General features: G+C 73.2%; 54 protein-coding genes (2 of these 54 running past the window's edge). 29 read left to right on the top strand and 25 right to left on the bottom strand.

What is annotated here, in order from left to right:
* Positions 1-455, top strand: the end of a protein-coding gene (locus QJ852_25640; GenBank protein WGX96515.1) for a PucR family transcriptional regulator ligand-binding domain-containing protein. Its footprint begins 1177 nt before the window's first position; 455 of the gene's 1632 nt are visible here — the last part of the coding sequence; its start codon lies beyond the left edge, outside the window; the stop codon is at positions 453-455.
* Here the strand turns inward: QJ852_25640 and QJ852_25635 are convergent.
* From QJ852_25635 to QJ852_25615, 5 genes are all read right to left on the bottom strand, one after another.
* Positions 437-1540 carry a hypothetical protein gene (locus QJ852_25635; protein WGX96514.1) on the bottom strand — a complete coding sequence of 368 codons (1104 nt, stop codon included), beginning with the start codon at positions 1538-1540 and terminating at the stop codon, positions 437-439. The two genes, QJ852_25640 and QJ852_25635, sit on opposite strands and share 19 nt — an antisense overlap.
* Positions 1533-2105: a SigE family RNA polymerase sigma factor gene (locus QJ852_25630; protein ID WGX96513.1), complete on the bottom strand. Its 573-nt coding sequence runs from the start codon at positions 2103-2105 to the stop codon at positions 1533-1535. Before QJ852_25630 ends, QJ852_25635 begins: the two co-directional genes overlap by 8 nt.
* A gap of 81 nt (positions 2106-2186) precedes the next feature.
* Positions 2187-3104: a GNAT family N-acetyltransferase gene (locus QJ852_25625; GenBank protein WGX96512.1), complete on the bottom strand. Its 918-nt coding sequence runs from the start codon at positions 3102-3104 to the stop codon at positions 2187-2189.
* A 57-nt stretch (positions 3105-3161) separates the two neighbouring features.
* Positions 3162-3716 carry a YceI family protein gene (locus QJ852_25620; GenBank protein ID WGX96511.1) on the bottom strand — a complete coding sequence of 185 codons (555 nt, stop codon included), beginning with the start codon at positions 3714-3716 and terminating at the stop codon, positions 3162-3164.
* 199 nt (positions 3717-3915) lie between these two features.
* A complete protein-coding gene (locus QJ852_25615; protein WGX96510.1) occupies positions 3916-4053 on the bottom strand; it encodes a hypothetical protein in 138 nt (45 codons plus the stop codon).
* Positions 4054-4285: 232 nt separating this feature from the next.
* Here QJ852_25615 and QJ852_25610 point away from each other — a divergent pair, with 232 nt between their 5' ends.
* A complete protein-coding gene (locus tag QJ852_25610) occupies positions 4286-4549 on the top strand; it encodes a hypothetical protein (GenBank protein ID WGX96509.1) in 264 nt (87 codons plus the stop codon).
* A gap of 16 nt (positions 4550-4565) precedes the next feature.
* Positions 4566-6431 (top strand): glutamine--fructose-6-phosphate transaminase (isomerizing), encoded by a 1866-nt coding sequence (glmS, locus tag QJ852_25605; protein ID WGX96508.1) that lies wholly within the window; start codon positions 4566-4568, stop codon positions 6429-6431.
* 18 nt (positions 6432-6449) lie between these two features.
* On the opposite strand, the gene QJ852_25600 is transcribed toward glmS, so the two are convergent.
* Positions 6450-7988 carry a fibronectin type III domain-containing protein gene (locus tag QJ852_25600; GenBank protein WGX96507.1) on the bottom strand — a complete coding sequence of 513 codons (1539 nt, stop codon included), beginning with the start codon at positions 7986-7988 and terminating at the stop codon, positions 6450-6452.
* Positions 7989-8171: 183 nt separating this feature from the next.
* On the opposite strand from QJ852_25600, the gene QJ852_25595 reads away from it, so the two are divergent.
* Positions 8172-9941: a DEAD/DEAH box helicase gene (locus QJ852_25595; GenBank protein WGX96506.1), complete on the top strand. Its 1770-nt coding sequence runs from the start codon at positions 8172-8174 to the stop codon at positions 9939-9941.
* 16 nt (positions 9942-9957) lie between these two features.
* The gene (locus QJ852_25590; GenBank protein ID WGX96505.1) at positions 9958-10557 is read left to right on the top strand and encodes a transglycosylase SLT domain-containing protein; all 600 of its coding nucleotides are present in this window, start codon (positions 9958-9960) and stop codon (positions 10555-10557) included.
* Between the two features lie 115 nt (positions 10558-10672).
* On the opposite strand, the gene QJ852_25585 is transcribed toward QJ852_25590, so the two are convergent.
* Positions 10673-11605 (bottom strand): NAD(P)/FAD-dependent oxidoreductase, encoded by a 933-nt coding sequence (locus tag QJ852_25585; GenBank protein ID WGX96504.1) that lies wholly within the window; start codon positions 11603-11605, stop codon positions 10673-10675.
* A gap of 28 nt (positions 11606-11633) precedes the next feature.
* Between QJ852_25585 and QJ852_25580 the strand changes: the two genes are divergently transcribed.
* From QJ852_25580 to QJ852_25560, 5 genes are all read left to right on the top strand, one after another.
* A complete protein-coding gene (locus tag QJ852_25580) occupies positions 11634-12074 on the top strand; it encodes a MerR family transcriptional regulator (GenBank protein WGX96503.1) in 441 nt (146 codons plus the stop codon).
* A 39-nt stretch (positions 12075-12113) separates the two neighbouring features.
* The gene (locus QJ852_25575; protein WGX96502.1) at positions 12114-14045 is read left to right on the top strand and encodes a penicillin-binding transpeptidase domain-containing protein; all 1932 of its coding nucleotides are present in this window, start codon (positions 12114-12116) and stop codon (positions 14043-14045) included.
* Between the two features lie 395 nt (positions 14046-14440).
* Positions 14441-15910, top strand: a complete 1470-nt coding sequence (locus QJ852_25570; GenBank protein WGX96501.1) for an NAD-dependent succinate-semialdehyde dehydrogenase — start codon at positions 14441-14443, stop codon at positions 15908-15910.
* Positions 15911-16234: 324 nt separating this feature from the next.
* On the top strand, positions 16235-16666 hold the full coding sequence (locus QJ852_25565) for a hypothetical protein (protein WGX96500.1): 432 nt from the start codon (positions 16235-16237) through the stop codon (positions 16664-16666).
* A 264-nt stretch (positions 16667-16930) separates the two neighbouring features.
* Positions 16931-18277 (top strand): MFS transporter, encoded by a 1347-nt coding sequence (locus QJ852_25560; GenBank protein ID WGX96499.1) that lies wholly within the window; start codon positions 16931-16933, stop codon positions 18275-18277.
* A 10-nt stretch (positions 18278-18287) separates the two neighbouring features.
* Here QJ852_25560 and QJ852_25555 read toward each other — a convergent pair whose 3' ends face one another.
* Positions 18288-19538, bottom strand: a complete 1251-nt coding sequence (locus QJ852_25555) for a low temperature requirement protein A (GenBank protein ID WGX96498.1) — start codon at positions 19536-19538, stop codon at positions 18288-18290.
* A 148-nt stretch (positions 19539-19686) separates the two neighbouring features.
* Between QJ852_25555 and QJ852_25550 the strand changes: the two genes are divergently transcribed.
* Complete coding sequence (locus QJ852_25550) at positions 19687-20412, top strand: hypothetical protein (protein ID WGX96497.1); 726 nt, start codon at positions 19687-19689, stop codon at positions 20410-20412.
* Between the two features lie 46 nt (positions 20413-20458).
* On the opposite strand, the gene QJ852_25545 is transcribed toward QJ852_25550, so the two are convergent.
* From QJ852_25545 to QJ852_25530, 4 genes are all read right to left on the bottom strand, one after another.
* Positions 20459-21028, bottom strand: a complete 570-nt coding sequence (locus tag QJ852_25545; GenBank protein ID WGX96496.1) for a TIGR03086 family metal-binding protein — start codon at positions 21026-21028, stop codon at positions 20459-20461.
* A gap of 16 nt (positions 21029-21044) precedes the next feature.
* Positions 21045-22043 carry a sigma-70 family RNA polymerase sigma factor gene (locus QJ852_25540; protein WGX96495.1) on the bottom strand — a complete coding sequence of 333 codons (999 nt, stop codon included), beginning with the start codon at positions 22041-22043 and terminating at the stop codon, positions 21045-21047.
* A gap of 162 nt (positions 22044-22205) precedes the next feature.
* Complete coding sequence (locus QJ852_25535; protein WGX96494.1) at positions 22206-23792, bottom strand: glycerol-3-phosphate dehydrogenase/oxidase; 1587 nt, start codon at positions 23790-23792, stop codon at positions 22206-22208.
* Positions 23789-24385 carry a TetR/AcrR family transcriptional regulator gene (locus tag QJ852_25530; protein ID WGX96493.1) on the bottom strand — a complete coding sequence of 199 codons (597 nt, stop codon included), beginning with the start codon at positions 24383-24385 and terminating at the stop codon, positions 23789-23791. The genes QJ852_25535 and QJ852_25530 overlap by 4 nt, the downstream gene beginning before the upstream one ends.
* 17 nt (positions 24386-24402) lie before the next feature.
* On the opposite strand from QJ852_25530, the gene QJ852_25525 reads away from it, so the two are divergent.
* The 5 genes from QJ852_25525 to QJ852_25505 all read left to right on the top strand — a co-directional run bounded on the left by QJ852_25525 (position 24403) and on the right by QJ852_25505 (position 28783).
* Positions 24403-26010, top strand: a complete 1608-nt coding sequence (locus tag QJ852_25525) for an FAD-binding oxidoreductase (GenBank protein ID WGX96492.1) — start codon at positions 24403-24405, stop codon at positions 26008-26010.
* The gene (locus QJ852_25520) at positions 26007-26939 is read left to right on the top strand and encodes a diacylglycerol kinase family protein (protein WGX96491.1); all 933 of its coding nucleotides are present in this window, start codon (positions 26007-26009) and stop codon (positions 26937-26939) included. Before QJ852_25525 ends, QJ852_25520 begins: the two co-directional genes overlap by 4 nt.
* Positions 26940-27031: 92 nt before the next feature.
* Positions 27032-27763, top strand: coding sequence for a GTP cyclohydrolase II (ribA, locus tag QJ852_25515; GenBank protein ID WGX96490.1), 732 nt, complete (start codon positions 27032-27034; stop codon positions 27761-27763).
* Positions 27760-28245 carry a MarR family transcriptional regulator gene (locus QJ852_25510; GenBank protein WGX96489.1) on the top strand — a complete coding sequence of 162 codons (486 nt, stop codon included), beginning with the start codon at positions 27760-27762 and terminating at the stop codon, positions 28243-28245. The genes ribA and QJ852_25510 overlap by 4 nt, the downstream gene beginning before the upstream one ends.
* A 19-nt stretch (positions 28246-28264) precedes the next feature.
* Positions 28265-28783 (top strand): hypothetical protein, encoded by a 519-nt coding sequence (locus QJ852_25505; protein WGX96488.1) that lies wholly within the window; start codon positions 28265-28267, stop codon positions 28781-28783.
* Between the two features lie 6 nt (positions 28784-28789).
* Here QJ852_25505 and QJ852_25500 read toward each other — a convergent pair whose 3' ends face one another.
* Positions 28790-29488 carry a pirin family protein gene (locus tag QJ852_25500; protein ID WGX96487.1) on the bottom strand — a complete coding sequence of 233 codons (699 nt, stop codon included), beginning with the start codon at positions 29486-29488 and terminating at the stop codon, positions 28790-28792.
* Positions 29489-29525: 37 nt separating this feature from the next.
* Here QJ852_25500 and QJ852_25495 point away from each other — a divergent pair, with 37 nt between their 5' ends.
* Positions 29526-30890, top strand: coding sequence for a GH1 family beta-glucosidase (locus QJ852_25495; GenBank protein WGX96486.1), 1365 nt, complete (start codon positions 29526-29528; stop codon positions 30888-30890).
* A gap of 54 nt (positions 30891-30944) precedes the next feature.
* Here QJ852_25495 and QJ852_25490 read toward each other — a convergent pair whose 3' ends face one another.
* Complete coding sequence (locus QJ852_25490; protein ID WGX96485.1) at positions 30945-32474, bottom strand: hypothetical protein; 1530 nt, start codon at positions 32472-32474, stop codon at positions 30945-30947.
* A gap of 56 nt (positions 32475-32530) precedes the next feature.
* Here QJ852_25490 and QJ852_25485 point away from each other — a divergent pair, with 56 nt between their 5' ends.
* Positions 32531-33496 (top strand): NADPH:quinone oxidoreductase family protein, encoded by a 966-nt coding sequence (locus tag QJ852_25485; protein WGX96484.1) that lies wholly within the window; start codon positions 32531-32533, stop codon positions 33494-33496.
* A gap of 8 nt (positions 33497-33504) precedes the next feature.
* Positions 33505-34701 carry a hypothetical protein gene (locus QJ852_25480; GenBank protein WGX96483.1) on the top strand — a complete coding sequence of 399 codons (1197 nt, stop codon included), beginning with the start codon at positions 33505-33507 and terminating at the stop codon, positions 34699-34701.
* A 45-nt stretch (positions 34702-34746) separates the two neighbouring features.
* Here QJ852_25480 and QJ852_25475 read toward each other — a convergent pair whose 3' ends face one another.
* The 4 genes from QJ852_25475 to QJ852_25460 form a co-directional block, all read right to left on the bottom strand.
* A complete protein-coding gene (locus QJ852_25475; protein ID WGX96482.1) occupies positions 34747-35199 on the bottom strand; it encodes an isoprenylcysteine carboxylmethyltransferase family protein in 453 nt (150 codons plus the stop codon).
* An 80-nt stretch (positions 35200-35279) separates the two neighbouring features.
* Complete coding sequence (locus tag QJ852_25470; protein WGX96481.1) at positions 35280-35795, bottom strand: CAP domain-containing protein; 516 nt, start codon at positions 35793-35795, stop codon at positions 35280-35282.
* A gap of 33 nt (positions 35796-35828) precedes the next feature.
* On the bottom strand, positions 35829-36335 hold the full coding sequence (locus QJ852_25465; GenBank protein ID WGX96480.1) for a CAP domain-containing protein: 507 nt from the start codon (positions 36333-36335) through the stop codon (positions 35829-35831).
* Between the two features lie 131 nt (positions 36336-36466).
* A complete protein-coding gene (locus QJ852_25460) occupies positions 36467-36982 on the bottom strand; it encodes a CAP domain-containing protein (protein ID WGX96479.1) in 516 nt (171 codons plus the stop codon).
* A 123-nt stretch (positions 36983-37105) separates the two neighbouring features.
* On the opposite strand from QJ852_25460, the gene QJ852_25455 reads away from it, so the two are divergent.
* Both QJ852_25455 and QJ852_25450 read left to right on the top strand, forming a co-directional pair.
* Entirely contained in the window at positions 37106-39073 is a 1968-nt protein-coding gene (locus QJ852_25455) for a M13-type metalloendopeptidase (protein WGX96478.1), read from the top strand.
* A complete protein-coding gene (locus tag QJ852_25450; GenBank protein WGX96477.1) occupies positions 39070-39384 on the top strand; it encodes a DUF2470 domain-containing protein in 315 nt (104 codons plus the stop codon). The genes QJ852_25455 and QJ852_25450 overlap by 4 nt, the downstream gene beginning before the upstream one ends.
* Positions 39385-39515: 131 nt before the next feature.
* Here the strand turns inward: QJ852_25450 and QJ852_25445 are convergent, their stop codons facing one another.
* Positions 39516-40097 (bottom strand): hypothetical protein, encoded by a 582-nt coding sequence (locus QJ852_25445; GenBank protein ID WGX96476.1) that lies wholly within the window; start codon positions 40095-40097, stop codon positions 39516-39518.
* A 54-nt stretch (positions 40098-40151) separates the two neighbouring features.
* Complete coding sequence (locus QJ852_25440; protein WGX96475.1) at positions 40152-40745, bottom strand: hypothetical protein; 594 nt, start codon at positions 40743-40745, stop codon at positions 40152-40154.
* Between the two features lie 122 nt (positions 40746-40867).
* Between QJ852_25440 and QJ852_25435 the strand changes: the two genes are divergently transcribed.
* Positions 40868-42496 (top strand): helix-turn-helix transcriptional regulator, encoded by a 1629-nt coding sequence (locus QJ852_25435; protein ID WGX96474.1) that lies wholly within the window; start codon positions 40868-40870, stop codon positions 42494-42496.
* A gap of 457 nt (positions 42497-42953) precedes the next feature.
* Here QJ852_25435 and QJ852_25430 read toward each other — a convergent pair whose 3' ends face one another.
* Together QJ852_25430 and QJ852_25425 are read right to left on the bottom strand one after the other, a co-directional pair.
* Entirely contained in the window at positions 42954-43355 is a 402-nt protein-coding gene (locus QJ852_25430) for a PIN domain-containing protein (GenBank protein ID WGX96473.1), read from the bottom strand.
* On the bottom strand, positions 43349-43558 hold the full coding sequence (locus QJ852_25425; GenBank protein WGX96472.1) for a type II toxin-antitoxin system VapB family antitoxin: 210 nt from the start codon (positions 43556-43558) through the stop codon (positions 43349-43351). Before QJ852_25425 ends, QJ852_25430 begins: the two co-directional genes overlap by 7 nt.
* A 158-nt stretch (positions 43559-43716) precedes the next feature.
* Between QJ852_25425 and QJ852_25420 the strand changes: the two genes are divergently transcribed.
* The 5 genes from QJ852_25420 to QJ852_25400 all read left to right on the top strand — a co-directional run bounded on the left by QJ852_25420 (position 43717) and on the right by QJ852_25400 (position 53381).
* Positions 43717-46122 (top strand): DEAD/DEAH box helicase, encoded by a 2406-nt coding sequence (locus QJ852_25420; protein ID WGX96471.1) that lies wholly within the window; start codon positions 43717-43719, stop codon positions 46120-46122.
* 195 nt (positions 46123-46317) lie between these two features.
* Positions 46318-48393 (top strand): hypothetical protein, encoded by a 2076-nt coding sequence (locus tag QJ852_25415; GenBank protein WGX96470.1) that lies wholly within the window; start codon positions 46318-46320, stop codon positions 48391-48393.
* A 257-nt stretch (positions 48394-48650) separates the two neighbouring features.
* Positions 48651-49859 carry a hypothetical protein gene (locus QJ852_25410; protein WGX96469.1) on the top strand — a complete coding sequence of 403 codons (1209 nt, stop codon included), beginning with the start codon at positions 48651-48653 and terminating at the stop codon, positions 49857-49859.
* A gap of 52 nt (positions 49860-49911) precedes the next feature.
* Complete coding sequence (locus tag QJ852_25405) at positions 49912-52692, top strand: DEAD/DEAH box helicase (GenBank protein WGX96468.1); 2781 nt, start codon at positions 49912-49914, stop codon at positions 52690-52692.
* Positions 52689-53381 carry an SWIM zinc finger family protein gene (locus QJ852_25400; protein WGX96467.1) on the top strand — a complete coding sequence of 231 codons (693 nt, stop codon included), beginning with the start codon at positions 52689-52691 and terminating at the stop codon, positions 53379-53381. The genes QJ852_25405 and QJ852_25400 overlap by 4 nt, the downstream gene beginning before the upstream one ends.
* A gap of 23 nt (positions 53382-53404) precedes the next feature.
* On the opposite strand, the gene QJ852_25395 is transcribed toward QJ852_25400, so the two are convergent.
* Both QJ852_25395 and QJ852_25390 read right to left on the bottom strand, forming a co-directional pair.
* Entirely contained in the window at positions 53405-53974 is a 570-nt protein-coding gene (locus tag QJ852_25395; GenBank protein WGX96466.1) for a Uma2 family endonuclease, read from the bottom strand.
* 119 nt (positions 53975-54093) lie between these two features.
* The gene (locus QJ852_25390; GenBank protein ID WGX96465.1) at positions 54094-54687 is read right to left on the bottom strand and encodes a TetR family transcriptional regulator C-terminal domain-containing protein; all 594 of its coding nucleotides are present in this window, start codon (positions 54685-54687) and stop codon (positions 54094-54096) included.
* 69 nt (positions 54688-54756) lie between these two features.
* On the opposite strand from QJ852_25390, the gene QJ852_25385 reads away from it, so the two are divergent.
* Positions 54757-55335 (top strand): hypothetical protein, encoded by a 579-nt coding sequence (locus tag QJ852_25385; protein ID WGX96464.1) that lies wholly within the window; start codon positions 54757-54759, stop codon positions 55333-55335.
* Here the strand turns inward: QJ852_25385 and QJ852_25380 are convergent.
* Positions 55293-56024 (bottom strand): PaaX family transcriptional regulator C-terminal domain-containing protein, encoded by a 732-nt coding sequence (locus QJ852_25380; GenBank protein WGX96463.1) that lies wholly within the window; start codon positions 56022-56024, stop codon positions 55293-55295. The two genes, QJ852_25385 and QJ852_25380, sit on opposite strands and share 43 nt — an antisense overlap.
* 54 nt (positions 56025-56078) lie before the next feature.
* Between QJ852_25380 and QJ852_25375 the strand changes: the two genes are divergently transcribed.
* On the top strand, positions 56079-56130 hold the 5' portion of the coding sequence (locus tag QJ852_25375; GenBank protein WGX96462.1) for a crotonase/enoyl-CoA hydratase family protein. It continues 986 nt past the right edge of the window; the window shows 52 of its 1038 coding nt (coding positions 1-52); its start codon is at positions 56079-56081; its stop codon lies off the right edge, out of view.

Genomic DNA, 56130 nt, shown 5'->3' with positions numbered 1-56130 from the left:
TCGGCTCGGCGGTCGACGACGTCGCCGGCTCCGGGGGCAGCGTCCGCGAGGCGCTGGTGGTCGCCGACTCCGCCGTGCCCGTGGACCCGCCCCGTGCGGTGCGCCTCTACGACCTGCGCCTGCGTGGTCTGCTCCACCTGCTGCGCGGCGACCCGCGCCTGCAGCAGTACGTCGAGCGCGAGCTCGGGGCGCTCCTGGCCCATGACGCCCGCTCCGGTGAGCGGCTGGCCGACACCCTCGCGGCGTACTGCCACAGCGGCGGCAACAAGGTCCGCACCGCTGAGCTCTGCCACATCTCCCGGCCGGCGCTCTACGCCCGGCTGCGGCGGATCGGCCAGATCGTCGACATCGACCTGGCCGATCCGGAGAACGTGCTGGCCCTGCACGTCGCGCTGCTGGCCCGCGAGGTGATGGCGGGTCAGTCGGGGCAGCCGGGTCAGCCGAGCATCAGGTAGTCCGCCGGCAGCGCCAGCGGGTTCTCCTGGTCGGTCCACGGGATCGGGGCGTCGTCGCACCTCCCGTCGACGTCGCACCGGCGCAGCGTGTCCGTGCCGTCGACCTGCCCGACGATCCGGCCGCCGACGCTCCAACTGCTCAGTCCGGTGAACCCGGGCAACTCCACCGGCGTCCCGCCCGTCGTCGGCTCGACGGTCGCCACGGACCCGCTGCCGCCGGTACGTACGACGAGGACATGCTTGCCGTCCGGTGAGAGCGTCACGGTCTCGATCCGGGGGCCGAGGTCGCGGATGACGTCGCCGGTCGCGGCCTCGACGAGGCTCCAGCGGCCGTCGTCGAACGAGGTCGCCACGCCGTCGTGCACGGCGACCGGCGAGAACGGCAGCTCCTGGTCCGCGCCGGTGCGCCAGTCGACCCGGTGCGCCGTGCGCCGGTCGGTCCCGACGTAGGCGAAGTCGCCGTCCAGCTGGATCTCCCGGAGGCCGGACGTGCCTCCCGCGGGGATCTCGCCGGGCAGGTCGACCCGCAGGGTGGTGAGCTCCTCGTCGCGCGCCACGTCCCACACGTGGATCCGGCCCTCCTGCTCGAGCGGGACCAGCCAGGCCACCCGGGGGTTGCTCGGGTCGCCGGAGACGGACCAGGCGCCGGCGGGGATCGACAGCGGTGTCACGGTCCCGTCCGGTCGGACCAGGCTGAACGACTTGCCGTCGCCGCTGCCGAACTGCTGGGTCACGACACCGGCCGACGTCTGGGCGAGGTGGTGGGGTGCCGGGGTCAGCTCGACGGTGGCGGCGCCGACGACGACGTGCTCGCCCACCGAGTACGTCCCGAGCCGGGCGTACGCGTCGTCGGCCGGGTCCTGGGTGGCGACGTGGGAGTTGCGGGTCGGCCCGTCGTCGAGGCCCGCGACGACGGCCCCGCCGGCCCCGACAGCGGCGACCGCCGCCGCTGCGGCGACGACGGCCCCGACCCGGCGGCGGGTACGGCGGGCGCGGCCCGCCGCGGCGATCGCGGCGGCGTCCGGGTGGGGGAGGGGCAGGTCGTCCACGGTGTGGTGGAGCAGGTCGGTGAGGCGCTCAGCCATGGTGGCCTCCGGTGGTCAGGCTGGTGGGTCCGGTCGGGGCGGGCACGGGGAGCTCGACGCCGTCCCCGAGCAGGCGCCGGAGGTTGTCCAGCGCGGCGGAGGTCTGGCTCTTCACGGTGCCGGTGCTGATGCCGAGCAGGTCGGCGGTCTCCTCGACGGAGAGGTCGTCGTAGTAGCGCAGCACCACGACCGCGCGCTGCCGCGGCGCCAGCCGGGCGAGCACGGCCAGCAGGTCGATCCGGTCGCCGGTGGGTCCGCGCGGGTCGGACTCGGTGTCCGGCTCGGGCAGCTCCGCGGTCGGCCGCTCCCCGCGGAAGGAGCGTCGCCGGAACCAGCTGGTCGCGGTCGTCACGACCGCCCGTCGCGCATACGCCCGCGCGGCGCCCACGTCGCGGATGCCCGACCAGTGGGCGTAGGTCTTGGCCAGTGCGGTCTGCACCAGGTCCTCGGCCAGCGCGTGGTCGCGGACCAGCAGCACCGCGGTGCGGTACAGGCTGGGCCAGGCGGTGTGGACCAGCGCGGCGAACTGCTGGTCCGTCGGGCTCCGAGATGCGCGCGACGCCATCGGACCATCCTCTCGTGGTGGGGCTTGCACAGAGAGGGACGCGCGGGGAGCCCGTTCGGTTGGGTCGGCTCGCGGCGCGGGTCAGGACAGGGTGATCGCGAGGTGCACCCAGGTGGAGGCCGGCCGCATGCCGACCTTCTCGTAGAGGCTCAGGGCGCCGGTGCGGGAGTCCGTCGACAGTCCGGAGGAGGTCGCGCCCCGCGCCCGGCCGGCGGCGAAGGACGTGACGAGCAGCGACTGTGCCAGCCCGCGGCCACGGTGCTCCGGGGCGACCGCGAGCCGGGACACGTAGGTCTCGGTGAGGTCGTCGCCCGTGCTGTTCCACGCGTGGGACACGCCGACCACCCGCCCGTCGGGCCCGGTGACCACCTGGAGGTGCCAGGGCTCGAAGCCGGGGCGGCCCCAGACCTGCGCGCCGAAGTCGGCCAGGGTGGCGCGCTCACGCTCCGACCACTCCAGGAAGGCGTCCTCGGTGACCGTCCAGACCTGCTCGTGGTCCTCCGGTCCGGCCTCGCGCAGGGCGTACCCCGGCGGCAGCGGGCGCTCCTCGATCCGCGCCTCCGCGGGCAGGCGCAGCACCCAGCTGGTCCAGCGCACGTGGTAGCCGAGGGCGGTGAGCAGCCGGTCGCCGGCCGAGCCCTCGGGCACGGGCATGCCGAGCACGGCGACGCCGCGTTCGCGGGCGAGTCGCTGGGCCCAGTCGGCCAGCCAGGAGCCGATGCCCCGGCCGCGGTAGGCGGGGGCGACCGCGGCGTCGTACCGCTCCTCGCCGAGGTGCTCGGCGTAGGCGACGATCCGCTCGTCGTCGAGCACTGCGACCGAGCTCGTCCCGAGGTCGTACGACGGCCGTCCCCAGTCGGCGAGGAGGTCGGCCTCCTCGATCTCGACGGCACCGACGTCGTGCAGCTCCTGCTCGGCGATCACCTCGACGACCGCGGGGACGTCGGCGAGCGCGAGCGGACGGGTGGTCAGGCCGGGCGGGAGTGAAATGACGGACACCCGGGTGAGTCTGGACGACTCACCCGGGTGTGCGCGCGTGATTTTCGCGGGAGGCGATCAGGCGTTCTTGATCGCGGAGATGTCGAACTCGAGCTTGATCTTCTCCGAGACGAGGACGCCGCCGGTCTCCAGCGCGGCGTTCCAGGTCAGGCCCCAGTCCTTGCGGTTGACGGTGACCGAGCCCTCGAAGCCGACGCGGATGTTGCCGAACGGGTCCTTGGCCGAGCCGTTCTCCTCGAACTCGATGGTGACCGGCTTGGTGACGTCCTTGATGGTGAGGTCGCCGGTGATCGACCACTCGTCGCCGTCGCGGCTGACGTCGGTGGAGACGAACGTCCACTCCGGGAAGGCGGCGGTGTCGAAGAAGTCGGGGGAGGTGAGGTGGCCGTCGCGGTCGGGAGCCCCGGTGCTGACGCTGGCCGGGTTGATGGTGAGGGTGACCGACGAGGCGGCGGGGTTGGCCGTGTCGATGTGGGCCGTGGCGTTCCAGTCGGTGAACTGGCCGCGGACCTTGGTGACCACCGCGTGCCGGGCGACGAAGCCGAGGCGGCTGTGGGCGGTGTCGAGGGTGTAGTCGCCGGAGATGTCGGTGAGGACGGCGGACTCGCTCATGGTGGCTGCTCCTGGGTGGTGGGGTTTGTTGAAACTTCAAAGACCGGAACCAATGGTGACGCGTCAACCATTCCCGACAAGCGTGTGACCTGGGTCACGTCCGGTCCGACGGGGTCGGGCTGTCGGGCTGGAGGTACCCGGAACAGCAGAAGGCCGCCCCCCGGGTCGGGGGGGCGGCCTTCGAAGAGAGTCGCGTGCGTCAGGCAGCGTGCGAGTGCGCGGCGGCGGGCTGGCCGACCTCGACCCAGACGGCCTCCATGCGCGTGCGTCCGTCGGCGCCGGTCACCGGCAGCCAGCGCATCTCCAGATGCGTCTCGGTCACGTTCGTGTTGGTCATGGGTCACCTCCTGTTCACCTTGTGTTCACCAAGGTAGCACATTCCCCACCGCGGTGCCTGAAAGTGCGGCATCGGCCGGCTCCGTCCTCCACCTACGCCGGTCTGGATCGGTCGGGAGTGGCGTTCCTCCTCCACTGCCTTCGGCGGAACGCATTTCCGACGCGATCGGGCCAATCTGCCCGATTTCGGGCAGGAGTTTGAGAATCGGCGCTCAGGGGTGCACGCTCGCGGAGTGCACGTCGACCAGCGACTCCTCCAGCACGTCCAGGACAGCACCGGTCTGGGCACCGCGGAGGCGATCCGGCTGGTGCAGGACGTCCTCGCCTTCCACGACGAGACCGTGGAGGAGTGGGTCCGGAGGCGGCATGCGGAGCTGAAGACGCACGGTGCGAAGAACGACGAGATCTTCGCCCGGCTCCGCGAGGAGCTGCGGACCACGGTGGTCGCGGCGCCCGACCTCTCGGAGCGCCAGCTCCGTCGGGTCGTCTACGGGTGAGGAGAAGGACGAGGACATGTGCGGCATCGTGGGCTACATCGGGACCCAGCAGGCGGCGCCCCTGCTGCTGGAGGGGCTGGCCCGGCTCGAGCATCGGGGCTACGACTCCGCCGGGGTGGCGGTCCTCGGGGGCAGCGGCCTCAAGGTCGCCAAGCGCGCCGGCCGGGTGCGTGAGCTCGCCGACGGCCTGCCCAAGCGGTTCGGCGGCCGGATCGGCATCGGACACACCCGCTGGGCCACCCACGGCCCGGCCAACGACGTCAACGCCCACCCGCACACCGACGAGGCGGCCCGGGTCGCCGTCGTCCACAACGGCATCATCGACAACGCCGCCGCGCTGCGCGCCGAGCTCGCCGACGACGGGATCGCCCTGGTCTCCGACACGGACACCGAGGTGCTCGCGCATCTGATCGCCCGGTCGGGGGCAACGACGCTGGAGCAGCGGATCGCGGAGGCGCTCGCGCGGGTCGAGGGCACCTACGGCATCGCCGTCGCCCATGGGGACTTCCCCGACCGGCTCGTCGTCGCCCGCAACGGCAGCCCGCTGATCATCGGCGTCGGCGACCGTGAGATGCACGTCGCCTCCGACCTCGCCGCGCTGGTGCGCTACACGACCACGGTCGCCCACCTCGACGACGGCGAGATGGCGACGATCACCGCCGGGGGCTTCACGACGTACTCCCTGGGCGGCCCCCAGTCCGCCGGCCACCCGGAGCTCACCGCCACCGACCGCCGCGCCAAGGAGGTCGACATCGACCCCGCGGCGTACGACGCGGGCGAGCACGACTCCTTCATGCACAAGGAGCTCCTCGAGCAGCCCGCCCGGGCGGAGGCGGTGCTCCGCGGACGCCTCGACGACCGGTTCGGCACCGGGCACCTCGGTGGCCTCAACCTCGATGCCCGCGAGCTGCGCGCGATCCGCCGGGTGAAGATCCTCGGCTGCGGATCGGCGTACTACGTGGGGCAGATGGGTGCCTCCCTGCTCGAGGAGCTGGCCCGGATCCCGGCCGACGCGGAGCCGGCGAGCGAGTTCCGCTACCGCAACCCGATCGTCGAGCACGACACGCTCTACGTCGCCGTGAGCCAGTCCGGCGAGACCATCGACACCCTGCTGGCCGTGCAGGAGGTCCAGCGCAAGGGCGGTCGGGTGATCGGGCTGGTCAACGTCGTCGGTTCCGCGATCGCGCGCCAGGTCGACGGCGGGATCTACCTGCACGCCGGGCCGGAGGTCGCCGTCGCCTCGACCAAGGCGCTGACCAACATGTTCCTCGCGTTCGCGATGCTCGCCGTGCAGCTCGGCCGGGTCCGCGATCTCTCCATCGCCGACGGCCGCCGGCTCATCGCCGGCCTCACCCGGATCCCCGAGCAGGTCGACCGGGTCCTGGCGACCGAGGCCGAGCTCGCCGTCATCGCCAAGCGGCTGGCGGAGGCGGAGAACCTGTTCTTCGTGGGCCGGGTGCGGGGCTTCCCGGTGGCGCGGGAGGGCGCGCAGAAGTTCAAGGAGATCAGCTACCGGCACGCCGAGGCGTACCAGACCAGCGAGCTCAAGCACGGTCCGCTGGCCCTCGTGTCCCCGGACGTGCCGACCGTCGCGATCGTCCCCGACGACGAGCTGGTCGAGCGCAACGTCGCCGCCCTGCACGAGATCGCCGCTCGCGGCGGCCCGCTCGTGGTCGTCACCCACGCCGGGGTCGACCTCGGCGACCTCGATCGCCCGGGTGGAGCGGTGGTCGGCCGGATCGACGTCCCCCGCAACGAGCGCGAGCTCGACCCGATCCTGCTCACCATCCCCCTGCAGCTGCTGGCCTACCACGCCGCCCTGGAGCTCGGGCACGACATCGACAAGCCCCGCAACCTGGCCAAGTCGGTGACCGTCGAGTGAGGGGCCGGCCGGGCCCGGTCAGGGGATCTCGACCGTCACCCGGACGGGGGAGTGGTCCGAGAGCTGCAGGCTGCCCGCGAAGGGCTGCTCCATCTGCCAGCTGGTGACCCGCGCGTTCGGCGGCACGAAGACCCGGTCGACGTGGGCTCCCCAGCGCAGGGAGATCGGCGGCGGGATCGACCAGTTGTTCCACGAGTTGACGTACGGCAGGGAGTTGTAGGATTCGGCGACGTCGAAGGCGTCGTCGTAGCCGTTGGCGTTGAGCAGCACCCGGGGGCCATCGAGGGGCCGGGTGCGATCGGAGTTGAAGTCGCCGGCGATCACGATCGGGAGCCCGAAGGTGTTCGGGTCGGCGTGGAGCGCGTTCCAGAACGCCGACATCTGGTCGAGACGGAGCTGGTCCGACCCGGCAGCCGGCTGGATGAGGTGGACACTGGCGAGGACGAGTCTGCGCGCGGGGTTGGCCACCTCCTCGACGACGACCCAGCAACCTCCGTGGTTGTCGGGCAGGAAGCGCCAGCCGTTCGCGGTGCCGGCCACGACGTCGAACCGCGCGTCGGGCGCGTCACGGACCAGGAGCCCCTGGTTCTTGGCCCCGGCGGGCAGGCCGGGCTGGGTCGCCGCGCCGTCACCGACCTTGCACGCCAACGAATAGTCGGGCATCGCGTCGAAGTCGTCGAGCGCCTGCCCCGACTCCTGGGTCGCCACCGCGTCGGGGGCGATCTGGCCGATCCGGGCCGTGGCGGCGTCCTTGCGCAGCGACCAGTCGCGATCGCCGGTGCACACGGCCGTGCACATGTTCCAGGTCATCACGTTGAGGTGCAGCGGTCCGCCGACCGTGCGGCTGAGCGGCTCGGTGTACTTGCAGCCGGCGACCCCGAACGCCCCCACTCCCCGACGGCCCGAGGGGCGGACCTGGAAGCAATAGGTCGCACTCGGCTCGAAGCCGGGGACCGTCACGCTGGCGACCCCGCTGCCGCTGCCCCCGACCGTCACCGTCTTCGTCTTCTTCTTTTTCTTCTGCTTCTGGATGTCCTTCTCGCCCTTGACGTAGTCGAGCTCGTAGGACGTCGCACCCGGCACCTCGTTCCACCGGAACGTCAGGGCGACGGTGCCGCCCTGCGGCTGCTGGCGGTCGACCCACACCGGCTGGACCGGGGCGAGCTGCGCCGACGTACGGCAGACCTGCTTGGACCACTTGCCCTTGCGCTTGCCGCTGTAGGCCCGCACCTTGACGCAGTAGTTCGCGCCCTGGGCCAGGCCGTCGATGACGTGGGAGGTCTTGCCGGTGCGCGCCTTGCGGGCCTTGCCGCCCGGCACCTTCCACTTCACCTTGTACGACGTCGCGCGGGCGGTGCGCTTCCACTTGACCTTGAACGAGGCGGTCGTGCCGTCGACCCGGGGCTTCTTGAGCTTGACGCCCTTCACCTTCGCCGGCTTCGGCGCGGCGCTGGCCGGCTGGGTGACGCCGGCGACGAGACCGGAGGTGCACAGGAGGACGGCGATCGCCGCGAGCAGCAGGTGCCGGAAGCGGCGGTGTGTGGTGTCGGGCCTCATGAAGTTCTTTCTCGTCGCGGAGCATGACCGTATGCCGAAGATGAAAGCGGATGCAGGGGTTCCGGCATTACAGGCTGTCCTTACCACGCGGGGCCACGTCGAATCCCCGGTCGACGGCTGGGTGACCCAGCGCACCGCGACGAGGATCACGCTCCCCGCGCTTGACCGCACTAGTCTTGACGGGTGAGTGACCAGGTGAGTGACCCGGTGAGTGACGCTGCGGACCAGCCCCCGACCTTCGTCGACCTCGGTCTCGGTGACCGCATCCTCAAGGCCCTCAAGGACATCGGCTACGAGTCGCCGTCCGCGATCCAGGCCGCGACCATCCCGCACCTGCTCGAGGGGCGCGACGTGATGGGCCTCGCCCAGACCGGCACCGGCAAGACCGCCGCCTTCGCGCTGCCGATCCTCGACCAGCTCGACCTCTCCCAGAAGACCCCGCAGGCGCTCGTCCTGGCGCCCACGCGTGAGTTGGCGCTGCAGGTCTGCGAGGCGTTCGAGAAGTACGCCGCCAACCTGCGCGGCGTCCACGTCCTCCCCGTCTACGGCGGCCAGGGGTACGGCGTCCAGCTGTCGGCCCTGCGCCGCGGCGTCCACATCGTCGTCGGCACGCCCGGCCGGATCATGGACCACCTCGACAAGGGCACGCTCGACCTCACCGAGCTGCGCTTCCTCGTCCTCGACGAGGCCGACGAGATGCTCAACATGGGCTTCGCCGAGGACGTCGAGACCATCCTCGCCGACACCCCGGACGACAAGCAGGTCGCGCTGTTCTCGGCCACGATGCCCAAGCAGATCCGCTCGCTGTCCCAGACCTATCTCAAGAACCCGGTCGAGATCGCCATCGAGCGCAAGACCCGGACTGCCGAGAACATCAAGCAGCGCTACCTGATGGTCAGCTACCCGCAGAAGGTGGATGCGCTGACCCGGATCCTCGAGGTCGAGAACTTCGAGGGCGCGATCGTCTTCGTGCGCACCAAGAACGAGACCGAGACCCTCGCCGAGAAGCTGCGCGCCCGCGGCTACAGCGCCGCGGCGATCAACGGCGACATCGTCCAGGCCCAGCGCGAGCGCACCGTCAACCAGCTCAAGGACGGCAAGCTCGACATCCTGGTCGCCACCGACGTCGCGGCCCGCGGCATCGACGTGCCCCGGATCAGCCACGTCTTCAACTACGACATCCCCACCGACACCGAGGCCTACGTCCACCGCATCGGCCGCACCGGCCGCGCCGGCCGCAGCGGTGACGCGATCTCCTTCATCACCCCCCGCGAGCGCTATCTCCTCAAGCACATCGAGAAGGCCACCCGCTCCACGTTGGAGCAGATGCAGCTCCCCAGCGTCGACGCGATCAACGAGTCGCGGCTGAGCCGCTTCGACGACCAGATCACCGCCGCCCTCGAGTCGCCGCAGATCTCCTTCTTCCGCGACGTCGTCGGCCACTACATCCGCGAGCACGACGTACCCGAGGTCGACGTCGCCGCCGCGCTGGCGATCGCGATGCAGGGCGACACCCCGCTGCTGCTGGAGGCCGAGCCCGAGCCGGAGCGCCGTCCGCGTCGCGAGTTCGAGGACCGCGGCGGCCGTGGCGACCGTGGCGACCGTCGGGACCGCGACCGTGGCGACCGTCGGGACCGCGACCGTGGCGACCGAGGTGGCCGCGACCGCGCCCCGCGCTCCGGCGGCAACTTCCAGGCCTACAAGATCCAGGTCGGCAAGCGGCACCGGGTCGAGCCCCGCCAGATCGTCGGCGCGCTCGCCAACGAGGGCGGCCTCGATCGCCGCGACTTCGGCAAGATCACCATCCGGCCGGACTACTCGATCGTCGAGCTGCCCGCGCGGCTGACCGACGACCAGTGGGAGCGGCTCAAGAGCACCCGGATCAGCGGCAAGCTGATCGAGCTGGCCAAGGACCACGGCCCGCCGAACCGCTCCCGCAAGCCGCGGGACTGATCTACCCTCGGACCGCATGGGGAGCTCGCGGCGGCCGGCCGCGTCCGCCGCGGTCGTGGTGACCGCCGCGGTCGCATCGCTGGCGAGCGCCTGCGGGGGCACGACGTCGCCGACGGCCGAGCCCGTCGCGACCGCGTCGACCGGCCCGGCCGCGTCGGCGTCGCCGGTCGCGCCCACCGAGCCGGCGCCCGAGCTCTCCCGCTCCGGAGCCCGGGCCGACGTACCGACCCCTCAGATCATGGCCCAGCTCGCCCGGCGCGCTGAGCGGATCGCGAAGCGGACCCCGCTCGCGCCGCTGCCCGCGGAGATCGACGCCGGCTCCAACCGGGCGCTCGGCTACCGGGAGATGGTCGAGTTCGGGTTCCCCGCCGACCAGTGGCGCTACCTCGACGCGCTGTGGCAGCGCGAGTCCGGCTGGAACCACCTCGCCGAGAACCCCAGCTCCGGCGCCTACGGCATCCCGCAGTCACTGCCCGCGACGAAGATGGCGGTCGTGGGCAGCGACTGGCGGACCAACCCGCAGACCCAGATCCGGTGGGGGCTGGCCTATATCGCCGCGCGGTACGGCAACGCCCAGAAGGCCTGGGAGCACTCCGAGCGCACGGGTTGGTATTGAGCTCGTCGGCGGCTCGCGTGGTCGGTCTGCTTGCGCGGCGCAACTACCGAATTCGTCGCCGCTGGTGCGGTTCTACGACAAACTCGGTCGTTGCGCCGCAGGCAGACCAGCCATGTCAGGCGATCCGGGCCAGGGCGGCGTCCTGCACGCAGGCGGCGGCGGCCATCATCCCGGCGGACGCGGCGACGAGGACCGACGCCATGGGCATCGGCAGTCCCGGGCCCTGGGCCATGTCCCCTGCGGCATAGACGCCCGGCAGGCTGGTGCGGCCGAAGGCGTCGACCACGACCGCGCCGACCTCCGACAGCTCCAGGCCGAGCTGGTCGGCGAACGGTGCCGCCTGCTGCCAGTCGGTCTTCACGATCAGCCCGCCGAGCGCGAGCTCGGTCTCGCCGGCCAGGGTGACGACCAGTCCGTCCCCCTCCCTGCGTACGCCGGTCACGACCTCCGTCAGCACGGTCGCGCCGGTCCGGGCGAGGGCCGCCCCGGTCGCCTCGTCGAGGTCCGCGCCGTTGGTGAGCACGACCCGGTCCCGCGCGATCGGCAGCAGCATCGAGGCCATGGCGCCGACGTGAGGCGCGGCGCCGAGGATGCCGACCCGGGTGCCGGCGTACTCGTGGCCGTGGCAGAACGGGCAGTGCGCGACGAGGTCGCCGAAGTTCTCGGCGACGCCGGGCACGTCGGGCAGGGTGTCCCGGACGCCGGTCGCCAGCAGCACGCGGCGCGCGTGGACGGTGGGCTCGCCCTCGACCTCGAGGGCGAACGCGTCGAGCTCCCCGGTGATCCGGGTGACGCCGGCGCCGGCCGTGTCGAGGAACCGGACGTCGTCGTACGCCTCGGCGTCCTTGCGTGCGGCCAGACGCAGCTCGGCGGGCGGGGCGCCGTCGTGGCCGAGGAAGTTGTGCATGTGGCCGGTCGGGTCGTTGCGGTAGCGGTCGGTGCTGATGACGAGCGTCGACCGGTGCATCCGGCCGAGGGTCTGCGCGGCCTGGAGACCGGCGGATCCGGCGCCGATCACGACGACGTCGTAGTGCGGTGAGTTGTCCATGCACCCCAGGATGTGACTTCATGTTCACATGAAGTCAAGTCGCAAGGACATCCGCTGGTCGGTGGGTGAGCTCGCCGCGCGCTTCGAGCTCGAGACCCACGTGCTGCGGCACTGGGAGGACAAGGGCCTGCTGCGGCCGGAGCGGGACCCCGCCGGTCGACGTGTCTACGGGGAGGACGACGCCTACCGCGTGGCGGTGATCCTCGCGAGCAAGGCGTCCGGCATGAGCCTGGAGCAGATCCGCACCCTGGTCGACGCCTCGGTCGACGGTCGCCGTGACGCGCTGCGCGCCCACCTCGACGAGCTCGACCGCCGGCAGGCCGAGCTCGAACGCTCCCGGCATCTGACCCAGCACGCCCTGGAGTGCCGCGCCCACGACATCACCACCTGCCCGGGCTTCCAGGCGCACGTGGCCGACATCGTGGACGGTACGACGCGGGGCATCCGCTTCCTCGCCGGGCACGGGTGACCCGGCCCGATCGAGGGCGCGGCTGGTAGAACCTAGATCATGCGGCGGACCTCGGCGGCCCTCATCTCCCTCCTCCTGCTCGGCGGAGCCCTGGGTGCGTGCTCCGGCAGCAGCGCGACGGACGAGGCCGATGCGACGGCGCGGAAGCTGGCCAAGGCGCTGGTCGGCGCGGCGGCGCCGGCCGAGGACGGCGCGCCGAACCCGTTCGCCGGCCTCGCCTTCAGCAGTGGTACGCCCGACGAGGTGCTCGCGGCCTATCGCGCCATCGTCGGCGGGATGGACGGCATCACGCCCACGGTGACGATCGGGGAGGCCTCCGAGAGCAAGGAGCGCTACACCGCCCCGGTCACCTGGTCCTGGCCGATCGTCGACGGGGCGGACCCGTGGACCTACGAGACCGTCGCCGAGTTCCACCCCGCGAGCACGCTCGACGAGGGCCCCACCCAGGTGGTCTTCGGCCCCGGCCTCGTCGCGCCCGACCTCGCCAAGGGCGACGCCCTCGACGCCGTCACCCAGCAGACCGGCCGCGGCGACATCACCGGGGCCGGTGGCGGCGTGCTGGTGACCGAGCGGGCCGTGGTCCGGGTCGGCATCGACCGCTCGCGGGTCGACGCGGCGGTGGCGCCGGAGTCCGCGCGCGCCCTGGCCGAGCTGGTCGGGATCGACGTCAAGCCCTACGTCAAGGCGGTCGAGGGTGCCGGTCCCCGTGCCTTCGTCGAGGCGATCACCTACCGTGCCGGCCAGGAGCCGGCCGGCTTCACCGACGCGCTCGCCGCGATCGCGGGCGGCCACACGGTGGACGGCGAGCTCGCCCTCGCCCCCAGCCGCGACTTCGCCGCTCCGATCCTCGGCCGGGTCGGCCCGGTGACCGCCGAGATGGTCGCGAAGGAGCCCGAGAAGTACCGCAGCGGCGACGTCGCCGGGCTCTCCGGCCTCCAGGCGCGCTACGACGACCAGCTGCGGGGCAGTGTCGGCCGGGTCGTCTACGCGGTCCCGGCGGCCGAGGGCGCCGAGCGCCGAGAGCTGTACCGGCACGACGCCGAGCCCGGGCGGCCGCTCGCGATCACCCTCGACGAGCGGCTGCAGTCCCTGGCCGAGCAGGTGCTGGCGGCGACGGGCCCGGCCGGCGCCCTGGTGGCCCTGCGACCGAGTGACGGGGCGATCCTCGCCGCCGCCAACGACGAGGCCACGGACGGGCAGAACTACGCCACCTTCGGCCAGTTCGCCCCCGGGTCGACCTTCAAGATCGTCACCTCGCTGGCTCTGCTGCGGGCCGGGCTCACGCCCGACAGCCAGGTGGAGTGCACCCCCACCGTCACGGTCGACGGCAAGGAGTTCAAGAACTACTCCGACTACCCGTCCGGCTCCCTCGGGACGATCCCGCTGCGGGCGGCGATCGCGCAGTCCTGCAACACCGCCCTGATCGGTCAGCGCGACGCGCTCGACCCGGGCGATCTCGCTGCGGCCGCCGCCACCCTGGGCCTCGGGATCGACCACGACCTCGGCTTCCCGGCGTACTTCGGCGAGGTCCCGGATCCCGGCAGCGACACCGAGGCCGCCGCGGCGCTGATCGGACAGGGCAAGGTGCTCGCCTCGCCGATGGCGATGGCGACCGTGATCGCCAGCGTCCAGGCGGGGCGGACCGTCGTCCCGCGCCTCGTCGACCAGGTCGATGTCACGGTCCCCGCGGAGGCGACACCGCTCGCGCCCGCCGAGGCCGACCAGCTGCGGGCGATGCTGCGCCAGGTCGTCACGGAGGGCAGTGGGCGCGGGCTGGCCGACGTCCCCGGCCCGGCCGTGATCGCCAAGACCGGCACCGCCGAGTACGCCGACGGGGGCACGGTGCGCACCCATGCCTGGATGGTCGCCGCCCAGGGCGATCTCGCCGTCGCGGTCTTCGTGCGGACCGGCGAGTCGGGCTCGCAGACCGCCGGCCCGGTCCTCGAGGACTTCCTCCGCGGCGCCCGGTAGCGCGCGCAGGCGGGCGAACGTCAGGTGGGCCGTACAGCGGGCCGGCAGCGGCAGGCGGGTGGCACCTGAGCCGCCCCCCCGGCCGGCAGCGTGGCGCCGCGCGCAGCGCGTCGAGGGCATCCGCGGTCCGAGCGCAGCGAGGATCGTGCGGTGCCCTCGACAGGGCGACACGCTCGGCCCAGCCAAAACGGAGAGAGCCCCTCATCGCATGGGGTCGACGAGGGGCTCAGTCGTATCGGTGCTCCCTCCGAAGTACGACTGGTGCCACTCTAGCGCGCCGTGGGCGAGGGACAAGACCTCGGGGCCAGATTTCCTCCGGAAGCCCTCCGGAGCCCGAGATCCTGGTCCCCGATGACGCACTCCCGGTACGCGCCACGGGGTGCCAGAGTGGGGCCATGACCTTCCGTGACCGTCTCGCCCACCTGCTCCCGGAGTCGCGCCGCCAGCTGTACGTCGGAGGGGAGTGGCGTCCCGGCGCGGGTGGGGCGCGCATCGACGTGCTCGACCCGGCTGACGGGTCGGTGCTGACGCAGGTCGCGGACGGCACGCTCGACGACGCGCGCGCCGCACTGGACGCGGCCGTGGCCGCCCAGCAGGGATGGGCGGCCACGGCCCCGCGCGAGCGCGGGGAGATCCTGCGCCGTGCCTTCGGCCTGGTGACCGAGCACGCCGACGACCTCGCGCTGGTGATGAGTCTGGAGATGGGCAAGCCGATCGCCGAGGCCAAGGGGGAGGTGACCTACGGGGCGGAGTTCCTACGCTGGTTCTCCGAGGAGGCGGTGCGGATCCACGGCCGCTGGATGCAGAACCCGGCCGGGGGCAGCCGGCTGCTGACGGTCCGCAAGCCGGTCGGCCCGTGCCTGTTCATCACCCCGTGGAACTTCCCGCTCGCGATGGGCACCCGCAAGATCGGGCCCGCGGTGGCGGCGGGCTGCACGATGGTGATCAAGCCGGCGTCGCAGACTCCGCTGACCATGCTGTTGCTGGCCGCCCTGCTCGCCGAGGCAGGTCTGCCCGCCGGCGTACTCAATGTCGTGACGACCTCCGACTCCGGCGGCCTGAGCCGGACCCTGCAGGCCGATCCGCGGCTGCGCAAGGTGAGCTTCACCGGTTCGACGGCCGTCGGCAGGTCACTCGTGGAGCAGTCCGCCGGACAGCTGCAGCGGGTCTCGATGGAGCTCGGCGGGAACGCGCCCTTCCTCGTCTTCGCCGACGCCGACCTCGACGCGGCGGTCGAGGGCGCGATGATCGCCAAGATGCGCAACATGGGCGAGGCCTGCACCTCCGCCAACCGGTTCCTGGTCGAGGCCTCGGTCGCCGACGACTTCGGCGCCCGGCTCGCCGAGCGGATGAGCGGGCTCAAGGTCGGGCGCGGTCAGGACGTCGGCGTCCAGGTCGGCCCGCTGATCGACGCGAAGGCGGTGGCCTCGGTCGCCGCATTGGTCGACGACGCCGTCGACCGAGGCGCCCGCCTGCTCACCGGCGGCCGGACGCCGCAGGGGCCGGGGTTCTTCTATCCGCCGACCGTGCTCGCCGGGGTGCCCGCCGATGCCGAGGCGGTCCGCAACGAGATCTTCGGCCCGGTCGCCCCGATCACCACGTTCACCGAGGAGGACGAGGCGATCCGGCTCGCGAACGCCACCGAGTACGGCCTCGCCGCCTACGCCTACACCCGCGACCTCGCCCGCACCATCCGGCTCGCCGAGCGGCTCGAGACCGGCATGCTCGGCATCAACACCGGCCTGGTCTCCAACCCCGCCGCCCCCTTCGGCGGGGTGAAGGCCAGCGGGTTCGGCCGCGAGGGTGGGTTCGAGGGCATCGAGGAGTACCTCGACACGACGTACGTCGCGCTGCCGGCCGGCTGAAGCCGCGGGACTGGCCCCGCGCGGACCGAGTCATGGCCCCGCTCGCCCAGACCCCGAGTCCGGCCATGAAGCCAATATGCGTTGATGCGAACGACCATCGATCTGCCCGACGCGCTCGTCCGGGCGGCGCGAGTGCGGGCGGCCGAGGGCGACGAGACCTCTCAAGGACCTCTTCGCGCGCGCCCTTGCGCGCGAGCTCGGTGCCGCGGGCACGAAGCGGCGGGGTGAGCTCGCCCTCATTGCCTCCAAGCGGCGGGGGACGGTCGAGACCAGTCCCGACGAGCTCGAGCAGACGCTCATCGACGATGACGTCGACCGGCTCCCGTGATCCTGCTCGACGTGAGTACGTGCCTGGCCGGCTTCTGGCCCGCGCACGTCTTCCATGCTCAGACGCGGTCGTGGCTCGACGAGGCTGCTGATGGCTCGCTGGGGCTTTGCCGGGTTGTCCATCTGGCCTGGCTACGGCACCTCAGCGACCCGGCCGTCCTCGGCGAGGATGTGCTTACTCGCGTCGAGGCGTGGAACTTCGTCGCGTCGGTCCTCGCCGACGCGCGGTTCGGATGGGTCGACGAGAGCCGCGATGTCGACGATTGGCTCTCGTCGCACGCCGCCGGCGTCCACCACAGCCACCAATGGTGGACCGACGACTACCTCGCCGCCGTGGCCTCGGCGGGCGGAGACTCTTTCGCCACCTTGGATACCAAGATCGCCCGACGGTATCCGCGGCTCGAGGTCGTCAACCCGACAGTCGGCTGAATGCCATCGCTACCGGCTGACGTCCCCGACCGGAGGGGACGGTGGGCATGCGTGATGCGGCGGCATCGATGCCTGCGCATGGCGTCGATGACGCGGTGCCGCTCCCGGTGCTTCGCGCAGGGATCGCGGAACATCTGGGCATGCCCTGAACCCAGGCTGGTGCGACTTGACTTGAACCGGACCTGAGGTTGTCCACTCGACGCGGACCGAGCCGATGAATCCGATGGTGATGTCGGTCCTGCCGTGCAGACTCCGAGGACCGCCATGACCGATCAGCTCTCCCCTCTCGTGCCGCCTCCCGGCGAGCCCGATCCCGGGCTCCGCCGCCCGCGGCGGATCCCGCGCGCCTTCACGCCGTTCCGCCATGCCTCCTACCGGCGCCTGGGCGCGGCTCTGGTGCTCACCAGCTTCGGCGGCGGTGTCTGGGTGGTGGCGCTGGTCTGGGAGGTGATCCGGATCGGCGGGGGCGCCAGCGCGCTCTCGGCGGTGACGACGGCGGGCGCCGTGGGTGTCGTGCTCCCGGCGCTGCTCGGCGGCGTGGTCGCCGACCGGGTCCCGCAGAAGCTGATCCTGATCGTCACCACGACCGTCGAGCTGCTCGGCATGAGCCTGGTCGCGGTACTGTCCTTCGCCGACGTCACCCAGATCTGGCATCTCGCGACCGTGGCGTTCATCGCCGGCATGGCGATGGCGTTCTACTACCCGGCCTACTCCGCGTGGCTGCCGGCGCTGGTGCCCGAGGAGGACCTGCTCGCGGTCAACGGCTTCGAGGGCATGGTGCGCCCGACCGTCGGCCAGGCGCTCGGTCCGGCGGTCGCGGGTGTCGTGGTCGGGGCGGCCTCGTCGTCGGCGGCGATCTCGGTGGCCGCGGTGGCGTACCTCGGCGGGCTGCTGGTGCTGCTGCTGGTGCCTCTGACCGCCGTACGCCGCGACCTGCCGGTCACCGGCGAGGGGCCGGGCGGCGGGGCGGCGCGCGCGGTGAGCGCGGCGCTGGCCGACATGCGCGAGGGGTTCGCCTACATGGTGCGCACCCCGTGGCTGCTCGCCACGCTGCTCTTCGCCTCGGTGATGATGCTGGTGCTGATGGGCCCGCTCGAGGTCCTGGTGCCCTTCCTCATCAAGGACGAGCTGGGCGGCGGTCCGGGCGACCACGCCATCGTGATGGCCTGCTTCGGCATCGGCGGCGCGGTGGGATCGCTGACGACCGGATCGCTGCCCCTGCCCCGGCGCTACCTGAGCGTGATGACCCTGATGTGGGGCGTCGGGTGCATGCCGTTCCTGGTGATCGGCTTCGCCACGGCGGTCTGGCAGGTCGCGGCGGCGGCGTTCGTCGTCGGTGCGCTGTTCTCCGCCCCGATGGTCATCTGGGGCACCCTGCTGCAGCGCCGGGTGCCGCCGGAGCTCCTCGGTCGGGTCGCCTCGCTCGACTTCTTCGTCTCGATCAGCCTGATGCCGGTCTCGATGGCCGTGGCCGGTCCGGTCGCCGAGGTGATCGGCCTCGAGCTGACCTTCGCGGTGGCGGCGCTGGTGCCCGTAGTCGCCGCGGTCGTCGCCATCGTCTGGGCGCGGCTGCCCGCCGACGAGCTCGCCCATCCGCTCCGCGACGACTGACCGGGCGCCGTCAGTCGCCGAGCCGGGCGAGGACGTCGCTGTTGTGCCGGTAGCCCGCCGTCTCGTAGCCGATCACGGTCACCCACGGCGTCAGCGAGAGCACGAGCAGGCACCAGACCAGGTCTACGTCGGCCGCCGCCATCAGCAGCGCTGCCGCGATCACGACCGCGGTGACGACCAGCAGCACGAGGTGGAGGGTGTCGAAGCTGCGGGTCAGCAGCGTGTAGCCGCCGTAGAGCAGCACGGTGAAGATCGCGAGCGGAACGGCGACGGTGAGCACGGTGGCGACCAGTCCCAGGTGCGCGGCGTGCTCGAGGTAGTAGGCGCCGACGTGCAGGCCCGCGCCGACCGCGACGATGCTCCCGAAGACGCCCATGTGGCCGTAGCCGAACGCGAAGGAGCGTTCCGGCCGGGCATGCAGGATGTCGCCGGTCGGTACGACGAAGTAGCTCCACCAGATGCCGAAGGTCAGCGCCGTGCCGGCGAGCGCGAACAACGCGATGTCCCACGTCAGTCCGTCCGCGGAGAGGGCGCTGATGGACGCCATCGTGCCGATCATCCCCTCGCCGAGGGCGATGATGACCATCAGCCCGTAGCGCTCGGCGACGTGGTGCGGGTGCCACGGCGTCCCGCCGCGCCGTCGCTCGGCGTACGCCGGACCGCCGATCTCGATCAGGAAGGGCACCGCCATCACGGCGAAGGTCGTGCCGACCGGCAGGTCGACGAGGGCGAGCACGCACCAGATCACCTGGGCGGCGAGGATCGAGACGATATAGGTCTGGCACACCGGCCGCCGGGCGGCGTCGTGGCGACCGGCGCGCCACCACTGGAGGACCATGGCGACCCGCATCACGACGTAGCCCCACACCATGAGGTCGTTGTCGAGGGTGTCGCCGTGCTCGTAGACGGACCTGAACATCGGCTTCAGGCCGAGCGCGAACACCAGGACGCCCACCATCTGCAGCATGGTCGTGAGCCGGTAGATCCAGTCGTCGGTGTCGTAGGCCGACGCGAACCAGGTGAAGTTGATCCACGCCCAGGAGATGCCGAAGGTCGCGAAGCAGAACGCGACGATGCCCGCGCCGACATGGTCCTCGGCCAGCGCGTGCGCGAGCTCGCTCGCCGCCGTACCGAAGGCGACGACGAAGGTCAGGTCGAACAGCAGCTCCAGCGGCGTCGCGACCCGGTGGGCCTCGTGCGGATCGCGACCGAGCATGCGGCGGCTGCGGTGCCGGAGGTCCGGCGCGGTGCTCTCGGGCATGTCCGGCAGTGTAAGGACAACGGGCCCCCGTGGGCGGCACCGTCGGGAGCGAGCGGACGGGGGCGGGTTACCGGCTGTCGTCCGCGGGTAGGGGGCGGGGACCCGCGCCGCGGTCTCTGCGGCGGACACCCACGAGACGGGACCCTCCATGCGCATCCGACGGACGGCACTCGCGGCGATCGCGACCACCACTCTCGGACTGGGAACGCTCGGCCTCCCGGCCGCCTCGGCGGCCCCGGGCTGGGAGCCGGTCACCTCCTGGGCGGGCGGCCGCACCCTGGTCTGCGCCACCTCGAACGGCGACGGCACGTCCACGGTGTTCGCGCACTGGGACGGCCGCCGGTACCCGGATGCCGGCGGCGAGTTCCGGGAGTCGGGGGCCGGTGGCCTCGCGCACGTCTCCGACAACTTCACCATCTCCGGCTGGACCTACTCGCACAGCGACAAGGGCACCGTCGGCCCGACGGTCTCGCTGCGGCGCCCGAGCAACGGCTGGGTCTACGTCCTCTCCGGGTCGCAGGTCGGGATCACGGTCGAGGCGGTGGTGCCGGTCAGGACGCTGACCGCCTGCTCCGGCGCCGGCCGCGTCGCGGCCCCCGCGGCCCCCGCGGCCCTCGCGGCACCGACCACCGCCGACGTCCGGGCACCGCGTGTCGCCAAGTGCGTGTCGAAGAAGGAGTTCCGCCGCATCGACAAGGGCATGCGCCCCGGTGCGGTCAAGCGCGCCGTCCGCGCCCGCGGTGCTTCGGTGACCGCCGCCGAGTTCAGCACGGTCCGGCGCTACGACCGGTGCGGCGGTGGCTCCGTCGTGGTGAACTTCAAGCGGGCCGGGGCGGGCAGGCCGCTGAAGGTCGACAGCCGGTTCAAGGGCTGACGTCCGCCGCGGACGCCGTCAGGGGTGCCCGTACAGGGAACCCCGTTCAGGGGCGCCGGCCCAGCAGGGCGAGGACGTGGACGCCGGCGGGCGCCTCGATGTCGACCGGCAGGGGCGGCGCGAACCGCTCGTCGCCGGCGAGGGCGATCCGCAGGGCGGAGGGGAGCAGTGCCGCGGCGAGCGGCTCGGGCAGTGGTCCGCCCCGCCCGGTGGCGCGGCCGACGTCCCAGCCGTGGACCGCGATCTCGAGCGCCGCGATCCGCGCGATCGCGTCGACGGGCAGCGGGTGGCCGCCCACGTCGACGTACGGCCGGTCCGCGTTCAGCCAGGCGCCGAGGAGCGCGCACGCCTTGACCTGGAGCGACTGCACCCGGGCCTTGACGGGGGTGGGGGCGGCACTGCTGAGGCCGACGGCGCCGTCGGCCGCCTCGGAGAAGGCGTCGAGGGCGTCCTCCATGTGGGCCAGCAGGTCGGCCAGACTCCAGCCGGCACAGGGCGTCGGCCGGTCGACATCGGCGCAGGTGATGGTGCCGAGGGCGCCGCTCGTGTAGTCGAGGGCGCGCTGCATCAGGTCGAGACCTGCGACCATCCCGTCCGGCGCGGTGGCGGCGGACATCGAGCTCACCCCCGGCTCACGCCGGGACGTAGTCGGCGGGCAGCCGTGGCGGCAGCCCGAACCGCGCGAACAGCCGGGCGTCGAAGAACGCCGTGACGTGCTCGACCCGCAGGTCCTCGCCCGCGCCCGTCAACTGCAGGACCTGCAGGTGGAAGGGCTCGAAGTGCCCGTCGGGCTGGCGCATGTAGAGCCCGAAGGCCGGCTGGCCGTTGGCGACCGTCTCGAGCATCGGCATGTCGTTGCACCCGCCCGGGCACTTGGTGCCGACGAGCTCGCCGATGGCGGCGGCGCCCTGGTAGTGGTTGAGGAAGGGCGGCATGTCCCACGTGGCGTCGTACTTGAGGAGCTGGACGATCTGGTCGATGTCCTTGCGCCAGAACGCCTGCAGGTAGGCGTCCAGCAGGGTGCGCTGGGCCTGGTCGAGGTCGGGCTCCACCGTGTCGGGCGACAGCCCCCGCTCGGCGAGCTGGGCGTGGGCGCGCTGGAGGGCCGAGTTGACCGCCGCCGTCGTGGTGTCGAGCGCCTGGGCGGTCTCCGCCGCCGACCAGCGCAGCACGTCGCGCAGGATGAGGACCGCGCGCTGCCGCGCCGGCAGGTGCTGGAGCGCCGCGATGAAGGCGAGCCGGATCGTGTCGCGCTCGGCGACCTCGACCGCCGCGTCCGGGATCGGCTCCAGCCACGGCACCTCGTGGTCCTCGAGCAGCTCGTCGGACGGGGCGGAGTCGGCCGTGCCGAGCCCGGTGGGCAGCGGCCGGCGCGGCTTGGCCTCGAGGTTGGTCAGGCACACGTTGGTGGCGATCTTGTAGAGCCAGGTGCGCACCGAGCTGCGACCCTGGAAGCTCGCCGAGGCCTTCCAGGCCCGTAGGAAGGTCTCCTGGACCAGGTCCTCGGCCTCGTGCACCGAGCCGCTCATCCGGTAGCAGTGCGCCATCAGCTCGCGCTGGTAGCGCCCGGTCAGGGTGTCGAAGTCGGCGAGCTCGTCACTCACCTGTGCTGTCGTGTCGGTCTCGGTCACCGTGGTTCCCATCGCTGCCCCCGTGGTCTCGCCAGTCTGCCTGATGGGGTGACCGGGGTCGATCGGAAAACTCATCGCTGGGGGCTGCAGGAATAACCGGTCGACCGGTTGTTCCTGCACTTGACGGGCATTTCTGTCACTTGTCGGGCGTTGCAATGGCCGTCAAGTGACAGTTTCGCCGGTCGACCGGCGATTCCTGCACCGCGCCAGCACCCGCTCAGCAGCGGGGACGGCGAGGGCGCGGTCGGCGGGCACGAGTCCGATCCGGGTACGCCGGTCGAGCAGGTCGGCGACGTCGGCGGCACCCTCGTGGGTGACACCGAAGAACAGCTCGGCCGCCACGGTGGGGATGCCCTCGGCGAGCGGGGCGAGCAGGTCGGCCTCGGTCCAGCCGCTGGCCGCGCGGGCGGCGGCGAGGACGAGGTCCGCGTCCGCGCCGTACCTCCGGACCAGGCGGGCGGTCCCCGGGTGGTCGGCCTGCGCCGCGCGGTCGGCGAGCGCGGCACGGGGGGCGGCACCGGCGAGCGGGAGGGTCGCGGTGAGGCACGGCCCGGCGGGGAGGCCGGCGTGGGCGACCGCCGCGTCGACGGCGTCCTCCGCCATCCGGCGGTAGGTCGTGAGCTTGCCGCCGACGATGGTCACCACGCCGGTGGGCGAGGTGAGCACGGCGTGCTTGCGGGACAGGTCGGCGGTCGAGTCGCCCTCGCCGGGGCCGCTGTCGAGCAGCGGCCGCAGCCCGGCGAAGGCGCCGACCACGTCGGCGCGTCGCAGGGGCCGGGCGAACGACGCGGCGACGACGTCGAGCAGGAAGCCGATCTCGACCTCGGTGGGCTCCGCCACGTCGGGCACCGGGCCGTCGGCGGGCTCGTCGGTGAGGCCGACGTAGAACTGGCCGTCGGGCTGGGGGAGGACGAGGACGAAGCGGTTGGTCTCGCCCGGGATCGGCGCGAAGACCGCGACGTCGAGCCCGGGCAGGGTCTCGGCCCGCAGCACCAGATGGGTGCCGCGCGAGGGGCGGAGCCGGACGTCGTCGACCAGGTCGCCGGCCCAGACGCCGGTCGCGTTGACCACGGTCCGGGTGGCGACGGTGGCCGTGGCGCCGGTGAGCTCGTCGCGCAGGCGCACCTCACGGCCGGTCGCGGCGACGACCCGGGCGTGGGTGCGCACGTGGGCGCCGTGCTCGGCCGCGGTCCGGGCGATGGTGGTGACCAGCCGGGCGTCGTCCTCGAGCTGGCCGTCCCAGCCGAGGTAGGCGCCGCGCAGGCCGTCGGTGCGCAGCGGTGGCGCGATCCGTCGGGTCTCGGCAGCGCTGAGCCGCCGCGGGCGGGGGAGGGTGTCGCCGCTCGTGCCGGCGGCACGGCGGAGCAGGTCGCCGCCCAGGAAGCCCGCGCCGGCGAGGGTGCCCATCGGGCGGCTGACGCCGGCGGACAGCGGGATGATCGACGGCAGCGGCCGAGTGAGGTGCGGCGCCGTGGTCTCCATCAGGATGCCGCGCTCGACCGCGCTCTCGTGGGCGATGCCGACCTGGCCGGAGGCGAGATAGCGCAGCCCGCCGTGCACGAGCTTCGAGGAGAAGCGGGACGTGCCGAAGGCCAGGTCGTGGGCGTCGACGGACAGGACGGAGAGGCCGCGGGCGGCGGCGTCGAGGGCCACGCCCGCGCCGGTCACGCCGAGGCCGATGACGACGACATCCACGTGGGTGGGGACGCCGGCGAGGCCCGGGGTGATCCGGGTGGAGGGGGCGGTCATGGCGTGAGGCTCCGGGAGACGAGGGCGTGCAGCTCGTCGTCGAGCGCGGGCTGGTCGACCGCGTCGTCGACCATGGTGTGGGCGGACAGGACGAACCCGTGTGCGGCGAGAACCAGACCGCGGGCGATGGTCTGCGGGTCGCCGTCGGTGATCCTCCCGGCCTCCTGGCCGGTGGCGATCGCGGCGCCGAGCACCTGGAGGATCAGCTCCTGCGACCGGCCGCGCCGGGACAGCAGATAGGGGAGGATCAGCTCCGGGTCGAGCTCGACGATCCGGGTGAACAGCTCGTTCTCGCGCAGGGCTCCGACGGTCGCGACCACGGCGTCGGCGATCGCGTCGGGCGTGGGGGCCGCGGAGACGTCGACCCGATCGGCGACGAGGACACCCCACTCGCGGGTCATCAGGTCCCCCAGCAGCGCGGGCATGTCGGACCAGGCGCGGTAGATCGTCATCCGCGAGACACCTGCTCGCCGGGCGACCTCGGTGAGGGTGGTGCGCCGCCAGCCGACGTCGAGGATGCACTCCCGCGCGGCATCGAGATAGCCGTCCCGAGGGCTGCCGTCGGATTCACTGTTGTGACGATGTGACGTCATGTGTCACACTGTAACACATGACCATCGATCGTCCCTCCGTCCTCCAGCCCGAGATGCCGCCCACGCGCTGGGGCGACCCGGCCCGCGCGGCCGGCCTTCCGGAGGGGGTCCGCGACCTGGTCGGTCTGGTCTTCCCGATCCGGGACACTCCGGCCCGTGACGACGTGACCCTCCCCGTGCCGCGTCTCGCGGCCGACGACCTCGTCGGCCTGCGCGCGATCGTCGGCGACGAGCACGTCGTCCTCGACGATGCACTGCGCCGCGGGCGCACCCGCGGAAAGTCGACCCCCGACCTGCTCCGCCAGCGCTCCGGCGACCTGGCCGACGCGCCCGACGTCGTCGTCCGGCCGGCGGGTCACGACGAGGTGGCGGCCGTGCTCGCCTACGCGGCCGAGCGCCGCATCGCCGTCGTCCCCTTCGGCGGTGGCACGGCGGTCACGGGCGGGCTGGTCGCCGAGACCGAGGGCACCGACCTGGCCGGGGTCCTCTCCCTGGACCTCGGCCGGATGCGCGGCCTGCTCGCGCTCGACCCGGTCTCGTCGACCGCGACGCTGGAGCCCGGTCTCCGCGGGCCCGAGGCCGAGGCGCTGCTCGCCGAGCACGGCCTGATGCTGGGCCACTTCCCGCAGTCGTTCGAGTACGCCACGATCGGCGGCTTCGCCGCGACCCGGTCGAGTGGTCAGTCGAGCGCCGGCTACGGACGCTTCGACGCGATGGTGGTCGGCCTGCGGGTCGCGACCCCGGTCGGCGAGGTCCGCCTCGGCAGCGCGCCGGCCAACGCGTCCGGTCCCGACCTGCGCGAGCTCTTCCTCGGCTCCGAGGGCGCCTTCGGCGTCATCACCGAGGTCACCGTCCGGGTCCGCCCGCTGCCGGAGGTCAAGGAGTACGAGGGCTGGCGCTGGGCGAGCTTCGCCGACGGGGCCGAGGCGATGCGCTCGCTCGCCCAGTCCGACCTGCTGCCGACCGTGATCCGGCTCTCCGACGAGAACGAGACCGCGATCAACCTCGCCGACCCGGAGGCGATCGGCGGCGAGGGCGACGATGGGGCGCGAGGCTGCCAGATGATCGTCGGCTACGAGGGCACCCCGGCGGCGGTCGCCGCCAAGCGGGCCGCCGTCACCGCGGCACTGACCGCGCTCGGCGGCACCGCACAGGGCTCCGGTCCGGGCGAGGCGTGGGCGCACGGCCGGTTCGACGCGCCCTACCTGCGCGACAGCCTGCTCGACGTCGGCGTTCTCGTCGAGACGCTCGAGACGGCGACCTTCTGGAGCAACCGCGAGAACCTCTACGCCCGGGTCAGGACCGCGCTCGAGGAGAGCCTCGGGGCGGGCACGATGGTGCTCTGCCACATCTCGCACGTCTACCCGACCGGCTGCTCGCTCTACTTCACCGTCGCGGCCCCGGGCGGCGAGGACCCGCTCGCCACCTGGCTCCCGGCCAAGGCCGCGGCCAGCGAGGCGATCGTCGCCGCCGGTGCCGCGATCACCCATCACCACGCGGTCGGCACCGACCACAAGCCCTATCTCACCGCCGAGATCGGCACGACCGGCGTCGAGGTCCTCCGCGCTGTGAAGCGGGCCGTCGACCCGGCCGGCATCCTCAACCCCGGAGTGCTGATCCCGTGAGTGCAAGGCCGCGGGCGTTCGCCTTCCTCGTCAACCCCGCCTCCGGAGGCGGCGCGGCACCGCAGGTCGTCGTGCCGCTGGCGCGGGCGCTGCGCGAGGCGGGCGCCGCGGTCGAGGTCACCTACACGACCTCGGTGGCGGAGACGCCGGCCCTCGTCGCGGACGCCGTCGCCCGGGACGCGGTCGTGGTGTCCGTGGGCGGCGACGGGATGCTCTCCTCGGTCGCGGGCTCGGTCGCCGAGCGCGGCGGAGTGCTCGCCGTCGTGCCCGCCGGGCGCGGCAACGACTTCGCCCGGATGCTCGCGGTGCCCACCGCGACCGGCGCCCAGGCACGCCTCCTGCTGGACGGCGAGCCCCGGCCGATCGACCTGCTCCGGGCCACGCAGCCGGGCCCGGCCGGCCCGGCGTCGTACGTCGTGGCGGGGTCGGTGTACGCCGGGGTCGACGCGCGCGCCGCCGCGATCGTGGACCGGTCGCACTGGCTGCCGTCGCGGCTGCAGTACCCGGTCGCCGCGGTCCGTGCCCTGGCGACCTACCGTCCCGCCGAGTGCACCCTCGAGGTCGACGGCGTGCGCACCACCCACCAGGCCGCGACCGTCGTGATCGCGAACTCCCGCTTCTACGGCAAGGGCATGGCGATCGCTCCGGGCGCGGCCGTCGACGACGGCCTGCTCGACGTGATCGTCATCGAGGCGGCGTCCCGCAGCGGCCTGATCCGCTCCCTCCCGAAGGTGTACGACGGCAGCCACGTCGCCCTGGACGAGGTGACGGTGCTGACCGGCCGGCGGGTCAGCCTCTCGGGCCGCCACCGGGGAGGTGCCGCGGTGCCGGTGGGCGCCGACGGTGAGGCGCTCGGCGCGCTGCCGGCCGACGCGGCCGACCCGCTCACCGTCGAGCTGCTCCCCGGCGCCGTGCGCATGCTGTTCTGAGCCCGCGCGAGGCTGCGCGCGGGTCGAGGAATACCGGGGCCCGTCCGCACCTTGTGTCTCCATCATTTCAAGTTTGAAATAACGGAGCGACCATGACGACCTGCCCCACCCGCGCCCGCCACGCGCACCCCGTCGGCGACCTCCCCACGACCTCCGGCGCGGCCGTGGTGCTCGGGCCCGCGGCGGTGCGGACCCGGGTCGTCGTGCCGCTGCGCTTCCCCGACGGCTACGAGACGACCGCCGACGTGCTGACCTTCGACGGCCTCGTCGACGGCCGGGAGCATCTGCTGCTGGGGCTCGGCGCCTGGCGGACGCGCCTCGACGACGTCGCCGACCGTGCCCGCGGCGGTACGCCGCCCCTGGTCCGCCCCCACAGCGAGTGCCTGACCGGCGACGTGTTCGGGTCCCAGCGCTGCGACTGCGGGCCGCAGCTGCGCGAGGCGGTGGAGCGGATCGCCGGCGAGGGCGGCTTCCTGCTCTACCTGCGCCAGGAGGGGCGCGGCATCGGCCTCTACGCCAAGCTCGACGCCTACGCCCTCCAGGACGCGGGCCTCGACACCTACGAGGCGAACCTGGCGCTCGGCCGCGGTGAGGACGAGCGCGACTACCAGGCCGCCGCGCAGATGCTGCGCGCCGTCGGTGCCGACCGGATCCGCCTGCTCAGCAACAACCCGGACAAGGCCCGCCAGCTCGCGGCGTACGGCATCGGCGTCGGCGAGCGGGTCCCGACGGGGGTGCACCTGTCGCCCGCCAACGAGCGGTACCTCACCGCGAAGCGCGACCACACCGCGCACACCCTCGACCTCGACGGGCTGTCGGCATGAGTGGACAGGACCCGGGGTCGGAGCCGCGCTGGCTGGACGAGGAGGAGATGGCGGCCTGGCTGCCGCTGATCCGGGTCGTCCAGGAGCTCCCGCAGGCGATCGACCGGCGCCTGCGGGAGGAGGCCGGCATCACGCACACCTACTACGCGATGCTCGCCAACCTCGCCGCCGCCCCGGACCGGATGCTGACCATGGGCGAGCTCGCCCGGCTCACGACGACCAGCCCGTCCCGGCTGACGCACGCGGTGGCCGTGCTCGAGGAGCGGGGCTGGGTCACCAAGCGGAACTGCCCGAGCGACCGGCGCAGCCAGTACGCCGTCCTGACCGACGAGGGCCGGGCGCTGCTCGAGCGGATCGCCCCTGGCCACGTCGCCCAGGTGCGCGAGCTGGTCTTCGACCGGCTCACCCGCGAACAGGTGCGGGTCCTGGCCGACGTCGCCGCGGTGCTGGTCGGGCCTGCCGACGCGCTCGGCGAGGCCTGACGGTGCCTATCATCGGCTGATGCGTGGAGTGCCCAGCCCGTCGGTCGCGCCGGCCCTCGCCGTCGCCCTGATCGTCCTCGGTGGCGGCTGCGGCGGCCAGGGGCCCTCCGTAGCCACTGCCGATCCATCGCCGACCACGTCGGAATGCCTGCCCTACGCCCCGTGGAGCTGCGCGCTGTCGTCGGTGGCGGACTCCGAGTGGGGCGCGTCTCCGGAGGAAGCCGTCCGGATCGTCGTCGGCGACGAGGGTCGTGAGACCGAGATCCGCGGCGTCGACCTGAGCGGACCCGACCGGGCGCTGGTCGAGGTCGTGCTCGGGGAAGACGGAGGCACCTACGAGGTGGTGCGGGCGGACGGCCGCTGGGCGGCGGTGGGCGGTGCGGGGTGCGCGAGCGCCGTCGCCGGCCGGCACCTCTTCGGCGACCTGATGGATCGCCCCCAGAGTCCGGAGTGCTCCGCGGCGGCCGAGGAAGCGGCGGCAGCCGGTCGCGACTCGTACACCTGCGCGGAGATGGTCGGTCCGACGGCGCCCGGATGATCCTGATCAGGCGAACGACCAGACCAGGATCTCGGTCGGCACCGCGGCCGTCACGGCGTACGACGGCCCGTCGGTCACGCACAGCGCATCGCCGGCCGCCAGCGGCTCGGCCAGGGAGGACCGCAGCAGCGCGCCGGTCGTGAGGAAGGCATGGACCCGGGCGGCCACGGGGAGGGCGAGGGTCTCGCCGGCCTCGAGCCGGGCCACGTCGAGGGCCGCGCCCGCGATCCCCACGGAGAGCGGGCCCCCGTCGCCGACCAGCCGCACGAGCCCGGCTCCCGGAGCGGCGGTGCCGGTGGCCCGGGCATAGGCGGGCGAGGTGTCCGGGTCGTCGGGGGTGAGCCAGACCTGGACGAAGCGGGCTGGCCCGTCGTCGCCCGCGACCTCCGTGTGCCGCACGCCCGTGCCTGCGGACAGCACGCCGCAGTCCCCGGCGGACAACGTCTCCGCGGACCCGTCGGCGCCGGTCCCGTCGCGGTGCACCACCGAGCCCGACACCACCCAGGTGACGATCTCCAGACCCGCGTGCGGGTGCTCCGCGAAGCCGGCGCCACGACCGAGCAGGTGGTCGTCGTGGCACACCATCGGGCCGAAGGACAGGCGGTCGGGGTCGAGGTGCGGGCCGAACGAGAATCCGTGCTGGCTCAGCCGCCCGGCCTCTCGCTCGACGAACCGCGCGGTTCCCCTGCGGATCTCGACGCTCACGTGTCAGATTGTGCCGGTGTCATGGGAGGCTGGTCCGATGGGGGACAGGTTGGGGGATCTGGCGAGCCGTCTTCCGGGGGAGTTCCGGTTCGGCACCAGCACGGCGTCGTACCAGATCGAGGGTGCGGTGACCGAGGACGGTCGGGGTCCGTCGGTGTGGGACACCTTCTGCGCGGAGCCGGGCCGGATCGTCGACGGGTCGAGTGGAGCGGTCGCGTGCGACCACTACCACCGCTGGTCCGAGGACATCGGGCTGATGCGCACCCTCGGCGCGTCCGGCTACCGCTTCTCGATCGCGTGGCCGCGGATCCAGCCCACCGGGTCCGGCGCCGTCAACCAGGCCGGGCTCGACTTCTACGACCGGCTCGTCGACGGCCTGCTCGAGGCCGGCATCTCGCCGATGGCCACGCTCTTCCACTGGGACCTCCCGCAGGCCCTGGAGGACGACGGCGGCTGGCTGAACCGCGCCACCGTCGACCGCTTCGCCGACTACGCCGCGCTCGTCGGCGAGCGCCTCGGCGACCGGGTGACCGACTGGGTGCCGGTCAACGAGCCGAACGTCGTGACCCTGATGGGGTACGCCGTCGCGATGCACGCGCCGGGCAAGGCGCTCATGTTCGACGCCCTTCCCGTGGGCCACCACCTGCTCGTCGCCCACGGCCGGGCGGCGATCGCGCTGCGCGCCGCGGGCGCCACCAGCGTCGGCTGCGCCAACAACCACGCGCCGATCTGGCCGGCCAGCGACGATCCCGCCGACGTCGGCGCCGCGAAGCTCTTCGACCTGCTGTGGAACGCCCACTACCTGGAGGGCATGCTGCTCGGCCGGTACTCCGACGACCTGATGATGCTGCTCGAGGGCCAGGTGCGCGAGGGCGACTTCGCGACCATGCGCCAGCCGCTCGACTTCTACGGGGTCAACTACTACAACCCGATGCGGATCGCGGCCGCCGACGAGACCGCGGAGCTGCCCTTCGAGTTCCGCGAGGTGCTCGGCTACCCGATGACCGACTTCGGCTGGCCGGTCGTGCCGGACGCACTGCGCGAGTGGCTGATCACCTTCCGCGCGCGCTTCCGTGCCGCCGTACCTCCCATCGTGATCACCGAGTCCGGCTGCTCCTACGACGTGGGGCCCGATGAGCACGGCGTGGTCGACGACCACCAGCGCATCGACTACCACGCGCTGCACCTGACGGCGGTCGCCGAGGCGATCGAGCGCGGCGTCGACGTGCGCGGCTACTACGCCTGGTCGCTCATCGACAACTTCGAGTGGGCCGAGGGCTACACGCAGCGGTTCGGCCTCGTGCACGTCGACTACGACACGCAGCGGCGCACGCCCAAGCGATCGTTCAACTGGTACGCCGCGCTGGTCGCCGAGCACGCGCGGCGCTCGGCCCAGACCTGAGCCCCGCCGTAACGTCATACGTCCTGGGGGCTCAAGCCCACGGAACGTATGACGCTAGGACGGGACACCGGCCAGGACGCCGGCCACCGAGCGGTGCAGCTCGCCGGCCCGGCTCGCGGCCGCGGCACTGCGCTCGCCCTCGTCGCGCACCGTCGCGGCCTGCTGGTCGATCTGCCGTCCGGTCGCGGCGAGGGTGCTGGTGCGGCCCTGGTCGAGCCCGCGGCGCTGGTGGAGGGCCGCGACGACCAGCCCGGTGCCCACGCAGCCGCCGAGCAGTCCGACGACCAGGAAGCCGCCGGACACCAGGCCCAGCAGGCAGCACACCGCCCCGAGGCCGAGGATGCCGACCCCGGCGGGCAGCAGCCGACGGTCGAGCGGGTGGCGGCGGTCGAACCCGGAGGTCACCCGCTGCTGCCAGCCGGCCTCGGCACCCGCGCGGTCGACGGTCAGCACCTCGCCGACCACCTCCACGGTCCGGGTGTTCGCGGCGGGTACGGCGGCCTGCTGCACCAGCTCGTCGCCGATCGCCCGGAGCACCGGGGCGAGTGCGCGGCGCGCGACGGCGTACCTGCCGTCGGTGACCGGCCGGGCCAGGTCGCGCAGCAGCAGGCTGAGGACGTCGCCCGCGCTCGCGTTCCACACCGCCGTCTCGGTCGCGACCCGCTCGTCGAGGAAGCCCATGTCGGCGCGGGCGGTGGCCATCCGGTCCAGGATCTCCGCCTCGCCGGGCGAGCCCTCGTCGATCAGCGAGCGCAGGCAGTCGGCCAGCGGATCCTCCGGAACTTCCGGTGACTCGGGCGACTCGGGCGACTCGGGCGCGGTGGCGGTGCCGGCCGAGGCGCCGGTGCTGAGCACCCGGTGCAGCACCTCCAGCTGGGCCGCGGCCCGCTCGGCGGGCAGCGCGCGGCGGTCGGCCGGCACCTGGCCCTCGAGCCACGCCGCGACCTCGTCGGGGCCGGCGCTGCCGGTGGCGGCGACCAGGCGGCCGAGCGCCTCGGCGAGGGCGTCGGTGAACGTACCCGGCAGGCGGCCCTCGGCGATCGCGAGCCAGGCCTGCCGCTGCGCCTGGGTGAGGACCACGGCGTCGGGCAGCACGCCGTCGCCGGGAGCGGGCGCCCAGCGGGGATCGCGGGTGAGGGCGCCGAGCAGGGTGAGCAGGAGGGCGGTCCGGCCGCGGTCCCGCAGCGCCGCCTCCTCGAGCAGCGGGCCGCCGGTGGCCTCCCCGCGGGCGGTGGCCGCGACCCCGCGCGCCGCGGCGGCCAGCCAATAGCCCGGTACGTCGCCCGGCTCGGCCGAGTCCCGCACGGCCGCCCCGCCGGTCGCCACCACGGTCGACACGACCTCGCGCGCGTAGCGCCGGCAGGCCGCCGCGTCGGCGTACTGCCCCAGCTCGGAGCGGATGTCCTCGTGCTCGACCAGGGCGACCAGGGCCCGGGTCAGTCGGTCGAGCTGGGCCTGGGTGTTGCCCTGCTGGGCGCGGATCTGCTCGGCCAGGCGGTTGCGCGCCCGCCGCTCCGCGTCGAGCTGGGCCTCGGCCTCCGCTATCCGCTGGTCCTGCTTCCAGTCCCCCCACGTACTACTCACCTGCGGTCCCTGCCCGGCACCCGGCCCGGGCAAACGCCCCGCGTACGCTCCCGACCATGCGCGCAGTCCAGGTCGTCACCCCCTCCGGTCCCGCCGACGTCGTCGTCCGGGAGGTGCCCGACCCGACACCCGGGCCCGACGACGTGCTGGTCGAGGTGCACACCGTCGGGGTGTCCTTCCCCGACCTGCTGCTCAGCCGCGGCCAGTACCAGCTGCGCCCGGAGCCGCCGTTCACACTCGGTGTCGACTACGCCGGCGTCGTGGTCTCGGGCCCCGGCTTCGAGCCCGGGCAGCGGGTCGTCGGTGTCGGCGGGTACGGCGGCGCCGCCGAGCTGGTCGCCGGCCCGCGGCACGCGACCTTCGCGCTCCCCGACGAGGTGAGCTTCGACGAGGCCGTCGCGCTGCCGATGAACTACCTCACCGCGCTGTTCGCCCTCGACGAGCGGGCCGGGCTCCGCCCCGACGAGACGGTCCTCGTCCACGGTGCCGCCGGCGGTGTCGGCACGGCGACGATCCAGGTCGCGAAGGGGCTCGGCGCCCGGAGCATCGCCGTGGTGAGCACCGAGGAGAAGGCGGCGTACGCGCGGGCGGCCGGTGCCGACGAGGCCGTCCTGTTCGCCGGCTTCAAGGACGCCGTCCACGGGCTCACCGGCGGCCGGGGCGTCGACGTCGTCCTCGATGTCGTCGGCGGCGACGCGTTCACCGACTCGCTGCGGGTCCTGGCGCCGCAGGGACGTCTCCTCGTCGTCGGCTTCGCCGCGGGCGCGGGCATCCCCGAGGTCAAGGTCAACCGGCTGCTGCTCAACAACATCGACGTCCGCGGTGTCGGCTGGGGCGCCTACGCCTTCGCCCGGCCCGACTACCTCCAGCAGCAGTGGGCGCAGCTGGTGCCGATGATCGCGTCCGGGGCCGTCAAGCCGCCGGTCGGCGAGGTCTACCCGATGGCCGAGTTCGGCCGCGCGCTGTCCGACATGGACGCCCGCGCGGCGCTCGGCAAGCTCGTCGTGCGCCTGCGGGACTGAACGACGCCATGCTGCGGCGACTCGTCGCCTACCTGTCCGGCTGGAGCAGCGGCGGCGCCGGCCGCGCGGCCGCGATCCTGGTCGTCGCCAACCTCGGCGCCGTCGTCGTGGCCTGGGCCGGCTGGGGGCTGTTCCTGCTCCCCGCGTTCTACGACGCCCGGGTGCTGCCGGCGATCGTGATGTGGACGTTCGCGGTGGTCGTCTCGATGACCCTGCTGTGGACGCTCGGCTTCTGGGGCACGGTCGCGACCCGGGGCGTCGGGCACGGCGAGCACCTGGCGGCGTACTCGCCCGGCACGGCGCTCGGGCTCGGCCTGCTCCGCTGGGCGCTGCAGATCGTGATGATCGGCGGCGTCTTCGCGGCCGCCGTGTTCGTGACCGTGGACGGCCGGTGGTGGCACCTGTTCGGTACCGCCGAGATCCGCTCCCTGCCGGCCAGGGTGGCCGCCATGCCGGTCCCGGACGACTGGGAGCTGACCGCGTCCGAGAAGGGCGACGACGGCGGCAACCATCACCCGAACATGCGTCACTGGCTGACCTACGACGTGCCGGCGGCCTACGGCTTCGCCGATCTCCGGGCGTGGCTGGCCTCGCCGGACTGGTCCGAGAGCCCGCGCGGGCCTTCCTTCGGCGCGATCCGGGTCGTGCGCTGCGACGCCGAACAGCAGGAGTGCCGGGCCCAGCTCGTCCCGCCGGCGGGGGCGGAGCCGGAGTACTTCGTGTACGTCCAGCGCAGCGACCCCTCGCCGTACGACCCCGAGGTGGCCGAGGTCGACGTCCAGGTCACCTATCGGCAGTACGTCGAGCCGGACTGGGAGGTCGATGCCGAGGTGGTGGCGCGGTCCCGGTCGATGCCCGTCCCCGCGGACTGGATCCGGTACGACGAGGGCGCCTCCGACAGCGACAGCGGGGAGTCGTTCAGCCGCTCCTTCGGCGTACCCGAGTCGTTCACCCCGGCCGACCTCGAGGCATGGCTGACCGGCCCGGGCTTCACCGCCCCCGTCGCCGGGGAGCCGTTCGGTGCGATCACCCTGGACGAGTGCCGCTCCTACGACGGCGGCCGGCACCGCTGCGACGCGACCGTCGACGCCAGCTGGTACACCGACGCGTACGCCATGGAGCGCGCCTCGGCCTGGGTCGAGGCCACCCTGGACACGACCGACCACACGGTGCGGGTCTCGTTCCGGCGCGCCGACCGGTCCTGAGCCCCATCGAGGCGACCGGTGCCGAGTCGGAGCTCGGCGGCTCGTTCAGCGCGGGCCGACCGGTAGCCAGCGCGGCACTCGGGCCCGGTAGTCGGTGTACGCCTCGCCGAAGTTGCGCTCCATCGCGGCCTCCTCCGCCGGGATCTGGAGCCGGTCGATGAGGACGACGAACGCCGCGACGGGGAGCGGGGTCAGCCAGCCGCCGCGCCGGACGGCGTGTGCGGTGAGCAGGCCCGCCATCCCGACGTACATCGGGTTCCGGGTCACCCCGAAGACCCCGCCCGTCACCATGGTCGACGCCTGGGCGGGATCGAGGGGGTTCACCGTCGTGTGGTGACGGCGGAAGGCCGCCATGGCGCCGGCGTCCAGCCCGAGCGACGCGGCGGCGATCGCCGCCGCAGCGATCCTCCGCGGCCGTCCGGCCGGCCGCTCGGGAGCCAGCAGGTGCTGGGCGACCCCAGCGGCCAGGGCGAACACGGGTGGCGGTACGACGGGCACGTGCCGAGCCTCGCAGCCGCACGCCGCCGAGGCAATGGTCGGCCCGGACCCGCCGGGATCCGTTCGCTCAGAACGCGTTCTCAGGGGCGGACCAGGTCGACCGTCCACCACAGCTGGCGTCCCGCCGCGTGCACGCCCAGCCCGGCCAGCCGGAACCTGCAGCCGAGCAGCACGGCGCGATGCGGCGGGCTCGCCAGCCACCGCTTCACGGCGCCGCGGGCACTCATCGGCCCCATGGCCACCACCTCGCCGACGCGGGAGGCGTCGCCGTACCCCGCGGCCGCGATGCGCTCGCGCAGGCTGGCCTCGCCCGGCACCTGATGGGAGAGGGTGCGCCCGGCGGCCATCGCCGCGGAGTGGGCGAGCGCCGTCCCGTGGAGACCGTCCACGGGACGCAGCGGCCGACAGCCGGCCTTGCGCCGCACGCCGTTGACCCGGCCGAGCAGTCGCACCTCGATCCGGGCGGTGTCCACCGCCGGCGGCGTGCCGGCAGCCGTGGCCCGGTCGTGGGTCGACGGGTGAGCGGCGACCCACGGCGCCGGGAGCAGCGTCAGCAGGGTCGCCGCGACGGTCAGGAGCAGGGAGGCCGCGCGCACGCAGAGCATCATGGCGGGGATCGGGCCCGCGCGTCAGCGGCGTCCGAAGTCCTGGGTCCACCACAGCCGGGGACCGTGCCGGACCACGCCCACCCCGATCTCGCGCAGGCCGCAGTCGAGGATGTTCGCGCGATGGCTCGGGCTGTCCATCCAGGCCCGCATCACCGCCCCCGGCGTGGGGTAGCCGGTCGCGATGTTCTCGGCGAGCCGGCGCCAGTCGTCGTACCCGGCCGCGGCGGCCCGCTGCCCGAGCGTCGGCTCGCCGGGGAGGTAGTGCGCCATGGTCCCTGCCGTCGCCATGCTCACGCTGTGCCCCCGGGCCGCGCGCCGCAGCTTGCGGTGCAGGCGCACCGGGCCGCAGCCGGCGTCGGCGCGGTGCCGGTTCACCAGCCTGATCACCCGCTGCTCGAGGGTCGGTGCGAGCAGGAGGTCCTCGCCTCCGGCGGGGGAGGCGGTGGCGGGTGCCGGCGGCGGCGACGTCAGGACGACGAGGACGGTCAGGAGTGCCGTCAGGAGGGTCCGGGAGCAGCGGCGCAGCATGTCCCCGATCGTGGTGTCCGGAGGGTCCTGCCCGCGTCGGTGCACCGGCTCGGGTCGGCTAGTCCCGAAGGGCTAGCAAAATCGCGCGATCGTCCGCTCCGTCGCTGTCGCGGCAGGGACCGCGGGAGAGCTCAGCGCACACCGAAGTCCTGGGTCCACCACAGCTGGTCGTCCTGGAGCACGACGCCGACCCCGAGGTCGCGCAGCCGGCAGTTGAGGATGTTCTTGCGGTGGCTGGGGCTGTTCATCCACGCGGTCGTCACGGCCTCAGGCGAGCTGAACCCCCGCGCGATGTTCTCCGCCACCAGCGTCCAGCCGCGGTAGCCGGCCCGCGAGATCCGGGTCGAGAACTTCGCCTCGCCGGGCAGCTGGTGCGACATCACGCCCGCGACCGCCATCGCCACGGTGTGCCGCCGTGCCGCCTTGCGCAGCTTCTTCGAGAACTTCAGCGGCCGGCAGCCGTGGTGGGTGCGCTCGGCGTTGGTCAGCTCGAGGATCCGGTCCTCCATGGCGCGCTGCACCAGCTTGCGGGCCGGGACGACGTCCGGCGACGCCGGTCGCAGCACAGCCGCCGGCGCCGTACCGACGCTCGCTCCGGCCGACAGCGGCGCGAGCAGCGCCAGCCCGAGCGCGAGGCACCCCACCATTCCGAGTAGGCGGATCATGGACCACCGATCGGTGACCCGGGTGTGCGGTCTGAGCATCGTCCCGGAAAATCAGGACGATGGTCCCGGCAGACGGGCTTGGCCCCCACTGCGTAGGCTCGGTGCGTGAGCATCCTCGATGACGCCCGGCCGGGCATGGACCTCGGCATCCGTCCCCAGGACGACCTCTTCGGCCACGTCAACGGCACCTGGCTGACCGAGACGGAGATCCCGTCCGACCGCTCCAGCTGGGGCCCGTTCGTCCAGCTCGCCGACCAGGCCGAGGAGGACGTGCGGGTGATCATCACCGAGCTGGCCGCGGCCAGCGACGGGGGCGGCGGCGACGCCGACGCCCGCAAGATCGCCGACCTCTTCAACTCCTTCATGGACACCGACCGTGTGGAGGCCGCCGGGATCGCTCCGGCACAGCCGCTCATCGACGCGGTCGCCGGTCTGCGCGACGTCCGCGACCTGGCCGCCTTCCTCGGCGAGTTCGAGCGGATCGGCGGCTACGGCCTCTTCGGCTCCTATGTCGACACCGACGACCGCCAGTCCGACCGCTACCTCTTCCACATCGTGCAGGGCGGGCTCGGCCTGCCCGACGAGTCGTACTACCGCGACGACAAGTTCGCCGAGATCCGCGAGGCCTACGTCGGGTACCTCACCCGCCTGCTCACGCTCGGCGGCCACGCCGACCCCGCGGGCGCGGCGCAGCGGATCCTCGAGCTCGACACCGACCTGGCCAAGGGGCACTGGGAGCGCGCGGAGACCCGGGACGTCCAGAAGACCTACAACCTGCTGAGCGCCGCCGAGCTCACGGCGCTGTGCCCGGCCTTCGACTGGGACGCCTACATCACCAACCTCGGCGGCCGTCTCGACGGGGAGCACGCCACGATCGCCGAGGTCGTGGTGCGCCAGCCGTCGTACCTCCAGCACCTGTCCGGAGTCCTCGAGGCGACGCCGGTCGAGATCTGGCGCGACTGGTTCCTGTCCCGCGTGCTGCGCTCCGCGGCGCCGTACCTCACCGACGAGCTGGTGCAGACCAACTTCGACTTCTACGGCCGCACCCTGTCCGGTACGCCGGAGCTGCGGGCCCGCTGGAAGCGCGCGGTGTCCTTCGTCGAGGGTGCGATGGGCGAGGCGGTCGGCCGGGAGTACGTCGCGCGGCACTTCCCGCCGACGTCCAAGGCGATGATGGACGAGCTGGTCGCCAACCTGCTCGCCGCCTACCGCCAGTCGATCAGCCGGCTCGACTGGATGACCGACGAGACCAAGGAGCGGGCCTACGAGAAGCTCGCGACCTTCCGGCCCAAGATCGGCTACCCGGAGCGCTTCCGCGACTACAGCGCGCTGGTCGTCGTACCGGACGACCTGGTGGCCAACGCCCAGGCCGCGGCCGGCTTCGAGACCGACCGCCAGCTCGCCAAGATCGGCGCGCCGGTCGACCGCGACGAGTGGTTCATGCTGCCGCAGACGGTCAACGCCTACTACAACCCCGGCACCAACGAGATCTGCTTCCCGGCGGGGATCCTGCAGAAGCCGTTCTTCAGTCCCGACGCGCTCCCGGCCGAGAACTACGGCGGCATCGGCGCGGTGATCGGGCACGAGGTCGGGCACGGGTTCGACGACCAGGGTGCGCAGTACGACGGCGAGGGCAACCTCAACGACTGGTGGACCGCCGACGACAAGGCCGCCTTCGAGGTGAAGTCGAAGGCCCTGATCGCCCAGTACGACGGGTTCTCGCCCCGCAACCTGCCCGGCGAGCACGTCAACGGTGCGCTCACCGTCGGCGAGAACATCGGCGACCTCGGTGGACTGACCATCGCGCACACCGCCTTCCAGATCGCCGTGCGCTCGGGGGGCGGCGCGGCCACGGAGGAGGACCGCAGGACCCTGTTCCTCAACTGGGCCTACGTCTGGCGCACCAAGCGACGCCTCGAACAGGAGCAGCAGTACCTCACCATCGACCCGCACAGCCCGCCGGAGTTCCGCGCCAACATCGTGCGCAACCTCGACGAGTTCCACGAGGTCTTCGGCACCGCCCCCGGCGACGGACTCTGGCTGGACCCGGCCGACCGGGTGCGGATCTGGTGAGCTCCGTGCCGCACGCCTTCGACCCCGCGGTCGTCGACGCGGTGCTCGCGCACATGAACGGCGACCATCTCGACGACAACCTGCTCATCGTCCGCGCCCACGGCGTCCCCGAGGCGACCGCCGCGTCGATGAGCGACGTGGACGGCGAGGCCGGCACGTGGACGGTGATCGGGCCCGAGGGGCCGCTCGGCGAGCGGCGGATCCTCTGGCCGGGCGGCCCGATCGCCGAGCGTGCGGAGATCCGCCGCGAGGTGGTCGCGCTGTACGACGCCGCGTGCGTCGCGCTCGGCGTGGAGCCGCGCCCGCACTGATCCGGGGAGGAATCACCGGTCGACCGGCGATTCCGTCACTTGACGGGCGTTGCAACGCCCGACAAGTGACAGAACAACCGGTCGACCGGTTGTTCCGACCGCGCGCAGCCGGCGCAGGCGCTTTCGGGATATCAGCCGATGAGGAACACGAACGGCTGGGTGCTCAGCGTGTTGCCGTTCGCGCTGTCGCGCAGGAAGGTGGCGACCGCGAACCCGTCGGCACAGTTCGTCTGGTTGGGCGAGCCGTAGGACTCGACCAGGGTGCTCCTGCCGTTCACCCCGGAGCCGGTGCCGTCGTTCGGGTAGTCGGGTGAGGCGACCAGCACGGCGTTCGCCATGGTGATGGGCGGGGCGCTGCCGCTCACCCGCAGACAGGCGATGCCGGTGGCCGGCCAGGAGACGCTGACCGACACGCCCGCCGGCGCCGATCGGAGGGTCGCCGGCCCGGGGCTGACGCCGGCGTAGCCGGAGATCGTGACATCGCCCAGCCCGGATCGCACCGCGGCCGAGAGGTCGGCGACGTCGAGCGACCCGTCGGCGACGTCGACGCCGGTGAGGGAGCCGTTCTTGATGTCCTTGGTGGTCACGGTGTTGTTCTTGATCTGCTTGCCGGTGATCATCGCGCCGGCGACCGCGCCGCTCGTGCCGGCGGTCAGGACGAGGCCCGTGGCCGCGACGATGGTGACGATCCCGGATCTGCTGATGAGTGCCATGACGGCTCCTGATCTGTCGCTGGTGTCGGATGGATGAGCGTGGCCGGCGGGCCCTCAGGTGGCGTCGACCATGAGTCGCAGCAGCTGCTCGCTGATCGCGACCAGCTCGTCCTCGCTCATGCCGGTGCCCTGTGCGAGGTTGAGCGTGTAGACCACGTCGCCGACGAGCACGCCACCGCCGACCTGGAGGTTCGCGCCGCCCGCGACGGTGCCGATGTCGACGTACGCCGCGTCCCCGAGGCCGTCGATGTCGTGCCGGACCGGCTCGTCCATCGCACCCTGCGAGCCGGACTGGTAGGCCTCATAGCCGCCCCCCGCCGCGACGTCGACCGCCCCGAGTGAGCCGCTGAGGGCGCGCGGATCCTCCTGGTCGAACTCACAGCCGTCGAACGGGCCGGTGCTCGTGGTCACCGCGGCCCCCACCGCCGCGGTGAGCTGGTCGGCACTCACCAGGTCGCAGAAGACCGGCAGGGTGACCTCGTCGCCGGGGTCCCCGTCGGTCCTGCCGGTGCCGTCCGTGCCGTCCGTTCCGGTTGCTGTGGACGCTGCCGGGGCCGGGTCCGACGACGTACCCCCGTCGTCGCCGCACCCGGCCGCCAGCACCACCACGAGCAGCAGGCCGCCGATCGTCCGTCCCCGTACCCGCATCTGCGCTCCTTCGTGTCTCGCGGCGGCCGACTCTGCCGGACGGAGGTGGAGCGCGTCGGTAGGGATCCGTCGTAATTCGAGAACGGGTCCGCCGGTCGCGGGTCCGTGGGAGCGTTCGGAGCATGGACCGCGACCGTCTCCTCGCCGACATGCTGGGGCATCTGGCCGGCGGGACGGCCCGGACCGCGCGGGAGCGGGCACTGACCGCGGCGGACCAGGGCGACGCGGCGGCGTACGGCATCGCCGCGCTGGCGGACTTCTGGCTCGGCGACTTCGCCGACGCCACTCGGCATGCGACGAGCGGCCTGGTCGCGGCAGCCGCCGCCGACGACCGGGCGCGGGGGCTGTGCCTGGCCGCCGCGGCGCTTGCCGCGGGCGGGGACCTGGAGGCGTCCGGCCCGGACGGGACGGTGCTGCGCGAGCTGCTCGTCGCGGCCGACGATCCGGCGTCCCGCTGGTGGTCGGCGGTGCGGTACGTCGCGACCGAGGCCGCTCTCGTCGGCGCCCGGATCCGCGACGCCGCGGAGATCGACGCAACCGGTCCGCCGGCCGGCAGGGCCTGGGCCGGCCACCCGTTCGCCACCCTGATGTGGGTCTGCCAGGCCCGGATCGCCGCCTTCTCCGGCCGGATCGAGCATGCCGACGAGCTGCTCGGGGCGGTGCGGTCCTCGGTCGTCGCGGGCAGCCGTCTCGAGCCGGTGGTCGAGGCGGTGGTGGTCCTCGTGCGCGGCAACGCGGGCGACGAGGAGGGCGTCCGGGTGGCGGGAGCGATCGCCGCGCACGTGCCCGCCGAGCCCCGTGACTTCGTCGACCGTGGTGCGCTGCTGCTGCTCTCCTACGGGGCGATCGCGCTCTACGACGTGGCCGGCGCCGCTGCGCTGGCCTTCCGCGCCGGCGCCGACGAGGCGCTGAGCCGGTGCACCCTGATCGACCGAGCGATCTGCTTCGAGATGTTCCTGCACGCCGCGCTGCTCGAGGGGGACCGCGACGCCGTCGAGGCGTGGCTCGCCGCGCTCGCGGAGCTCGCCGCCCACCCGATCACCGAGCCGACGGTCCAGCGGGCCCGGGCCCGGGTGGCGATCGCGGGCGGCGACACCGGGACGGCGATCGAGCTGCTCACCCCCAGCATCGCGCGCTGCGTCGCCGAGGAGCGTGGGGTGGAGGCCGGTGAGGGGCAGATCCTGCTCGCCCGGGCCCGGATCCTCGACGCCGACCTCGGCACCGCCTCCCGCAGCCTGCGTACCCTCGTCGCCGCGAGCGACCGCGTCGGCTTCGGGGCTATCCGTCGGGCGGCCGGCGCCGCCCTCGCCGCGTCCGGCCGCCGGCTGCCGCCGGTCGCCGGGGCCGGCTGGGACGGGCTGTCCGCGCGGGAGGCGGACGTGGCCCGCGCGGTGCTCGCCGGCCAGGAGGTCGAGGAGATCGCGGCCGCGCTCTTCCTGTCCCCGCGCACCGTGCGCGCCCACCTGTCGCGGGTGCTCTGCGCCTTCGGCGTCGCCACCCGGGTCGGCCTCCTCGCCGCGGTGGGCGACGGAGCCGGCCGGTCCGGTGGCCCGGGCATGGGTGCACCTGCCCTCAGCCCGCGCCAGGCCGAGGTCGCCGCCCTCGTCGCCGCCGGTCGCACCAACCAGCAGATCGCCGGGGAGCTGGGCATCTCGGTCAAGGGCGTGGAGAAGCACGTCGGCGACGTCCTGCTGCGCTGGGACGCCGGGTCGCGGTTCGAGCTGGCCCGGATCTGGTGGTCCGTCGCCTGACCGGCGCCCGCGACCTCATGGCGCCGTGACCTAGCAGTGGCGCCCAGATCCTGCCGCGACGAAGCGGCCTGCAGGGTGGCGCACCGTCCGGCGCGGAGGCCTGGCGTAGGGAACCACCTGCGAACCAATGGCCGGCAGCGTGGCGTCCCGCGCGGCGCGGAGGCCTGGCGTAGGGAACCGCTTGTGAAGAAGTGGCCGGCAGCGTGGCGCACCGCCCGGCGCGGAGCCCTGGCGTAGGGAACCGCCTGTGAAGAAGTGGCCGGCAGCGTGGCGTCCCGCGCGGAGCGCATCGGGGATTGCCCGCGGGGCGAGCGCAGCGAGTCCCGTGCGGCGTCCCCGATAGGACGACACGCTCGGCCCAACAAAAAAGGTGCAACCGCAGGCGTCTCGGGTCACCTGCGGTTGCGTGAGCGAGCGTAGGGGACCGTCGCGGGGCGTGTCAGCGAAATGCCGGAAATCAGAGCAGCGACAGCTGCCGCAACTCGGTCACGGTCGCGATGGCCTCGAAGTCGGCGTCCCTGTGGAGCAGCGGGACGTCGTGCCGGATGGCGATGGCGGCGATCAGGCAGTCGACCGTCGAGTGCACCGTGCGTCCGGTGCGGCGCACGGCGCGGAAGATGGCCGCCGCGGCCCGGAAGTCGAGGTCGGCCTCGATGGAGAGATCCACGGCGGAGCCGAGGATCCGCTCGATCCGGCGTACGGCCAGCTCGTCGGTCGGCCCCATCGACAGCTCCATGGCGATCGGCTCGGACGTCGCCACCTCCTCTCGCCGGATCAGGTCACGTAGCGGCTCGTTCCCCGGATCGCCGGGGCGGCGGAAGTAGTCGATCCAGGCCGAACTGTCGACGAGGGTCACCACGTCTCGACCGGATCGTTGCGAATCTCGTCGAGATCGCCGTCCCAGCCCATGCCTTCGTAGCTGAGGATCTCCTCGGGCGTGAGCTTGGGTCCCGCTGCTCGGCGCAGTGCGAGGTCGACCGCCTCGCGCTTGGTCCTCAGGCCGTACTTCTTCATGACACGGGCGATCAACTCGTCGTCGATCTCGATGTTGGTGCGTGTCATACACATACGATACACCTCCGATCGGGGTGGTGCCGACCGTAGCCGCGGGGCCCGACGCCACGCTCCTGCTCGCCGCGGTCCTGTGGACAACCTCGGCGCAGAGGGTCGCCTGTGGATGCGCGGGCGGCCGTGTCGGGCGACGCTGGTAGACACGAGCCATGGACACCCGGGCCCTCACCGACGCCGCCGTCCGCGACCGCGCGGAGCAGCACCTCCGTGCCCTCGTGGGCAGCCCCGACGCGACCCTGTACGACGACCAGTGGGCCGCCATCGCCGCGCTGGTCGTCGACCGGCGCCGTGCCCTCGTCGTCCAGCGCACCGGGTGGGGCAAGTCGGCGGTCTACTTCGTGGCCACGTTGCTGCTGCGCGAGCAGGGCAGCGGTCCGACGGTCATCATCTCGCCGCTGCTGGCCCTGATGCGCAACCAGATCGCGGCGGCCGAGCGGGCCGGGATCCGCGCGGTGACGGTCAACTCGACCAACATGGAGCAGTGGGACGAGGTGCACCGCTCCATCGCGGCGGGCGAGGTCGACGTCCTCCTGGTCAGCCCCGAGCGCCTCAACAACCCCGGTTTCCGCGACGAGGTGCTGCCGCGGCTGGCCGCGACCTGCGGGCTCCTGGTCGTCGACGAGGCCCACTGCATCTCCGACTGGGGCCACGACTTCCGCCCCGACTACCGACGGATCCGCACCCTGCTGCGCGATCTGCCCGCCGGGATCCCGGTGCTCGCCACGACGGCCACCGCCAACCAGCGCGTCACCGACGACGTCGCCGAGCAATTGAGATCGGCCGAGCGTGTCTCCGACGACGAGAAAGCCAACGAGTTCCCGGAGGTCGTCTCTCGCCACGCTGCCGGCCCGGTGAGATCGGCCGAGCGTGTCTCCGACGACGAGAAAGCCAACGAGTTCCCGGAGGTCGTCTCTCGCCACGCTGCCGGCCCGGTGAGATCGGCCGAGCGTGTCTCCGACGACGAGAAAGCCAACGAGTTCCCGGAGGTCGTCTCTCGCCACGCTGCCGGCCCGGTGAGATCGGCCGAGCGTGTCTCCGGCGACGAGACCCTCGTGCTCCGCGGCACCCTCGACCGGGCGTCCCTGCGGCTGGGCGTGATCCGGCTGACGACTGCCGAGCAGCGGCTGGCCTGGCTGGCCGACCACCTGGCGGAGCAGCCGGGCAGTGGCATCGTCTACTGCCTGACGGTGGCCGCGACGCAGGAGGTGGCCGACTATCTCCGCTCGCGGGGCCACCGGGTGGCGGCCTACTCCGGCCAGACCGAGCAGACCGAGCGCCTCGCGCTCGAGCAGGCGCTCATCGACGGTGAGGTCAAGGCGCTGATCGCGACCAGCGCGCTCGGGATGGGCTTCGACGCGGCCCTGGGGTTCGTGGTCAACCTGGGTGCTCCCAACAGCCCGGTGGCCTACTACCAGCAGGTCGGCCGTGCCGGCCGCGGCGCGATCGACGATGCCACGGTGGTGCTGCTGCCCGCGATCGAGGACCGCGACATCTGGGCCTACTTCGCCTCGCTCGCCTTCCCGCGCGAGGAGTTGGTCCGCGAGACCCTCGCGGTGCTGGCCGAGGAGGGCCGGGCGCTGAGCACCGCCGCGCTCGAGCCCCGCGTCGACCTGTCGCGCAACCGGCTCGAGACCATGCTCAAGGTGCTCGACGTCGACGGCGCGGTGCGCCGGGTCAAGGGCGGCTGGGAGGCGACGGGGGAGCCGTGGGTCTACGACGCGGAGCGCTACGCCCGGGTCGCCGCGGCCCGCCAGGCCGAGCAGCAGGCGATGCTCGACTACCTCCGCAGCGACGAGTGCCGGATGCGCTATCTGCGGCGCGAGCTCGACGACCCGGAGGTGCTGGCCGACCCCGGGTGGCGGTGCGGGCGGTGCGACAACTGCGGTGGGCTCGGCCTGTCCGCGGAGGTCTCGGCCGCGGCGGTCGAGGAGGCCGCCGAGCGGATCGCCCGCCCGGGCGTGCCGATCGAGCCGCGCAAGCTGTGGCCGACCGGTCTGGCCGCGATCGGCGTCAGCCGGTCCGGACGCATCAAGCAGCCCGCGCAGGAGGGCCGGGCCATCGCCCGGCTCACGGACCTCGGCCACGGGGCGGCGCTGCGCGGGCTGTTCGCCGCGCCGGCGGACGCGCCCCCCGGGACGGCCCAGGACGGCCCGGTGCCCGACCCGCTCGCCCGGGCGATGGTCACCATGCTCCAGGACTGGCGGCCCGACGTCGACGCGATCGTGGTGGCCGAGTCGGAGCGCCGGCCCAGCCTCACCGCCGACCTGGCCGCGGGCCTGTCCCGCTTCCTCCAGGTGCCGATCGCCGGTCGGTGGGCCGTCGTCGACCCCTCGGTGGGCCCCGACCGCGGCGCCACCAACTCCGCCCAGCGGGTCGCCGCCGTGAGCCGGCGGTGCGCGCTCCGTCTCGACGACCCTGCCGCCGTGCGCGATGCCCGGGTGCTGCTCGTCGACGACCGCCTGGTCACCGGCTGGTCGCTCACCCTCGCCGCCGAGGCGCTCCACGAGGCAGGCGCGGCGGGCGTCGTCCCGCTCGTCCTCGGCATCGCGGGCTAGTCCCGCCGGCCACGCGAGCGGAGCACTGGTCCAGACCAGCCGGTCCGGCCGGGTGAGGTTGGGGGGTAAATGGCAGCGCGGGCCTGCCGGAGCCCGCCAGGCGCCGATAGACCTCTCCCCGTGGGTCTCCGACCCCACATCGCCGGGGGAGGAGAGGACCGAGGGCGGCGAGCCGAATCTCACCGAGGAAGTGCGATGCGTACTCACCACCCGGCCCGGCGCCTGCGCGCGCGACGGCCCCTCTCGATCGCCGCGGCGCTGGCCACCACCGCCGCGGCCCTGACCATCACGGGCTCGCTCGGCGCCCCCGCCGTCGCCGACCCGGTGTCGGCAGCGTCCGGCACCGCCCCCCTCCAGACCTGCACCGCCGCGCAGGTCCGCGCCTCCGAGCGCCACTGGATGTTCGGCAACAGCGCCGGCATCGACTTCGGCGTCGCCGGCGACACGGCCACAGCGGTCAAGGTCCCCGGGGCGACCGTCGAGGGATCGACCGTGGTCACCGACACCACCGGCAACCTGCTGTTCTGGTCGAACGGCTCGAGCATCTTCAACCGCGACAACCAGGTGATGCCCAACGGCAGCGGCCTGTTGATCAATGCGTCCGCCACCCAGACGGTGGCTGCCTTCCCGTCGATCACCAATCCCGGCACCTACTTCGTGGTGACCACGACCGGTGCGTCCGAGGTCGGCGGCGACGGCCAGCTGTACTACAGCGAGGTGGACCTGAGCCTCGATGGGGGCCTGGGCGCGGTGACGTCGGTCAAGAACGTCCCGCTCGGCGGTTCCACCGACGGCAGCGAGGCCCTGACGGCCGTGCCGAACGCCACCGGCGACGGCTTCTGGGTGCTGTCGACGAAGGCCGACGCCCCGGAGATCCTCGCCTTCGAGTTCGACGGCGACGGCCCCGTGTCCGGTACCCCGGTCGTCAGCACGCTGTCGACGGCCAACGGCAACCAGTACGGCACCCTCAACATCAGCAAGGACCTCACCCAGGTCGTGCAGCAGACCGGTTCCAGCACGGGCCGCTCCCAGATCCGGGTGCTCGATGTCGACGGCGCCAGCGGCGTGCTCACCGAGCGCTTCAGCTGGGACCTGCCGACCGGCTCCGGCACGGGCAACAACGGCTACTCGGCGGACTTCTCGCCCGAGGGCGACTACGTCTACGCGACCAAGATCTTCGGCGGTGCCCGCCTCTACCGCTACGAGCTGGAGGGTGCCTCGACCTCGGCCGAGGTCGAGGCCACGGGTGAGAACATCGCCGCGATCGGCAACGGCGGACAGGTCCGCCGGGCTCCCGACGGCCGGATGTACGTCGCCAACCGAGGTGCGGCCGCGCTCGGCGTCGTCGAGACCCCCGACGCCGCGTCGCCGGCCTTCACGGCCAACGGCTTCCCGCTCGTGGCCGGCACGGTGAACGGCTGGGGCCTGCCCCAGACGGTGACCGGATGCCCCAAGCCGCCGAACCCGCCGGTCGTCGAGGTCGAGGGACCGGCCGAGGGGGAGGTCTACTTCGAGGGCCAGGAGGTGCCGGCGTCGTACTCGTGCACCTCGCCCGACAGCACCATCACGTCGTGTGAGGGCACGGTCCCGAACGGCGAGGGCATCGACACCTCGACGCCGGGCCAGCACGAGTTCTCGGTGACCGGCACCGACGACAAGGGCCTGACCACGACCACGAAGGTCACCTACAAGGTCGTCGCCACCGTCGGGCTGTGCCGGGGCACGCCGCTGTCCCTGCTCAACCTGACCCCGGGGACCGCGAACGGGCCCACCAGCCCGTGCGCGAGCGACAGCCGGAAGGTGCTGCGGATCAACGAGCGCCTCACGACGAACCCGAGTCTCCTCGGCGGTCTGCTCAACCCGCTGCTGCGCAACACGGTGAGCACGGGGGTGCTGACCGGCACGACCACGAAGGGTGCCGGCCTGGCGGCCGCGACCGCGACGGTCGACGACGCGAGCGTGAGCCTGCCCGGCCTGCTCACCCTGGACGTGTCGGGCGTGCACAGCGAGGTCCGCTCCCAGCTGCGCAGCTGCACGGCGGCCGACGTCGCCGGGTCGTCGCACATCGCGACCCTGACCCTCAACGGCAAGAAGATCGTGGTCGGCGACAAGCCGCTGACGATCCCGTTGGTTGTGGGCTCGCTGTCGCTCAACCAGCAGGTGCGCACCGGCAACACCGTCACCCAGCGTGCGATCTTCCTCGACCTTCCGGGGAACCTGCTCGACATCGCCATCGGCGAGTCGACCGCGGGAGTCGTCTGCGGGAGCTGAGCCGCGACGGACCGAGCCCGATCGCGGGAGGTGGGACTCACCTCCCGCGATCGGGCTCTCCACGCGCGTCGATGATCGATACCGAGGGCTCGCACGCTCCGCGACGCCCACCGCGCCGCCCACCGCGCACGTCGACGGCGTCGCGGACGCTCGACGTACACCCGGTACGCGCCGTCGCGGCGGCGCCCGGCCGCCGCACGCGGTGAGCGCCGCTCGCTTGCACGATCCCCCGGAATCCATCATCTAGAGTCGAAAACATGACCGACGACGCTCCCGCGAACGGCACCCCCGAGCACCCCGCCGACGGGCCGCCGGCCGCGCCGCCGGCACCACCCGCCGCGCCGGGCTCCACGAGCGATGCCGGCCTGACGCCACCCGCCGGGGCGATCGTCACCGACCCGGATCCCGCGACCGACGAGCGCGGCGCGGGGGATCCGCCGCCACCGCCGGTCGGGACCGGGCTCCCGGGGCCGATCGAGCCGGAGTTCCCGACCCGCGCCACCCGGGCCGGCAGCGCCGGCGGCGTGGTCGCCCTCGGCACCGGCCTGCTGGGCGCCGCGGTCATGGTCGGTGCCGTCCGGGCTCGCGGCGACGGGGATCTCGACTGGTCCAACTACGGCGTCGCGCTCGGCGCCACCGCCGTGCTGCTCGTGATCGCGGTGCTGGGGGCCCTGGCGGATCGTCGGGCCGGAGGTCGCGCCCGCGAGGAGGTCGTCACCTGGCCCGGCGTCGTCGGCATCGGCGCCACCGCGCTGATGATCGGCATCGGGATCAACCGCGACGACGACTGGGTCGCCTACCTCATCGGCGGCACCATGGTCGTGCTCGCCGCGATCGGCTATCTCGCGGCCCGGCGGGCCGCCTTCGTCGTCGTCGCGATCCTGGGCCTCGCCCTGATCTACGGTGTCGCCTTCGACAGCGTCGTCGCCGACAGCATCGGCGACGGACACCCGCAGGTGACCGCCGCGGTGCTCGTGGCCGTCTTCGTCGTTGTCGTCACCCTCCTCGGCTGGGCCCTGCCCAGCCGCGCCGTCTCCGGCGTCGCCGTCGGGGCGTTCGGCCTCGCCGGTTTCCTCGGGATCCTGGCGTCGTTCGCCGTCATGCGCTTCTTCGCCGGGATCTTCGGCGGCATGTCGATGATGCTCGACCGCGACACGGGAGACGTCACCTCGGTGCTGGGCGCGGGCGGCGGCTTCGACGAGTCCGACGTGTGGTGGGTGGTCGTGCTCGGCGGCCTGCTCACCGTGTTGTGGGCGCTGGCCGCGGCGGTCTCCAACCACTCCGGCTTCTCGCTGCTCGCCATCGCCATGCCGGCGCTCGGCGTACCGCTCGCGTCCGTGGCGCTCGCGGCTGAGCATCCGACCTGGTGGGCCGCGATCGCGGCGACGGCCGGTGGTCTCGTGCTGCTCGCGGGCGTCCTGCTCGCGCGGCTGCGCGGTCGGCGGACCCAGAGCGCCCCGGCGTGACGGACCTCCCCGCGAGCGGGCCTGAGTAGGGGCCGCGGGTTAGGTTCCCCCTGTGAGCTTCGTTCCCGTCACCGGTCCCGCGACCCTCCGGTCCGGGGACCCGGCGACCATCGAGTTCACCGACGCCGACGGTGCGCGGCGGGTCGCCCTGCCGGTCAGTGCGGCACTGCCCGTGCTGAGCCGCTCGCGCAACGACGACGACGCCCATCCCAGCGTGCAGCTGCTCAGCGGGGCCGCGCTGCTCGGGCTGCGCCTGGTGGCAGCCGGCAAGGTCGCGCCCGACCCCACCGGCCGGGCCTGGCGGGTCGACGGGCTGGAGCCGCGCGACCAGGACGCGGTGGAGCGCCTCGCCCACGCCCGTGCGTACGACGACCTGCCGGTCGCCGACGCCGCCGGACTGGTCCGCGGCATGCTGGACGCCGTTGCGGGCACGCTGCCGCGCGCGGCGCCGAGCGGCCGACGGGCCCGCCCCACCGAGGCGCCGGCCGGACCGAGCCGGCCCGAGGACTTCGCCGACCGGGTCCGCCGCCGCCTCGCGGCACGTCGCGACGAGCGGCCGGACCGGGACGCCGACGACGCGGTCCTGCCCGAGCTGGTGCGGATCTCCCTGCGGGTGGAGGCCGACGAGGAGGAGCTCGTCGCGGGTACGGTCCGGGTCGTGCTCCAGGTGCACGACGAACGCGATCCGCTCCACGTCCGCGATGCGGCCCTGCTGTGGACCGGCGGCCCGGCGGAGCACGGCTTCGGGAGTCGGGCGCGGGTGCATGCCAGCATCGCGCTGCGGGCCGCGGCCGACGCGTGGCCGGTGCTCGACCGACTGCTCGCCCTCGCGGTGCCCGACCAGCTCACGCTCGACGGCGCGGAGATCGGGAGCCTGCTCGATCACGTGGGCGCCCTGCGCGACGTCCGCGTCGATGTCCACTGGCCGCGCTCCCTCGGCCCCGACCTGACCACCCGCGCCGTGCTCGACCAGCGCCGCGAGGGTGCCGGGCGCAACCCGGAGCTGCCGCTGCAGGAGAGCCCGTTCTCGACCGACGGCCTCTTCTCCTTCTCGTGGCAGGTCTCCCTCCACGGCGAGGCGCTCACCGCGGCCGAGATGGCCGAGCTCGCGCAGGCCGCCAGCCCGGTGATCAAACTCCGCGGCGCCTGGACCGTGGTCGATCCGACCACCGCCGCGCGGGCCCGCAAGCGGCTGATCCGCAAGGCCACCGGCGCGCAGGCCCTCGCCGCCGCGCTCGCCGGCGTCACGGAGCTGCCCGCGACGGGCGACGTACCGTCGGCGAGCGCCGAGGTGGTCGTCGGCGCCAGCCTGCTGCAGGTCCGCGAGCAGCTGCTCGGCGCCGCGACCCGCGCGCCCCTCCCCGAGCCGGCCGGCCTGGCCGCGCGGTTGCGGGGGTACCAGCGGCACGGCCTGACCTGGCTCGCCGACCTGACCGGGCTCGGGCTCGGCGCCTGCCTGGCCGACGACATGGGCCTCGGCAAGACGATCACCCTGATCGCGCTCCACCTCCACCGACTCGAGCAGGGCCTGTCCCACGGCGGCCCGACCCTCGTCGTGTGCCCGGCCAGCCTCCTCGGCAACTGGGAGGCCGAGATCGAGCGGTTCGCGCCCGGCATTCCGGTCCGCCGGTTCCACGGTGGCACGCGCTCCCTCGAGGGTCTGCGCGGCGGCTTCGTGCTCACCACCTACGGCACGCTGCGCCGCGACATCGACACCTTCGCCGGGCTCACCTGGGACATCGTCGTGGCCGACGAGGCCCAGCACGTCAAGAACTCCCGTACGTCGACCGCCCGCGCCCTGCGTCGCCTGACCAGTCGCGCCCGGGTCGCGCTGACCGGTACCCCCGTCGAGAACGACCTCACCGAGCTGTGGTCGATCCTCGACTGGTGCGTCCCCGGCCTGCTCGGCAGCCGTCAGGCGTTCCGCCGGGTGTGGGGCGCGCCGATCGAGTCCGGGGCGGAGCCCACGAAGGCCCGCCAGTTCGCCGACCTGATCGGCCCGTTCCTGCTCCGTCGCCGCAAGTCGGACCCCGGGATCGCGCCCGAGCTGCCGCCGAAGACGGAGACCGACCACCTGCTCGGCCTGACCCGCGAGCAGGTCGTCCTCTACGAGGCGTTCGTCAAGGACACCATGGCCCGCATCGAGCGCGCCGACGAGGACGCCCGCCGCGGCATGGTGCTGGCGCTGCTGACCGGCCTCAAGCAGATCTGCAACCACCCGGCGCAGTTCCTCAAGCAGTCCGGCGCGATCCGGCTCGCCGGCCGCTCCGAGAAGTTGGAGCTGCTCGAGGAGCTGGTCGCGACCGTGCTCGCCGAGGGCGGCGCCGTCCTGGTGTTCACCCAGTACGTCGCCATGGCCCGCCTCATCGAGGAGCACCTCACCGGGCTCGGGGTTCCGCACCAGTTCCTGCACGGTGGCACGCCCGTCGCCCAGCGCGAGGCGATGGTCCGCAGGTTCCAGGCCGCCGACGGGCCCGCCGGTGCGGACGGCGCCGGCGTCCCGGTGTTCCTGCTCTCCCTCAAGGCCGGAGGCACCGGACTGAACCTGACCCGCGCCGACCATGTCGTCCACTTCGACCGCTGGTGGAACCCGGCGGTGGAGGAGCAGGCGACGGACCGGGCGTACCGGATCGGGCAGACCCGGCCGGTCCAGGTGCACCGGATGGTCACCCGCGGGACGGTCGAGGAGCGGGTCGCCCAGCTGCTCGACCGCAAGCGCCAGCTCGCCGACGCCGTCCTGGCCCGGGGCGACGCCGCGCTGACCGAGCTCAGCGACGAGGAGCTGCGCGACCTGGTCACCCTGCGCCGCGAGGCACGGAGGACCACCGGTTGACGAGGACCACCTTCACCCGCCAGACCCGGCCCGTCCGCGGCGTCCGCTCGTGGTGGGGCAAGGCCTGGCAGCGCGCGGTCGAGGAGGCGGCGTACTCCGACGCGGAGCTGCGTCCCGGCCGCACCCACGCCCGTCGCGGCGACGTCGGCGCGATCAGCATCGAGGCCGGCGGCCTGCTCGCCGCCTGCCGTGATGCCGACGACGCCTGGACGGTCGAGATCACGATCCCCGTCCTGGACGACGCGGCGCGGACGGCGCTGATCGAGGTCGTCGCGGCCGAGTCGGGGCGGATCGCCGAGCTGCTGGCCGGCAACCTGCCGCACGACCTCGTCGAGCACGCCGAGGAGGTCGGTGTCGAGCTGCTGCCCTTCGGTGGCGAGCTGACCGCGACCTGCACCTGCCCCCACTACCTCGACCCCTGCCCGCACGCGGTCGCGGTCCTGATCCAGGCCGGCTGGCTGGTCGACACCGATCCGCTGGTGCTCTTCGCCCTGCGCGGCGTCGGCCGGGACCTGCTGCTCGCCGATCTCCACGCCCGCACCATCGCCCCGCGGGGCTCCGCCGACGATACGCAGGTCTCGGCCGATCTCGCCGACGACGTCGAGCTGGTCGTCGACGCGGCGGTGCGGGCAGCGCGCCTGCTGCCGCTGTTCGAGGCGGGTGCCGAGCTGCCCGACGGGCTGGTCTGATCCCGCCGGCTCAGCCGGCCGGGTCAGTCGACGAGATCGGCCGGTGTGATGGTGACGGGGAAGGGCAGCTCGGCGGACCAGGTCTCGTCCCCGGTGACGTCGGCGACCTCGACGTACGCGCCGTCGCGCAGCTCCCAGGCGATCAGGCGCAGTTTGACCGGGTCGATCGCCCAGTACGACGCGACCCCGGCGCGCTCGTACCTCTTGAACTTGGTGTTGAGGTCGTAGAGGGCCGTGCTCGGCGAGAGCACCTCGACGACCAGCAGCGGCGCGCCTTCGACGTAGCCGTGGTCGGTCGGCGGACCCTTCGGGATCACGACGACATCGGGCTGCACGGCAGTGTGGTCATCGATGATGTCGAACGGCGCCGTCAGCACCTTCATGGTGGTCGGCCGGAGTCTGAACAGCAGCGCGATGAGATGCACCACGACGTCCTGGTGCTCCTCGCTGCAGCCGGCCATCTCGGTCAGCACCCCGTCGATGAGCTCATAGCGAGCCCCCTCGCCGGTGAGCTCGGCGACGTCGAGCGCCGTCAGCGAGCGACCGACGGGGATCCCCGCCAGCAGGTCCGCATCCGGCGACAGGCTGGTCATGGTCCCCATGGTGCCTCACCTCCGTGGGATTTCCGAGAGTCATGGGGCCATGCTGGCCGCTGTGGAGTGGCCTCCCCACCGTTGATCGGGGACCTGTGGAGAACCCCGGCAGTCGGCGGTCAGGCGAGCGGTCGGGCCAGCGCGTCGAGGTGATCGTCGAGGGCCCGGGTGGCCGCCCGCCGCAGCCGCGGGTCGCGCATGGCGTGCAGGGCGAGACCGTCGAGGAGGGCGTGCAGGGTGGTCGTCTCCCGCCCCAGGTGACGATCGGCAGCGATCTGGCCGGCGTCGCGCAGATCGGTGAGACAGCGCAGGCACAGCCCGCGGATCGCCTCCTGGGCGTCGTCGGCCAGTGCGGTCAGCTCCGGGTGCCGGGGGCCCTCGGCCAGCAGGGCGAGGTGCACGTGCATCTCGACGGTGCGCTCGTCGTCGAGGGGGAGCAGCTCCCGCAGGGCGGCCACCGCCCGACGGCGCGGGTCCCGCACCCGGCCGTGGCGGGCGACGCGCGTCGCCGCCCGCTCGTGGGCCAGGCGCATGGCGAAGGCGAGGAGCTCGGCCTTCGTCGGGAAGCTGTGCCTCAGCGAGCCGAGGACCAGGCCGGCCTCCGCGGCGACGGTCCGCAGCGACACGGCGCCGACGCCCTCGCGAAGCACCAGCCGCCACACGGCCTCGCCGATCAGCTGCCGCCGTTCGTCATGGTCGATCGTCCGCGGCATGTCTCGATGTTAGCACGATCGTGCTACTGTCTCTGTTCTGGCATGTCCGTGCTACGAAAGGGAGCATTCGTGTTCGTCGCCGGCTTCATCGCGGCCTCCGAGATCGGTCTCTGGGTGCTCCTCGGGCTCGGCCTCGCGCTCCGCTACGTCGTCCGTCGGCGCCGCGCGAGCACGGTCACCCTGGCCCTGATCCCGCTGCTCGACCTCGCTCTGGTCATCGCCGTCGCGGTCGACCTGCACCGGGGTGCCGAGGCCGGTACGACGCACGGCCTGGCCGGGATCTACCTCGGGTTCTCGATCGCCTTCGGCCCCTCGATCGTGCGCTGGGCCGACGTCCGCTTCGCGCACCGCTTCGCCGGCGGGCCGCCCCCGGTCAAGCCGCCCAAGCACGGCCCGGAGCGGATGGCGGCGCTGTGGCGCGAGTGGTTCCGGGTCGTGCTGGCCGCTGTCATCGCGTCGGTCGTGATGCTCGGCCTGGTCGTCCTCGTTGCCGACGGCGACCAGGACGGCGCCCTGCTCGGCTGGATCCGGCCCCCGTGGACGCTCGTCGGCCTGTGGTTCCTCTTCGGGCCGCTGTGGGAGCTGCCCACCTCGTGGCGGGTCGATCAGCGCGAGGCGGAGAGCGCCAGCTCGCGCAGCTCGTCCTGATAGGCCGCGTAGGCGCTCCGCATCGCGCCGGCCGGCCAGTCCGCCGGCAGCAGCGCGGCCGGCAGGAGCGGGTCGGCCGCGAGATGCCGGACGAGGCGCGCTGCGACCGCCAGTCGCGGCGCGGGCGCGGTCGTCCGCTCCAGGCGCCGCAGCAGGCGTCGGCCCTCGCCGGCCCAGGCGGCCAGGTCCCACAGTCCGGTGGCGAGATCGGCGGGATCCTCGTCGGGGGTGGCCGTGAACGTGACGAGGACCGACTCGTCGGCGTACCCCCGCGCTCGCCGGAGGTTCGCGGGCCGGGCCCACACGCCCTCCCGCAGCTCCGCCAGCCGGTACGACGCCAGCCGCTCCCGCAGTGCCGCGCGCTCGGCTCCGGTGCGGCCGGTGACCACGACGACCGCCATCTCCCAGCCGCCGTCCCATGCCGTCTCGGCGTCGAGGACCGCCTCGTCCTGGCGGCGCTGGCGCGCGGCGAGCCGCTCGCCGAGGACGTAGTGGCGGGGGTCGTCCGCGTCGCGCTCCAGGTCGCCCGCGGCGACGGCGCGGGTCAACGCGACCCGCACGGTCGCGGCCGGGATGCCGAAGTGCTCGCCCGCGCGGACCAGCTCGGCGGCCGACATCCGGTCCGGGTGGGACCCGAGCAGCAGGCTCAGCATCGCCGAGCGCGCGGACAGCGGGGCGATCTCCTCCATGGTCACATGCTACACATCTAGACACGATTGTGGGGCGATGCGTAACATCGGGACATGGCCGACACACCCCTGTGGCGCCGCTCCGCGACCGAGGGCGAGCAGTCGC

Origin of the sequence: Nocardioides sp. L-11A, assembly GCA_029961745.1 — a bacterium.
Classification (GTDB): domain Bacteria; phylum Actinomycetota; class Actinomycetes; order Propionibacteriales; family Nocardioidaceae; genus Nocardioides.
Note: the sequence above shows the minus strand (reverse complement) of the source record. Positions and strands in the feature narration are given on the sequence as shown.

What these genes read in the sequence shown, in the direction of transcription:
- QJ852_25410 (WGX96469.1), top strand. Translation starts at nt 48,651, where the DNA reads ATGACCGACGACGCTCCCGCGAACGGCACCCCCGAGCACCCCGCCGAC.
- QJ852_25630 (WGX96513.1), bottom strand. Translation starts at nt 2,105, where the DNA reads ATGGCGTCGCGCGCATCTCGGAGCCCGACGGACCAGCAGTTCGCCGCG.
- QJ852_25600 (WGX96507.1), bottom strand. Translation starts at nt 7,988, where the DNA reads ATGAGGCCCGACACCACACACCGCCGCTTCCGGCACCTGCTGCTCGCG.
- QJ852_25620 (WGX96511.1), bottom strand. Translation starts at nt 3,716, where the DNA reads ATGAGCGAGTCCGCCGTCCTCACCGACATCTCCGGCGACTACACCCTC.
- QJ852_25420 (WGX96471.1), top strand. Translation starts at nt 43,717, where the DNA reads ATGGACACCCGGGCCCTCACCGACGCCGCCGTCCGCGACCGCGCGGAG.
- QJ852_25570 (WGX96501.1), top strand. Translation starts at nt 14,441, where the DNA reads ATGACCTTCCGTGACCGTCTCGCCCACCTGCTCCCGGAGTCGCGCCGC.
- QJ852_25615 (WGX96510.1), bottom strand. Translation starts at nt 4,053, where the DNA reads ATGACCAACACGAACGTGACCGAGACGCATCTGGAGATGCGCTGGCTG.
- QJ852_25380 (WGX96463.1), bottom strand. Translation starts at nt 56,024, where the DNA reads ATGGAGGAGATCGCCCCGCTGTCCGCGCGCTCGGCGATGCTGAGCCTG.
- QJ852_25575 (WGX96502.1), top strand. Translation starts at nt 12,114, where the DNA reads ATGCGGCGGACCTCGGCGGCCCTCATCTCCCTCCTCCTGCTCGGCGGA.
- QJ852_25390 (WGX96465.1), bottom strand. Translation starts at nt 54,687, where the DNA reads ATGCCGCGGACGATCGACCATGACGAACGGCGGCAGCTGATCGGCGAG.
- ribA (WGX96490.1), top strand. Translation starts at nt 27,032, where the DNA reads ATGACGACCTGCCCCACCCGCGCCCGCCACGCGCACCCCGTCGGCGAC.
- QJ852_25530 (WGX96493.1), bottom strand. Translation starts at nt 24,385, where the DNA reads ATGACGTCACATCGTCACAACAGTGAATCCGACGGCAGCCCTCGGGAC.
- QJ852_25485 (WGX96484.1), top strand. Translation starts at nt 32,531, where the DNA reads ATGCGCGCAGTCCAGGTCGTCACCCCCTCCGGTCCCGCCGACGTCGTC.
- QJ852_25590 (WGX96505.1), top strand. Translation starts at nt 9,958, where the DNA reads ATGGGGAGCTCGCGGCGGCCGGCCGCGTCCGCCGCGGTCGTGGTGACC.
- QJ852_25480 (WGX96483.1), top strand. Translation starts at nt 33,505, where the DNA reads ATGCTGCGGCGACTCGTCGCCTACCTGTCCGGCTGGAGCAGCGGCGGC.
- QJ852_25535 (WGX96494.1), bottom strand. Translation starts at nt 23,792, where the DNA reads ATGACCGCCCCCTCCACCCGGATCACCCCGGGCCTCGCCGGCGTCCCC.
- QJ852_25425 (WGX96472.1), bottom strand. Translation starts at nt 43,558, where the DNA reads ATGACACGCACCAACATCGAGATCGACGACGAGTTGATCGCCCGTGTC.
- QJ852_25435 (WGX96474.1), top strand. Translation starts at nt 40,868, where the DNA reads ATGGACCGCGACCGTCTCCTCGCCGACATGCTGGGGCATCTGGCCGGC.
- QJ852_25415 (WGX96470.1), top strand. Translation starts at nt 46,318, where the DNA reads ATGCGTACTCACCACCCGGCCCGGCGCCTGCGCGCGCGACGGCCCCTC.
- QJ852_25545 (WGX96496.1), bottom strand. Translation starts at nt 21,028, where the DNA reads ATGTCCGCCGCCACCGCGCCGGACGGGATGGTCGCAGGTCTCGACCTG.
- QJ852_25525 (WGX96492.1), top strand. Translation starts at nt 24,403, where the DNA reads ATGACCATCGATCGTCCCTCCGTCCTCCAGCCCGAGATGCCGCCCACG.
- QJ852_25635 (WGX96514.1), bottom strand. Translation starts at nt 1,540, where the DNA reads ATGGCTGAGCGCCTCACCGACCTGCTCCACCACACCGTGGACGACCTG.
- QJ852_25395 (WGX96466.1), bottom strand. Translation starts at nt 53,974, where the DNA reads ATGACCAGCCTGTCGCCGGATGCGGACCTGCTGGCGGGGATCCCCGTC.
- QJ852_25510 (WGX96489.1), top strand. Translation starts at nt 27,760, where the DNA reads ATGAGTGGACAGGACCCGGGGTCGGAGCCGCGCTGGCTGGACGAGGAG.
- QJ852_25495 (WGX96486.1), top strand. Translation starts at nt 29,526, where the DNA reads ATGGGGGACAGGTTGGGGGATCTGGCGAGCCGTCTTCCGGGGGAGTTC.
- QJ852_25550 (WGX96497.1), top strand. Translation starts at nt 19,687, where the DNA reads ATGCGCATCCGACGGACGGCACTCGCGGCGATCGCGACCACCACTCTC.
- QJ852_25505 (WGX96488.1), top strand. Translation starts at nt 28,265, where the DNA reads ATGCGTGGAGTGCCCAGCCCGTCGGTCGCGCCGGCCCTCGCCGTCGCC.
- glmS (WGX96508.1), top strand. Translation starts at nt 4,566, where the DNA reads ATGTGCGGCATCGTGGGCTACATCGGGACCCAGCAGGCGGCGCCCCTG.
- QJ852_25445 (WGX96476.1), bottom strand. Translation starts at nt 40,097, where the DNA reads ATGGCACTCATCAGCAGATCCGGGATCGTCACCATCGTCGCGGCCACG.
- QJ852_25560 (WGX96499.1), top strand. Translation starts at nt 16,931, where the DNA reads ATGACCGATCAGCTCTCCCCTCTCGTGCCGCCTCCCGGCGAGCCCGAT.
- QJ852_25555 (WGX96498.1), bottom strand. Translation starts at nt 19,538, where the DNA reads ATGCCCGAGAGCACCGCGCCGGACCTCCGGCACCGCAGCCGCCGCATG.
- QJ852_25465 (WGX96480.1), bottom strand. Translation starts at nt 36,335, where the DNA reads ATGCTGCGCCGCTGCTCCCGGACCCTCCTGACGGCACTCCTGACCGTC.
- QJ852_25585 (WGX96504.1), bottom strand. Translation starts at nt 11,605, where the DNA reads ATGGACAACTCACCGCACTACGACGTCGTCGTGATCGGCGCCGGATCC.
- QJ852_25580 (WGX96503.1), top strand. Translation starts at nt 11,634, where the DNA reads ATGAAGTCAAGTCGCAAGGACATCCGCTGGTCGGTGGGTGAGCTCGCC.
- QJ852_25460 (WGX96479.1), bottom strand. Translation starts at nt 36,982, where the DNA reads ATGGTGGGGTGCCTCGCGCTCGGGCTGGCGCTGCTCGCGCCGCTGTCG.
- QJ852_25440 (WGX96475.1), bottom strand. Translation starts at nt 40,745, where the DNA reads ATGCGGGTACGGGGACGGACGATCGGCGGCCTGCTGCTCGTGGTGGTG.